Here is a 57,671-nt window from a genome sequence, read left to right as displayed (position 1 = left end):
GCCCAGGAAAATGGGATTAATCCGAATACGGTTGCCAAGGCATACAGTGAGCTGGAAAAGACAGGCTGTGTATACAATGCACCAAAAAAAGGGGTGTATGTTGCCAGGATGGATGTGCAGCAGCCGCACCGCCATCAGATTGCTGCGGTGCTGGCACCGCTCAAGGAGATGGGCATCCAGAAGCAGGAAATTCTGGATGCTGTAAAGGAACTGTATGGGGAGGACGAACATGCTGAGAATTGAGAATCTGACCAAATCATTTGGCTGCAGAGAAGTTCTGAAGGATCTGAACCTGGAGATACAGGATGGTTCCATCTTTGGACTTGTCGGCATCAATGGTGCCGGCAAGAGTACGCTGCTGCGGCTGATTGCCGGTGTATATGAAGCAGATGGAGGCCATATTCTGTTTCAGGATGAAGACGTCAGTCTGGATCCTGCTGTCCGCCGCCAGATTGCCTTTGTTTCTGATGAACAGTACTATCCGATCGGTTCTACCATCCGTTCCATAAAACTGCTTTACCAGACCATGTATGAGTTCAATGAAGCAGTCTATCAGAAGTATCTTGCTCTGTTTCATCTGGATGAGAATGCCGGCATCGTAAATCTGTCCAAAGGAAACAAACGACGGGTTGCGCTGCTGTTTGCCTTCTGTATCCATCCCCGCCTGCTTCTGCTGGATGAAGCGTATGACGGCCTTGAGCCCCTTGCCCGTCTGACGGTCAAAAAAGCACTGGCAGAACTGATTGAAGAGGATCATGCGATCGTCATCATTTCTTCCCACAATCTCAAGGAACTTGAGGATATCTGCGATTCCTTCGGCATTCTGGAAGATGGCAGAATGATGCAGTATGGTGATCTGCTCGCCTCCAAGTCAGTGATCAACAAGTACCAGGCAGCCTTTGCAAAACCAATGACAAAAGCTGATTTTGCCGGTTTTGATCTGCTGCATTTCAGCAGTGAGGGTCGTGTCTGTCAGATGGTGATCAAAGGTGAGCGTGAACAGGTGATGGCAAAGCTGGAAGAAATGAACCCGCTGGTGCTGGATGTGCTTCAGGTGAATTTCGAGGAACTGTTTATCTATGAAATGGAAAGCAGGGGTGATGCACATGAATAAGAACTATGCGTTATATCTGTTTAAGAGATGGAAACCGGGCTGGCTGTTCTATGCTGTGATGTATGTCATGATCCCGGCGGCGTGCATCCTGCTGGATGGCAGTAATTATTATCTGAACCAGGGAGAGGCTGTCAGAGACAGTCTGCACACTGCTTTTGCTGTTTCTGCAGGCATTGCCATTGTTTCCTGCTTCATCCTGCCCGTCTTCATGTTCAGCTATCTGCACCGCAAGCGCAGTGAGGATCTCTTCCTGTGTCTGCCGATCTCACGTGCACAGCAGATCCGTACTGAATTCTTCATCATGTACGCTGCTGTCATGGGCGGCTTCATTGCCTCTGCCCTTGTCAGTTTGCTGTGCGGCATCTTCACATATCCCGGGCTGATTCATGCGGCGGGACAGATGGCTGCACTGACAGCCCACATGGCCCTGTTCACCGGTGTCATGCTGCTGTTCAACAGTCTGCTCTACATGACTGCCAACAACATTCTGGATGGTGTTGTGATGCTTGGCGCCTATACGCTGCTGCCTTTCATTATGCAGTTCGTCGTCAAAGTCTTCCTGCAGGATGTGACGGTCGGCTCTGCCCAGTTCTACAGCAGCACATTCTTTGAGCGCTGGCTGTCACCACTGTATCTTGGCACTGCCAATGCAAACATACTGATTGATCCGGATATGATTGGCATTTCTGATATAAATGCATGGAGCTGGATATCAGAAGCAGTTCTGCTTGCCTATGGCATCCTTGCCTTCATCCTGAACCAGAGACAGCTTGTCCGCAGAAAGGCAGAACGTGCAGAACAACTGTCAGACAGTCCGCTTGCTTATCCCTTTGTGATTCATATTATGCTGTTTCTTGGCCTGCTGCTGATCTCCAGCAGCTATCACCAGGAAGGCTTTACCGCTTCCTTCATCTTTATACTTGTGATGCTGTGCCTGTATGCAGCCGGTTCCTTCATCTACCGCCGCCGCATCATCATCCGGCCACGGCTGTTTATCATCTTTGCCATCTTATGCCTGCTGACAGGCGCATTGTCAGAAATTGGCTGGAAGACAAAGGGCTTCGGACTGATCTATCCGGTCAATCTGTCTGCAGACAGCAATGTGGAAATCAATTATGACGCGTATATGAGCAAAAAAGATCTCGGTGATGCCAGTGCACCTGATGAATATGTTTCCGTATATTTCGATGCCGTCATGACATATGACCAATGGCAGAACAACAAAGATTTCCAGGATATTTTCAACCGGCACATGGAAGAAAGCATTACTGCGTTATACCAGGAGAAAACAGCATATTTCTCATCCAGCGCTCTTGCCATCTACAATACCAGCACTGTCGCTGACGGCAGTACCAGAATGACCAATTATCACCGCTATCCGCTGCCGGAAGATCACATGCTTACACTTGATGAGCTCATGACGGTCAGTCAGTTTACGAAAGTAAATGTTGCGACGGATGATGGCGAAAATACATATACGCTGCAGGCGTATTTACAGAAAGAAGGAAAGTAATATGTCAATCTTGCTTGATGACAAAACAAAGAGTGTCTGTGCCAATGGCAGAAATGCTCACCTGACACCGCATGAGTATGGCATTCTTGCCTATCTGATGTCTCACCCAAACCGGACCTTTACGGCCGAGGAGATTTACCGCAATGCCTGGAATGAGGAACCGTATGAATGCAGACCAATTATCTCAGTGCATATCCGCCATATCCGGGAAAAGATTGAGGTAAATCCCTCACAGCCTATGTATCTGGATTCTTTCTGGGGAAAGGGCTATCGTTATAATCAATACTGAACAGGAAGGGAGAAATCTTTTCCTTTTTTGCATAGAAAAAAGAGATGGCATCTGCCATCTCCCTGGCTAAGCTCAGAGCTTGACGACGTTGGAAGCCTGCGGTCCGCGGTCACTCTGTGTAATATCAAAGCTGACTGCCTGACCTTCATCCAGAGTCTTGAATCCTTCACCCTGAATTGCGGAATAATGTACGAAGACATCATTGCCGTCATCTGTTGTGATGAAGCCATAGCCCTTTTCAGCGTTGAACCATTTTACCTTACCTGTTGCCATAATACTTTTGAATCTCCTATCTATATGATCTGTATCCCCGCATTATCATTTTCATGTACATACTCAGAATACAAAAGTACATTAGCACGCTTGCCATCCTCACGCAAGAAGAAAGCGGGTGAACTCAGTAGAAATTCATGCGGAAGAATAGCATGTGCGGAACATACCATGGAAACAGATGATTCACGCTTTCTCAATCAGAATCACATCACTGGTTTCCGGAAGATCCTTTGTAAAACCGGCACGGCTTGCCAGCAGATAATATACTGTCCGGTTCTGTACAGGAATATATCTGGATTTTTCCTTTAACAATTCCAGTTCCTTCAGCCCGATTTTCTTTTCACGGTATTTGCATTCACCGATGATGATATGACTTGTATCAAAGGCGATGACATCCACTTCACTTTCATGCCATCTGCCTTGATCCATGACATTTCCCCACCATTTGCCAACGGTCTGCGGCATGAAGGGAATCTTTCCGGTTAGGGCATAGGAAAAGCATTTCTCCTGGATGATTTCCTCATATACAAAGCCAAGATATTCATTAAGCTGATTTTTGAGAATGTAATCTGCACATCTCTCACCAACAGCAGTGATCATGGAAATGTTTGGCTCCACAAACGTGAAATGGAACCGCAGCAGACGGTCAATGATCTTGTATCTTGCACCTCTGTCTTTGCTGGAAAGCGGGTTTGCAGCAACAGCAATAATTTCCAGCTCTTCCAGTTTTTTCAGATAAGCGAAAACAGCTCTGCTTTCAAGACCGCATTTTGAAGCAATCTGGCCTGAATCCTTCTCACCACTTCCAATAGCACGTAAAACATTTGCATATACCGTAGGATCCTTGAATTCCTGCAGCAGATAATTTGCAGACTCCTGAAACAGCCTGCCATTGCGGTTGAAATAGAGATGCCTGACGGCTTCATCAACAGACGGATATTTCTTGAAGAACATCACATATTGGGCGACACCGCCCGTTTCGCCATATACCTGTACAGCATCATCAAAGTCAGGAAACAGCTGCCAGACTTCATCAAATGTAAAGGGGCGGATTTCCAGAATTTCATCAAATCTGCCATAAAGAGGCGATTCGCGGTCAGAAACCTGGTGTTTCATGAAGGAACGGTTTGAGCCCATCAGAATCAGCTTGATTCCATTCAGGCCATGATCAATGATCCATTGAAATTCTGTAACAGTATCTTTTTTCTTCTTGCAGAGAAAAGGAAATTCATCAATGACAATCAGGTCAACTTTCCGATCCCGGGAAATATAGGTAAAAACATCACGAAATGTCTGCAGAGAATCAAGTATGGTATCGCCCGAATAATACAGCTTCAAAATACTTGTAAAGTCCTTCAGGCATGTATTGTAGTCATAGCTTGTGCACTGATAATACAGAATGCGGTCTGTAGCGTGAAGATCCATATAGTGCGTAATGAATTCTGTCTTTCCGGTTCTGCGTCTGCCATAGACTGCCATTGCTTTACTGGATACGTTTGAACAGAAATTCTGAAGTGTAAGAAGTTCCTGCTCACGGAAATAGAACATGGTAAACCCTCCTTTCTGCTAACATCAGGCTAATAAGCAAATCTAAATTTGTCAAATTCAGATTAGTCAAATCAGGATTTGCGAAAAGCAGGCTATGCATGAACGAGCAAGATCTTGTCAGGCGCATTCTGCCGTGATGGTTTCATCTTCTTGTGGAAATTGGCATGGCATGATCTTTGCAAATGTTGACAGCTCACATATAATAAGAAAGCAAATGCAGGGAAGGGAAGAGTACTCTTTATCTGATATGAAGCGAGCTGGTATATGGTGGAAGGCCGGTATGGAGGGGAAGAGGAAGATGGTCCTGGAGCAGGCTGTGTGAATGTTGAGCATGGCACGTTGGCTGCGTTAAAGCTGTTGAGTGGTCTGTGAATTGCAGGCAAGATAAAGGTGGTACCGCGTGAAATACGTCCTTTCAGCAGGACGTTTTTATTTTATAAGGAGGTGCAGCAGATGAGTGATAAGGGAAAGTACTATATTACGACGGCCATTGCCTATACGAGCGGAAAACCGCATATTGGCAATGTGTATGAGATTGTCCTGGCAGATGCCATTGCCCGTTATAAGAGACTGACGGGTTATGATGTCCGCTTCCAGACTGGTACAGATGAACATGGCCAGAAGGTGGAAGAGAAGGCAAAGGCAGCCGGTGTGACACCGAAGGAGTTTGTTGACAAGGTTTCCGGTGAGATCAAGGAACAGTTCGATGTCATGAATGTGTCTTATGACAAGTTCATCCGGACAACCGATCCGTATCATGAGAAGCAGGTGCAGAAGATTTTCCGCCGCTTCTATGAGCAGGGTGATATTTATAAAGGAAAGTATGAGGGCATGTACTGCCAGGAGTGTGAGGCGTTCTATACCAAGAGCCAGCTGACGGCAGATGGCAAGTGCCCGGTATGCGGCCATGATGTCAAGCCGATGGAAGAGGAAGCGTACTTCTTCAAGATGAGCAAGTATGCACCGCGTCTGATCAAGTACATTGAGGAACATCCTGACTTCATCCAGCCGGAGAGCAGAAAGAATGAAATGCTCAACAACTTCCTGAAACCAGGCCTGCAGGATCTGTGTGTATCCCGTACAAGCTTCTCCTGGGGCATTCCGGTCGACTTTGATCCAAAGCATGTCATCTATGTGTGGATTGATGCTTTGAGCAACTATATTACCGGTCTTGGCTATGACGCTGATGGCAACAGTTCTGAGCTGTACAAGAAGTACTGGCCGGCTGATCTGCATCTGATTGGCAAGGACATTGTCCGCTTCCATACCATCTACTGGCCGATTATGTTAATGGCACTGGGTGAGCCGCTGCCAAAGCAGGTATTCGGTCATCCGTGGCTGTTAACCGGTGATGCAAAGATGAGCAAGTCCGCCGGCAATGTCATCTATGCGGATGATCTGGTATCCCTGTTTGGCGTGGATGCTGTACGTTTCATCATGCTGCATGAGATGCCGTTTGCCCAGGATGGCCATGTGACCTATGACCTGATGATTGACCGGATCAACTCTGATCTTGCCAACAACCTCGGCAACCTGGTCAACCGTACACTGTCCATGGAGAACAAGTACTTCAATGGCCTGGTCTCCAATCCGCATGATGATGAACCGGTGGATGAAGAGCTGAAACAGGCTGTCAGTGACACGGTCCGCCTGGTCAATGCCAAGATGGATGAGCTCCGTGTGGCAGATGCGATCCAGCTGATTCTGGATCTGTTCTCCCGCTGCAACAAGTACATTGATGAAACGATGCCGTGGTCTCTGGCCAAGGATCCTGGCAAGAGCGGCCGTCTGGCAACGGTTCTCTACAACCTGCTGGAAGCCATCCGTACGGCAGGCGTACTGCTGAAGGCATATTTGCCGGATACAGCAGATAAGATTCTCAAGAGTCTGAATACAGTACACACTGACTACGATTCCATCCAGAGCTTTGGGCAGCTGGAAACCGGCATTACGATCACGGATCATCCGGAGATTCTGTTCGCCCGTCTGAATGAGAAGGAAGTCATGGCCAAGGTTGATGTGATCAATGCACGCATTGCCAAGGAAAGAGCTGTGCAGGCCGAGAAGAAGCAGGAAGTCACGGTCGATGACTTTGACAAGCTGGATCTGCGGGTTGGCAGAGTGGTGTCCTGTGAACATCATCCCAATGCGGACAAACTCTATGTCCTGCAGGTAGATCTGGGTGAGGATAAGCCAAGACAGATTGTGTCCGGTCTGGCAAGCTCCTATACACCTGGTCAGGTCATTGGCAAGAACATCGTTGTGATTGCCAACCTGAAACCGCATGTCTTCCGCGGTGTGGAAAGCAGGGGCATGCTCTTGGCGGGAAAGAATGACAAGGAAATTGCTGTGGTTGAAGTAAACGGTCTCAAACCGGGAACGAAAATCTGTTAAAGTAAGAGGAGATGTGAAAGCATCTCCTTTTTGGAGGTTTCATGAATAAAAGATATGCACTTGTAATAAGACCGGATGAAACTTCGGCAAAGATCGCAGATCAGCTGCGGAAAAGACTTGCGGTATATGGCTGTATGGAAGATCCTCACATGCCGCAGACAATCTTTGTCATCGGCGGGGATGGCACTTTCATCTATGCCGTACATGAATATATGCCCCACCTGGATGAAGTATGCTTCTATGGCATTCATACCGGGACACTCGGCTTCTATACAGATTATCTGGATACAGATCTGGATGCGTTTGTTTCTGCCTATGTCAATGACCAGTGTACAGAAGTCCGCTATCCCATCCTCAGTGCCCACTATGATGGCCATGAAGTACATGGCATCAATGAAATCCGGATTGAAAATGCAGCAAGGACACAGGTCATGGAAATCTATGTCAATGACAGAAAGTTCGAGGATTTCAGGGGCACCGGCATCTGTGTGTGCACCCAGCTTGGCTCGACTGCGTATAACCGTTCTCTGGGCGGGGCAGTGATCCAGGAAGGATTGCGCTTTATTGAGATGACAGAGATTGCCGGCATTCATCATGTCAAATACAGATCACTGGGTTCACCGATTGTGATGTGTGAGAATACCCAGCTGCGCTTTGAATCGGAAAGCTTTGACCATGCATTATTAGGAGTAGACTCAGATGTTCTGCCGCTGGATGGTGTTAAAAGCATCACCATGCATACATCCCCGGATCTTTCGGTCCGCATGCTCAGAGGCAGACAGGTCAGCTATTTTGACAGACTGAAGAGCCTGTTCTGAAAGGAGGAAAGTGACAATGCAGAAAATCTGGCACTCATTCTATGAACTGCTGAAAACGCCACTGGAGATCATGGTTGTCGGATATGTCTTTCTCGGCATTGGCAATCTGCTTGTCAATCCAGTTTTCAGCATCCTATATACCGTCCATTCCGGATGGCTGACGACGGCCGCAATGATTTTGTCCCGGACCGGTTCTTTCCTGATCGTCAACTTTCCATTGCTGTTTCTGATCCGTCTTGTATCAAGACGCTCTTCTTCCTATACAACTGTTCTGGCAGCAATAGGCGGCTACGCTGCATTCCTTTCTGCCACCATGGTGCTGCACAGCAATTCCCTTCCTGCCAGTGCCTATTCCTCTATCCTTGGCATTTCGATGTCACAGAGCGTGAAGTACTCCAGCCAGACAGTGACGGTATATCCTTTGCAGACAGGTGTCTTTGCCATGGCCATTGTGGCAGCGGTGACAATCTTCTGCTTCCGCCATACAAAGAATGTACCGGAACAGGGCAGTCACTTCTCATTCAGCAGTGTCGTCTTCGTCAAGACCGTCCTGCTAAGTGCATTATGCGGCATTGTGATTGCACTTGTCTGGCCGTATCTGGTTGCAGTGTTAAACAGAGGCATCAGTTTCCTGGCCAGTGATACAAGCTCATCTGTCATGCTGGGCTTCTATGGCGTGCTGGACAGGATCTTTGGCGTGCTGAACCTTGGCACTTTGTTCAGGACACCATTCTGGTACAGTACGCAGGGCGGCTCCTGGGTGAGTGCAGCGGGTACAACCATCACCGGCGATGCCAGTGTATGGACTGCACAATACTCTGCCGGCGCCCTCAACGGCATGGCCGGCCGCTACTTCACACCATATTACATCCTGAATATCTTTGCAGTACCTGGTCTGCTCTGGGGCACACTTTCACTGACCACAGACAGAACCATACGCCGCCGTCAGGCTCTGACTGTTTTCCTGCTGACAATTGTCTCTCTGTTTTCCGGCATTCTGCTGCCGGCAGAAATTGCTCTTCTGTTTGTGGCACCGCTTCTGTTTGTGATTCACCTTGGCCTGACCGGCATCCTGTTTGCCCTGCTGCAGGGACTGCAGATCTACCTTGGCTACTATACAACCTCTTCACTGACAATGGTCGCCATGCCCGGAACCCTGATGGAACTGCTTGCCTATCTGCAGACAGAAAGCCTGCGCTCCTCCATCCTGAAACTTGTTCTGATCGGTGCAGTCTGCTTCCTTGTCTGGTTTGCCGCATCCCGTCTTTACTTCCGCTATCTTGCTCTGGATCTGTTCAAAGGCGGCCGGGCAAAGGAGCTTATCCTGGAAACAGAGCGCGCCGTCGGCGGCCTGTCCAATATCGTCCGGGCAGACAGTTCCTTTGATACCCTGTATATCAGTCTCTATGATCAGAGCATGATTGATACGGAACGCCTGATCAGACTGGGCGGAGTAAGAGTACTGGAAACACCGGATGGCGTGGCAGTGACCTGCGGTCCCGTGAGCACAATGGCGGCAAGGAGTATCAGGAATGGAATACGCAGCGGTGTCAGAGACACAATGTAATCCAACAAATAGCACAGGCCGCTGGTAAATCTCCCCGCCTAAGCGCTAACGCACTATAGAAGGAGCTTTGGATGAAAGAAGCGTATTCAAAATAATGGTATTTGGGTTTCCCGCATATGGCGGTGAGACCCTTTTTATGCTAGTGTTGAGTTGCATAAATGCATAGGAGTTACAGACATGAGTGAGGAAAAGAAAGCTTTTGATGTGGCTGCGCTTGGCGAGCTTCTGATTGATTTTACAGAGAATGGAAAATCAGAGCAGGGCAATCCTCTTCTGGAGGCCAATCCGGGCGGTGCACCATGCAATGTTTTAAGCATGCTGTCCCGTCTGCATCGCAAAACAGTCTTTATTGGCAAGGTTGGCAAGGATGGCTTCGGCCAGATGCTTGCCCGTACGATTGTAGAGCAGGGAATCTCAGATCTGGGCCTGCGGTATGATGACAAGGTTCATACAACTCTGGCTCTGGTATTGAAACTTCCAAATGGTGACCGTGACTTTGCGTTCTACCGCAATCCGGGTGCGGATGTGGACCTGCAGGCAGATGAGATTGATGAGCATCTGATTGCTAATTCCCGTCTGTTCCACTTTGGATCGCTGTCTTTGACAGATGAGCCTGCCCGCAGTGCGACCCGTCTGGCAGTGCGCTTTGCCAAGGCCCATCATCTTCTGATTTCATTTGACCCAAACCTGCGTGAGCCGCTGTGGCCGACGCTGGATGCAGCAAAGGAACAGATTGACTGGGGCATGCAGCAGGCAGATATCCTGAAGATCTCTGACAATGAGATCCAGTGGTTTACAGGTTATGATGACTTTGACCAGGGGATTGCGTATCTGCAGCAGAAGTATCCGAATCTGAAACTGATTGCGCTGTCCAAGGGACCGGATGGCAGCAGTGCCTTTGCCAATGGTGCCCGTGCGGATGTGCCTGCCTTTCTGCAGAATGGCACGATTGAGACAACCGGTGCCGGTGATACGTTCTGTGCATGTGTGCTGGATACTGTATTGTCAGAAGGTATGGAAGGACTGGATGAAGAGAAGCTTCATGCGATGCTGGTGCGTGCCAATGCGGCGGCATCGATCGTCACAACACGCAAAGGTGCTCTGCGTGTGATGCCAACTGAACAGGAAATCAATGCATTTATCAAGGGGGAGAATTAATTTATGGCATTGGACTATAGAAAGTGTGCGGAAGAGATCTATTCCCATCTGGGTGGAAAAGACAACATCGCCAGTGCTGCACACTGCGCAACGAGACTGCGTCTGGCAATTGTCGACAACAGCAAGGTAGATGTCAAGGCAATTGAGAACACAGAGGGTGTACAGGGTGTCTTCAATTCCAATGGACAGCTGCAGATCATCATCGGTACTGGTACGGTCAATAAAGTCTATGATGAGTTTATTGCCGTGTCAGGTGTCGCTGCTGGTTCCAAAGAAGATGTCAAGGCAGCAGCGGCTGCCAACATGCCGTGGTGGAAACGTCTGATCAAGACACTTGGTGATGTCTTCGTTCCGATTCTGCCGGCCATCGTCGCTGCTGGTCTGATGATGGGCCTGGTCGAAGCACTCGGCCATGCCATTCCGAACTTTGCGTCCACTGACTGGTATGGCTTCCTGGATATGGCTGCCAACACAGCCTTCACGTTCCTGCCTGTACTGGTAGCGATCAGTGCTGCCAAGGTATTTGGAGGCAATGTCTATCTGGGTGCTGTCATTGGTCTGATGATGGTCCATCCAAGCCTGACCAACGGTTGGAATGCCGCTGATGGCTACAAGGTATGGTACCTGTTTGGCCATGGTCTGAAGATTGGCAGCTATACACTTGGCCAGGTCAACCAGTTAGGCTATCAGGGCCATGTCATTCCGATTGTCATCTCTGTCTATGTCATGAGCAGCCTCGAGAAGTGGCTGCACAAGCATGTGCCGGAGATGATCGACCTGTTTGTCACGCCGCTGACAACCGTTGTTGTCACGGCACTGGCAACCTTCATGGTCATCGGCCCGATCTTCTCTGCATTGGAAACACTTGTTCTCAACGGTGCTACATGGCTGGTTGCCAACCCGATCGGCGCCGCGGCAATGGGTGCGCTGTATCCTGTCACTGTCGTCATGGGTCTGCATCACATGTACAACACGATCGAGCTTGGCATGCTTGCCCAGGGTCATCTGAACACCTGGATGCCGATTGCTTCAGCTGCCAACTTTGCCCAGTTCGGTGCCTGCCTTGCCGTAGGTCTTAAGACAAGAGACAGACATACCAAGGCACTGGCTGTGCCGGCTTCCATGTCCGCTTCTCTTGGCATTACCGAGCCTGCCATCTTCGGTGTCAACCTGCGTTTCTTCAAGCCGTTTGTCGCTGCTATGATCGGCGGTGCCGCCGGTTCTCTGGTTGGGGCCATCACCGGTCTTGGCGCAACTGCCAATGGTGTTACCGGTCTGCCGGGCTATCTGATTGCGTCGAATCCGCTGACCTATACCATTCTGTTAGCTGTATCCTTTGCGGTTGCCTTCGGCATCACATTTGTAACCTTCCGTGATAATAAGGAAGTCGAAGAAGAAGGCGGCGAAGAGCCGGAGATGGAGACAAAGGATGTCTTCACAACCGAGAAGGGCAACGTTGCTCAGCCGGTTGCCGGCAAGGTCATTCCTGCTTCTGAGATTGCAGATCCGATGTTTGCCCAGGAAACCATGGGGCCGTCTGTCGGTATTGAACCATCAAACGGTACAGTTGTAGCGCCGTTTGATGGCAAAGTCACAATGCTGTTCCCGACCAAGCATGCCATTGGCGTCACATCCAAGGATGGCATTGAAGTACTGATTCACATTGGCATTGATACCGTCGCAATGAATGGTGATGGCTTTGAAGCCTTTGTCAAACAGGATGATGAAATCACCAAGGGACAGAAGCTCATCCACTTTGACCGAAAGAAGATCAAGGATGCCGGACATCCGGATACGGTCATTGTGGTCGTAACCAATGGTGCCCAGTTCACAGATCTCAAGAAAGCTGCATGACGAATCAGTCAATAAGAACTTTCTGATGGAGAATCATTAGGATTTTCCACCGGAAAGTTCTTTTTTTGCTCTGAAAATATCTTACATGATCCTTAACACATCATCATACATGACTTGCTATTTGCTGAAATGTCAATGCTGGTCATGCTTTTTGTACTTGCAACAGATGCTATAATAGCGGGGCAAATTAAGGGGAGGCGCTATGGCAGAAAAGTATTCACCGATGATTGAGCAGTATCTGAAGGTCAAGGAACAGTATCCGGATACGATTGTGTTCTACCGCATTGGTGATTTTTATGAGATGTTTTTTGATGATGCCCAGCTTGCCTCCAAAGAGCTGGATCTTGTATTAACGGGAAAGAATGCTGGTGTGCCGGAGCGGATTCCAATGTGCGGTGTTCCCCACCATGCCGTTTCTTCCTATGTGCAGCGGCTTGTGGCAAGAGGCTACAAGGTAGCCATCGTGGAACAGATGGAAGATCCTAAGAAAGCAGTCGGCTTAGTCAAGCGTGATGTGATCCGCATTATCACACCTGGCACCGTCATGGATGAAATCACCGATGACAAGAGTTCTGTCTATCTTGGTGCCATCTGTGATTATGGCTATGGATACAGCTTTGCCGTAGTCGAAGCCAGTACCGGTGAAAACTTTGTGGAAGATGTTGCCCACAAGGATACTGTGCTTGTCCAGACGGTCATGAAGAACAATATCCGTGAGGTGGTTGTCAGGGAAGGCTTCCCGCAGCGTCTGATCAAGTCTTTGCGGCAGATGCAGGTTGTCATTTCCTATTGCGAGGAAGATGGCATTAAGAGTGAATATGAGCCGTTATGCGAGAATCTGAAGAAGGACTATGAGCGCTCTGCCTATGGCCTGATGCTCAACTATCTCGAGCAGACGCAGAAACATATGCTGTCCCATCTGGAAACATGCCAGATTGAAAATGAAGAAGATTTCCTGGATATGGACTATGATACCCAGCGCAATCTGGAGCTGACCGTGTCGCTGCATCCCAATGGCAAGAACATTACGCTCTGGTCGTTTCTGGATAAGTGCAAGAGTGCGATGGGATCGCGTCTTCTGCGCCGGTGGATTGAAAAGCCGCTGGTCGATCAAAAACGCATCAATGCCCGATATGACTGCGTGCAGTATCTGTGCAACAACTTCATGATGCGCCAGAACCTGCGCGATGCGTTGGATGGTGTGTATGACCTTTCCCGTCTGATTGCACGCTGTGCGATGATGTCTGCCAATCCGGTTGATCTTGTGCGTCTTACCAAAACCCTTGCGGCCGTGCCGTCCGTACTTGCCTGCATCCAGGATGATGCCTTTGGCAGGCTGAAGGATGTGGATCCGCTGACGCCATTATATGATCAGCTCAGGGATGCCTTTGTCGAAAATCCGCCGGTTGTTTTGAGCAATGGAGGCGTCTTCCGCGATGGCTGCAATGCCAGCCTGGATGAAGCCAGACAGATGGCACGCTCCGGTCAGGATTTTATTGCCAGCATGGAAGCCTCTGAAAAGGAACGTACTGGCATTAAAACCCTGAAGATCGGATACAACAAGATCTTTGGCTATTATATTGAGATTTCCAAGGCTGCTGCACAGCAGGTAAAACCGGAATGGGGCTATGTGCGCAAACAGACGCTGACCGGCTGTGAGCGTTTTATCTCACCGGTATTAAAAGAAAAGGAAGACATGATTCTGCATGCCCAGGAGAATGCGGTCAATCTGGAGAAAGAGCTCTTCAACAATCTTCTCCATGAGATCCAGGGCTATCTGCCCCGTCTGCAGAAACTGGCATCTGTGCTCAGTGAGATCGATGTGCTGCAGGCTCTGGCGGAAAGTACGTCTTCCTATGGCTATGTGCGGCCGGTGTTTGATGATGACGTGCTGGACATTGTCAGCGGCAGACATCCGATTCTGGATGAGCTGATGAAAGATCCCCGCTATATAGCAAATTCAGTGCACATGGATGCTAAGGAGAGTATTCTTCTCATTACCGGTCCGAACATGGGTGGTAAATCGACCTATATGCGCCAGACAGCACTGCTTGTCGTCATGGCCCAGATGGGCTGCTATGTACCTGCCAAGTCATGTAAGATGCCGGTGTTTGACAAGATCTTTACGCGTATTGGCGCTTCTGATGATATCCTGTCTGGTCAGTCTACATTCATGGTAGAGATGAGTGAAGCTAACCGTGCCCTGCAGAATGCCACACCGCGCTCTTTGATTCTGTTTGATGAGATTGGCAGAGGCACCAGTACGTATGATGGCATGGCACTGGCCCAGGCAATGATTGAATATATCGCAGCCTGCGTGCATGCCAAGACGATGTTTTCAACCCACTACCATGAACTGACGACACTTGTCGACTCGATCGGCTGTGTGCGCAATATGCATGTGGCTGTGAAGGAAGACAACGACAAAGTGACCTTCCTGTATCGGATGAAGGATGGGCCGGCGGGCCATTCGTATGGCATCAATGTCGCGCGTCTGGCAGGTCTGCCGGACAGCGTGCTGGAGCGTGCCAAAGATCTGCAGAAACAGCTGGAAAGCAAGAAGCGGGTTGTGCAGCAGAGCTATCAGCTGATTGAAATGAAGAAGGAAGATACAGAGGCAGAGACGATCATCGCCCAGCTGAAGGAGGCTGATGTGGATAATATGAGTCCGCGCCAGGCGTGGGTGATGCTTTCGGATCTTGTGATGGAGGCAAAGAAGGATTCCAATGGCAAATGATAAGCTGATTATCCGGGGGGCAAAGGAAAACAACCTGAAGAATATTTCCCTGGAAATTCCGAAGAACAAACTGGTCGTGATGACCGGACTTTCCGGCTCCGGCAAGACATCTTTGGCCTTTGACACGATTTATGCCGAAGGGCAGAGAAGATATGTCGAATCACTGTCTGCCTATGCCAGACAGTTTCTGGGCGGTGTGGAAAAGCCGAATGTTGAGATGATTGAAGGACTGTCTCCGGCTATTTCCATCGACCAGAAGACAACATCCAACAATCCGCGTTCTACCGTTGGCACGGTGACGGAAATCTATGACTATCTGCGTCTGTTATATGCAAGATGCGGCGTGCCGTACTGTCCGCATCATCATATTCCGATTACCGGTCAGACCATTACCGAGATGGTGGATGCCGTCATGGCCCTGCCGGAGCGTACCAGACTGACTATCATGGCACCGATTGTCAAAGAGAAGAAGGGTACCTTCAAGGATACCTTTGCCAAGCTGCTGAAGGATGGCTATGTGCGTGTGCGGGTGGATGGTGAAATCCGCATGCTGGAAGAAGACATTGAACTGGAGAAGAACAAGCGCCACCGCATTGATGTCATTGTGGACCGCATCATCAAGAACGATGATTCCAAATCCCGTATTCATGACTCTATTGAGACAGCTCTTTCTCTGGCAGACGGCATGGCAACGGTGCTTGCCGGTGACAAGGAAATGCTGTTTTCCAGCAACTATGCCTGCAAGATCTGCGGCTTTTCTGTACCGCATCTGGAGCCAAGACTGTTCTCGTTCAATGCACCATTGGGTGCCTGTCCGGTATGCCATGGCCTTGGCATTACCGAGGAAGTCGACATCAGTAATCTGATGCCGGATCTTTCTCTTTCGATCAGAAAGGGTGGCATTCGCTACTATAAGAATCTGGTCGATACCGACAACATTGAGTGGCAGACTTTCTGTGTGCTGTGCAAGGCCTATGACATCGATCTGGATGCGCCGCTGTCATCCTTGAGTGACTATCAGATGCAGCGCATTCTGCATGGTTCTGACAAGCCGATCCGTTACCGCATCACCTCTTCCGGCGGCAATACGTATTCCCGCAATGACTATATTGAAGGCGTCAAGGATCTGATTGAACGCCGGTATGTTGAGACAACTTCTTCCTGGAACAAGGATTACTATCATTCCTACATGGCAGAAACACCATGCCGCCAGTGCCATGGCGACCGTCTCAATGAACAGGCTTTAAGTGTCATGGTTGGTGACAAGAACATCGCTGACTTCACGAAGATGAGTGTCAAGCAGGCTCTGCTCTGGCTGAATGATCTGAAGCTGGATGCAGAGAAGGCAAAGATTGCGGATCTTGTCATCAAGGAAATCCGCAGCCGTCTGCAGTTCCTTTCCAATGTCGGCCTGGATTACCTGACTCTGGACAGACTGGCAGGCACGCTGAGCGGCGGTGAGAGCCAGCGGATCCGTCTGGCTACCCAGATCGGCTCCCAGCTGTCCGGCGTCCTGTATGTCATGGATGAGCCAAGCATCGGCTTGCACCAGCGTGACAATGCCAAGCTCATTGCGACCATGAAGAGCATGCGGGATCTTGGCAACAGCCTGATTGTTGTCGAACATGATGAAGAGACGATGATGGCTTCTGACTGGATCGTGGATATCGGCCCGGGTGCCGGCATCCATGGCGGTCAGGTTATGGCCAACGGCACCCCGCAGCAGGTCATGAACACACCGGGATCCATCACCGGTGATTACCTTGCCGGAAGAAAAATCATTCCGCTGCCAAAAGAAAGAAGAAAAGGCAACGGTAAGTTTATCGAACTGCGCGGCGTCCAGGAACATAACCTGAAGAAGATCAATGTGAAGTTCCCGCTTGGTGAGCTGGTGCTGGTCACCGGTGTATCCGGTTCCGGCAAGAGTACGCTCGTCAATGATGTGCTGATGCAGGCAGTGCTGCAGAATTTAGGCAGACAGAAAGTGCATCCAGGCAAGTTCAGGTCGATCAAGGGTCTGGAGAATATTGACAAGCTTGTGCAGATTGACCAGGCACCGATCGGCAGAACGCCGCGTTCCAATCCAGCTACGTATACCGGTGTATTTGATGATATCCGCGATGTGTTTGCCCACACGCCTGAGGCAAGATTAAGAGGCTATGACAAGGGCCGCTTCTCGTTTAATACAAAGGGCGGCCGCTGTGAGGCCTGTCAGGGTGATGGCGTCAAGGTCATCCGCATGAACTTCCTTCCGGATGTGTATGTGCCATGTGAAGTGTGCCATGGCAAGCGCTATAACGAAGAAACCCTGCAGTGCACGTACAAGGGTAAGAACATCTATGATGTCCTGGAGATGTCAGTGGAAGAGGCGCTGCAGTTCTTTGGCAATCATCCCAAGATCAAGCGTAAGCTGCAGACGCTGTATGATGTGGGCCTTGGCTATATCAAGCTCGGTCAGGCAAGTACAACCCTTTCCGGCGGTGAGGCACAGCGTGTCAAGCTGGCTACGGAACTGCAGAAAGTGGCAACCGGCAGAACAGTATACATCCTGGATGAGCCGACCACCGGTCTGCATACGGATGATGTCAAACGTCTGATTGCCGTGCTGGAAAGAATCGTGGATGGCGGTGATACGGTCATTGTCATTGAGCACAATCTGGATGTCATCAAGTGTGCTGACTGGATCATTGATCTTGGTCCGGAAGGCGGTGACGGCGGCGGTACGGTTGTGTGCACAGGCACACCAGAGCAGGTGGCAGCCTGCAAGGAAAGCTGGACCGGACAGTATCTGATCAAAGCGCTCAAGTGGACAAAAGAGCATGATCATCATGAAGGAAATGAAAAAGCTGCCTGAGGCAGCTTTTTATGTGACGGCAGTATGAAATTGTCTGCACATGGCTTGCAATCTTCTGGCAGGCGTATTAGTATACCCGCCATGAAAGGAGGAATTGCATGATAGGGTTTTTCCAACAGGAAAGAAATGAACTTGGGTATTATGCCAGACAGACCTGGCAGGTGATGCAGGGGCGCTATGCTTTGACCAAGATCCGCTCGCTGCAGTATGAAGTGACGATTTCGCCTGAGCGTGTCACGATTGTCCATGCGGACGGCCATCGGGAAACGATGGGGACAGTGAAGTTCAAGGCGTTTACAGAAATGTTCAGAAGCTGATTGTTTTCACATAACGGCCACAGAGTTGTGATAGAATCACGATGAGGGTTTTGTATGGAAGACAAAGAGAATAAATATACAAAGAAAGTAACAGTCAGGGAGATTCTGAACTTCTTCAAGTTTGAACGTCTGACTGGTGATGATAAGTCGCTGGACCGCTGGACGGTTGTACCGGATGTCAACCGGCCTGGCTTTGAGCTGTGCGGCTTTTACAAGCAGTCGGATCCACGCCGTATTATTATCATCGGTAACAAGGAATCCGAGTTTATCAAGACAATGACACCGGAGGAGCAGCGTGCCCGTTTCCCGATGCTGACGGATGGCTATACGCCATGTCTGATCATCACCAAGAACAACGCGCTGCCGCCGATTCTCAAAGAGATTGCGGATCATCTGAACTTCCCGATCATGCGGACAGATATGGAGACTTTCCGCCTGGTGACGGAACTGATTTCCTTCCTGGATGAGCGGCTTGCCCCGGAGGATACGATCTCCGGCACATTGATGAGTGTTTATGGCAAAGGTGTGCTGATCACCGGTGAAAGCGGCATGGGTAAATCTGAAACTGCTCTGGAGCTGATCCGCAATGGACAGGTGCTGGTGGCGGATGACCGTGTGGATGTGCAGCATATCCATAACAATATCATCGGCCATTCCCCGGCTATTATCAAAGGCCTGCTGGAAATCAGAGGCATCGGTATCATCGATGTGGAGAAGATGTTCGGTGCCAGTGCGCTGATTGCCCGTTCCCCTGTGGATATGGTTATTGACCTGGTTAAGTTCAATGCGGCGGATGAATACAACCGCATTGGTGATGAGACGATGCACTATACAAAGATTCTGGATGTTCTTGTCCCGACGATTGTGCTGCCGGTCAGTGCCGGCCGCAATATGCGCATTCTGATTGAATCTGCCGTTACCAATTTCCGTCTGCAGCAGGATGGCTTCTCTGCCAGCAAGGAAATCAAGGAACGCTTCAATACATATGCCGGAAAGGATATCTAAGCGATGTTTGCACATGTAACAATACGGTGGGCCGGACTTGCGACCCTTTTCGGCTGTTTTGTGGCATACCTGTTCTTCCGGCGTGACATGAAAGAAAACGGCTATGTCCGTGCCATTTCCCAGGAAGTATTCCTCGGCATTGTCGTCTTTGGCCTGCTGGGAGGCAGAATCGGCTGGTATATCGCCAATGGATTCGATCATATCTCCCGGTTCTTCCTGTTCTTCGATGACGGCTTTGAACCACTGATGGCCATCTACTTCGTGATGCTGTTTGTCTTCTTCTATGTCCGCAAGAACTTCATGTCCTTCCGGCGCACCCTGGACTGCATCATCCCGCACTTTCTGTTAGCCGCGGCCATTTCCCGCATACCCTATATGTTCTCCGACTGGCGCAATATTCTTATCGTCGGTGTTGACATGCTGGGCTACATTCTGCTGGAGGTGCTTTACCGCAACTACTTCTATGACAAACACAGAGGGGACCGGGCAGCCCTGACACTGCTGTGGATTGGCCTGAGCCGCTTCTTTGTCAACATTGCAACCTATGGCCGCTCCAATGCAAGCCTGATGATGCTGCTGCCGGGACTTGTCACAGCCATTGGTGCTTTGATTTTCTACGTATTCAACCGCCGCAAGAAGATGGACCGGAAGCCGCTTGTGCTGTTTGACTTTGACGGCACCCTGATGGATACCCAGGCAATGGTGAATGAATCCTACCGGTACCTGTTTAACAAGTACCGTACAGTAGATGACTTTGATGACCGTACCCAGCTGGAAGTGTTCGGCGCGGATGACCGCAGGGAAATCAAGCGTCTGTTCAAGGGTGAGGATCCCAATGAGCTTACCCATGAGTTCCGTACCTTCCAGGCCAATCTGCCTGCCCTGGGCCTTGTCAATACCATGCCCCATGCGCTGGAAGTGCTGATGTGGCTGAAGAAGAACGGATATACGGTCGGCGTTGTGACTTCAAGGCCTACAGACAACTGCCGCTATTGGATTGAAGAGTTTGATCTGGAAGACTATGTGGATATGGTTATGGGCAAAGAGATTTACAAGAAGGCAAAGCCGGCGCCGGATGCCCTGCGGCGGATCTGCCACGCCCTGGGTCTTGGTCATGACAACTGCGTGTATATTGGCGATCATGCCAGAGATGTGCGGATGGCCAGAAGAGCCTGTGTCTATGCGATCGGCTATGTTACCAGCAAGGAGAATTTCAACAGGATTACCAAAGCCATGCCCAACCGCATGATCCGTGATCTGCGGGAACTGGAAGATATTCTGCAGGAAACTGACCATAACTGGACATACAATCTGCTGTAATGCCAATGGAAAATCTTTTGAAAACACAGGTACAAATTTGAGTATCTGCTCATGCTCTGAAAAAATCATGATATACTGGGTACTGTGAGCGGGGGTGTATGAAGAGTATTGAAGAGTTTGAAAGAATTATTCGGTTCAAGAAGCAGGAATTTTCAGCAAATGGGTGGAATGCGCTGGAAATCAATGCGAAGGATCTGATGACTTCCATTGGTGCAGGTGATGAAGATCTGATGGCAGCGGTTGAGGCAATGCAGGAATGCATGCTGGAAGGTGACTGCTTCATCAATGATCCTGGCAGTGGGCACCGCCAGTGTCCGGAACTGACGGTCCGCTATTATTGTGATAATCTTTCTCCGGACCGCAGAAAGTATTCTGAATGAGCAGCGCAGGCTGCTTTTTATTATGCAGCGTTCTGTTCACTTTCAGAATCTGAAAGTGAGCGCTTACATTTGGAAGAAAATTCTGGATATACGGGGGAACAATAATGGATGTAAGGAGAAAACGTATGTCTGAATCAAAAATGAAGGATAACTTTCTGACCCGGTTTATCGGGGAAAAGCTTGTTCCGTTCTCCGCTGCATTTGCACAGAACAAGTATGTCAAGTCCATCAGTCAGGGTTCCATGGGTCTGATGGCTGTGATCATGATCGGAGCAATCTTTAATCTGCTCAACAGCATCCCTATTGATGCCTGGAAATCATTTCTGACAGTTACAGGGATCGGAGGATTCTGTACAGCTGTTTACAATGCATCGATGAATTACATTGGGCTGTTCATGGCTTTCAGTGTATCATATGTCACTGCTGTCAACTTCCGGCACAAAGATCTGGCTTTTTCCAATTCACTGCTAGGTGTTCTTTCCTATCTGATCCTGTTGCCGACCGTGGTGAATGACAGCGGTGATACGCTGATTAATCTCAATTATCTTGGCTCAAGGGGCATCTTTCTGGCGTTCATTGTTGCTATCCTTGTGACTGTTATTCACACATCCATTGTGGACAGAAAGATTACGATCAAAATGCCTGCCGGTGTACCGGAGGGGGTTGCAGGGTCCTTTACAGCTCTGATTCCCGGTGCGGTGATTGTCATCGTGATGGGCATCATCCGCGGTCTGTTTGCTCTGACGCCATATGGCAGCGTGCTTGATGCTGTGTACAGCATTCTGCAGATTCCGCTTGCCCGGATCACAGGCAGTCTGCCAGGCTTTATCATTCTTGTCCTGCTTGCTCAGGTACTTTGGTTCTTTGGCATTCATGGCTCATATACTGTGCTTGGCGTTCTGTATCCGATCTGGTTTACCTATATTGCTGACAATACGGCCGCTCTTGCGGCTGGACAGCCTATTCCACATCTCTGGAATGTCTCCATGTATGATTTTGCCTGCAATGGCGGTGCCGGATGCACGCTGGGACTGGTACTTGTAATGCTGCTGTTTGCCCGCAGCAAACGTTATAAAACATTTGCCAAACTGGTTGTTCCCCCGGGAATCTTCAACATCAATGAACCGGTGATCTACGGTATGCCACTGATGATGAATTTTACCTTCATTATCCCGTTTATCACGGTTCCGATTCTGTCACTTGTCCTTGCCTGGGTCTGCATCAGAACAGGTCTCATGCCTGCACCTGCCGGTATTATTGGCTTCAATGCCATGCCGATATTCATCTATGGTATTCTGCAGGGATCATGGAAGATTGGCGTATATCAGATCGTTGCTACCCTCATGAGTATGGCAATCTGGTATCCATTCTTTAAAGCTGCTGACAATCAGGCTCTGCAGGAAGAGCAAAATGGCAGCAGAGAAGACAATCAGGCATAATATGGCACAGAACTTTGTATTTCCCTCTGATTTTCTCTGGGGCGCATCCACAAGTGCTTTTCAGATTGAAGGCGGCTATGACCAGGGAGGCAGGGGACCTGCTACTACGGACCGGGAAAGGCCTCACATCGCATCTGCCCGTACTGCTTCTGATCATTATCATCACTGGCAGGAAGATATCGGTCTGATGGCAGAAATGGGGCTGAAGGCATATCGCATGAGCTTCTCATGGAGCAGGATCATGCCGGCTGCTGATATGAAGATCAATGAACAGGGACTTGCTTTCTATGACGGAATCATCAATGCTTTGCTTGCAGCAGGTATCGAACCGATTGTTACGCTGTATCACTTTGAATGTCCGCAGGTTCTTGTGGATGCATTCGGGGGCTGGAAGAGCAGAAGGATGATCGATGCCTATATACGCTATGCTGCTGCGTGTTTTCGCCACTTTTCCGGCCGGATCAGATACTGGGTTACGATAAATGAGCAGCTGATTGCGGCTGCTGCCCCGGATCTGACCGGGGACAGTGAAACGGATCCTGTCAGAAGGCTGAAGAACATGTATCAGATGAGCTGGCATATGTCGCTGGCAGAGCATCAGGCTGTTTCTTTGCTGCGGAAGATTGATCCCGCCGCCAAGGTTGGACCGGTATGTGCCATGCAGGTTGTCTATCCGTGGTCTTCCCAGCCGCAGGATGTCATGGCAGCTCAGAACGGAGAAGAAATGATGGAATTCAGACTGCTGGATCTCAGTGTCAGAGGTGACTGTTCTCCGTATGTCAGCAACTGGCTGCACCAACATGCTTTTATGCCGGAGACCAGGGAAGAAGACCAGGAAATCCTTCATTCTTCCGTGCCTGATTTTATCGGTGTGAATTATTATTTCAGCGTATGTGCAAAGGCAGGTGATGGTCATCTGCATTTCAATATGCCTCCATTCTGGGTGTCAGACAGTTATGAGATTGCTGCCAATCCGCATCTGCTAAAAACAGAATGGATGAATATGGGCATTGATCCGGATGGACTGTATGTTGGGATGCGGAAGATTTGCGACCGCTATCATCTGCCTGTGATTGTGACGGAGAATGGCTTTGCCTCCAGTGACAGGCCGGATCCTGACGGGCATATTCATGATCAGGAACGGATTGACTATCTGCAGGCTCATGTTAGCCGTATTGGTACGCTGCTTGCACAGGGATATACGGTATTTGGATATTGCCCATGGAGCTTTATTGATGCTCTCAGCAGTCATCAGGGCTTTTCCAAGCGGTATGGCTTCGTGTATGTACGAAGGAATGAAGAGGATATGCTTGACTGTGCCAGAATCAGAAAGGACAGTTTTGCGTGGTACCAGAATCTGATTCGTACCGGCTCTCTGTCATAACAAAAAATCTCCTGTTAGAATACAATCAGATAACAGGAGATTTCGGTATGGAAGAATTCAGAACAATGGGATCCATGGCTGACAAACTGCTGAATTTTATCAGCTCATCGTCTGATCATGACGCAAATTATGATATTGCATTGCATATTGTGAAGAATTATGCATCAGTCAGGAAGATGAATCAGAAACAGATTGCCCAGCTGTGCTATGTTTCAGAGGCAACTATTTCCCGCTTCTGCCGTTTTCTTGGCTTCCAGGATTTCCATGATTTTCATCATCAGATGGAAAGAGATTTCAGTCTCAGTGATGATTATTCCCGCCGGCTTCTGAATCTGATGAAGGGTTCTTCTCAGCAGGCTGCTGAATATTACCGCAATGAGCTTGTTCAGGCTATGAACGAAACGGTCAGTGAAGCACTTTTTGCGGATGCTGCTAAAGCGGCTGAACACATCCATGATGCTGGTCATGTCAGTATCTTTTCCCATCATTTTCTCTGGGATATCGGCAGGTATATGCAGCAGAAGCTGATGATGGCAGGAAAGTATGTCAGTGCCTGTCAGACCTATGAGAAACAGATGGAAGAGGCAGGCAGGCTGGATCATGACAGTCTTGCGGTAATCTGTACGGCAGGGGGAAGCTGGTTCTCACGCTATCAGTCAATATATGACCGGATTCTGAACAGCGGTGCGCATCAGCTCGTTATGACACAGAATCTGTCCAGCCCGTATCTGAACCGGGCGGATCTGGTGATGCAGTGCGGCATAAGCAACGTGGATAATATTGGCAGATATTGCATGCTTGCAGGTGCTGATGCCATTATTCTGCAGTATTTGAAAAAATATGGAGATAAATGAATATGACATTTCCAACAGGATTTCTGATTGGTGCTGCTACGGCATCACATCAGGTAGAAGGAAACAATTTTGCCAATGATGTATGGGCACAGGAACAAATGAAATATGGGGGCTATCCGCAGAAGAGCGGACTGGCAGCGGATCAATACAACCGCTATCGTCAGGATATTGATCTGATGAAGAAAGCAGGTCTGAATGCCTATCGTTTTTCACTTGAGTGGAGCCGCATTGAACCGGAAAAGGGAAAGTTCAGTGAAGAGGCGATTGCCCATTATCGTGATGAAATAGAGTATTGCCTTCAACAGGATATTGAACCAATTGTGACGCTGTTCCATTTTACTTCACCGGTGTGGCTGATCAAAGAAGGTGGATGGGAGTCAGATTCTGCTGTTGACTTCTTTGCCCGCTATGTGCGCAAGGTTGCCGAATCATACCGTGATCTGCTTCATATTGTATGCACAATCAATGAAGCCAACATTGGCGTACTGATCGGCATTTATATGGCACAGGCAAAGCTGCATAAAGATGGCGGTGCTCTGCAGATAGGCATGGATGTGCAGGCAATGGCAGCCCGGGAAGCAGAAAGAAAACAGGAGAGTCTGGAAGTTTTTGGAACTGCTGATCCTCAGTTTTTTACGGCACCGCGGACGGCACACGGGATACAGATCATCATGGCAGCAAATGAAGAAGCTATCAGAATTCTTCATGAAACAGTTCCTGGTGTAAAAGCTGGCCTGTCTCTGAGTGTGCGTGATGTTTCCTGCATCCTTGGCGGTGAACAGAATGCGGCAGATGACTGGAAGATGGAGTTCAGTCAGTTTATTCCGTATCTGAAAGAAGATGATTTTCTTGGGATTCAGAACTATACCAGGGCGGTATTTGATGAACAGGGTGAAATGCCGGTTCCATCAGGTACAGAAACAACCCAGATGGGCTATGCCTACTGGCCTCAGGGTCTTGAAAACTGTCTGCGCAAAGTGGCTGCGGACTGGCATAAGGATCTTCTGGTCAGTGAGAATGGTATTGCCACATCGGATGATGAGAGACGCTGTGCATTCATTAAAACAGCGCTTGCAGGTGTTGAACACTGCCTGGAGGATCATCTTCCGATCATGGGCTACTGCTATTGGAGTTTTATTGACAATTATGAGTGGCAGTCAGGATATGACATGCAGTTTGGCCTGGTTGGACTGGACAGAAAAACACAGGCAAGAGAACCGCATCCGAGTCTGTTTCTGCTTGGCTCATACGTGAAATGAATGGAAAGCAGCGCTGGCTGCTTTTTATTATGGCACGCCGGTATCCGTTGTAGTGAGTGGGGGAGAATGCTACAATACCATCGGTGATGCATATGGAAACACAGAAGAAGAAAAAAGTGATTCTCATCAGCGGGATGTCAGGGGCCGGCAAATCAACGGCTGCCCGCATTCTGGAGGATATGGGATATCACGTCATTGATAACTTTCCGGTTCAGCTGATCAGCCTGCTTGTGGATATGATCGAAACAAGCACAGATCCCCGCTATTCGTATGTTGCGTTAAGTACAAGTGCCCAGGATTTCCCGGCTTTTCTGCGCGGATTAAAGGGACAGAACATGACGATCAGCGTGCTGTTTCTGGATGCCAGTGATGCTGTCATTCTGCACCGCTACAAGAGTACAAGACGCATGCACCCGCTGCTGTTGAGCAATACGTGCAATACACTGGATGAAGCCATCTCGGTGGAACGGCAGATGCTGGCCCGCAACGTCAACAATTCCTTTGTGACCATTGATACAAGCTTTCTGCAGGAAAAGGAATTCAAGCGCAAACTCGAGAAGTATTTCAGCAAGAGTGCTGTGCCTGCCTTCTCCATCTCATTTGTGTCCTTTGGCTACAAGTATGGCGTGCCGATGGATGCTGATCTGATGATCGATGTCCGTTTCCTGCCGAACCCGTTCTGGGAGGTTGAGCTGCGGCCGTACTCCGGCAATGATGCCTGTGTTTACAACTATGTCATGGACAAGCCGGAAACCCAGGAATTCATCAAACGTCTGCTGTCTTTTCTGGACTATGCTTTTGCCCAGTACGAAAAGGAAGGCAAGAATCATTTCACCGTTGCCATTGGCTGCACTGGCGGCCAGCACCGCTCGGTGACAATTACCAACTTCCTGTATGAGCATTATCGGAAGATCTATAACTGCTACAAGGAACACCGTGACCAGAAGGAGTGGATTCGTGAAGATGCATAATGTTGTTGTGATTGGCGGCGGCCATGGCCAAGCCCAGATCTGCCGCGGCATCAAGAATATTGCCGATACCCACATATCTGCCATTGTGACCGTGGCAGATGACGGCGGCTCTACCGGCAGACTGCGCCGGCAGTTCAATATTCCGGCTATGGGTGATATCCGCAATGTCATGCTTGCATTGGCTGATCATGAATCGATCATGAGCAGCCTGATGAATTACCGCTTTGATGATCCCAATGGCACCGAGACGGATGTCGCCGGGCATAACCTGGGCAATCTGATCCTGACTGCCCTGACACAGCAGTCCGGCTCCTTCTTTGATGCGGTCAAGATCATTGATGATGTATTGAATGTCAGAGGTGAAATCATTCCGAGTACAACCCAGGTCATTACCCTGTATGCCCGCATGGAGGATGGCGTGATTGTGGCTGGTGAAGCCAATATCCCGCATATCGATAATCACATTGAGCGGGTATTCTACACAGAGGATGTCCACGCCACCCCGGAGGCGGTGGAAGCCATCGAAGATGCAGACCTGATCATCTTTGGCATCGGCTCTTTGTATACCAGCATCATGCCCAATGTCATCATTCCGGAAATCGGCGATGCCTTGCATCATACCCATGGCCGCAAGGTATATTTCTGCAATGCCATGAGCCAGCCGGGTGAGACGGATGGATACAGTGTAGAAGACCATGTGGATGCTTTGAAGCGCCATGGTGTCAGTGTGGATGCTGTGGTGGTGGCGGATGACCATATTCCGGAGGCTAACCGGGCCCGCTACAGCCGCAAGCATTCGTATCCGGTATGCCTGCGGGAGCGCAAACATGACTATGATATTATCTGCCGTCATCTGCTCAGCTTTGATGACGGTCTGATCCGTCATGATGTCAAAGGCATTCATGATGTGACGAAAGATCTTCTGAAAGGGAAAGTGTAATGTCATTCTCTGCCGAAGTGAAAAATGAAACGGCATCGCTTGTTTTCTCACAGAACGATGCCAGGGCAGAACTGTCTGCCTTGATACAGATGTGTTCATCCTTGTCCTTATCCTCACGGGGTATGGCCATTGTAGTCAGTGTGGAAAATGCGGCGGTGGCCAGGACGATCTACCGGCTGATCAAAGAACGCTATGATGCCGGCATCGATCTGTCTGTCAAACGGAAGATGAATCTGCACAAGAATCTGATCTATGGTCTGCGCATCACAGCGGATGTGCCGATGATTCTGCAGGATCTTGGCATTTACAGTGCCAGGGGTCTGCTGGAAAAGCCGCTGGCAAAGATTGTGGCAGCTGACACCAATGCCAGGGCTTATCTGGCTGGTGCGTTCATGGCTTCGGGCAGTGTCAATCCGCCAGAGAAGACAAGCTATCATCTGGAGATTACGGCCAACAATGAAGAACATGGAAAATTTCTGGTTTCGCTGCTGAAGCGTTTTGAAATTCAGGGCCGCACAATTCAGCGGCGCGGGCGTACAATTGTGTATATCAAGGCTGCAGAGAAGATCGCGGACTTCCTGCGCATCATTGGTGCCAATGATGCGGTCATGAAGTTTGAGAATGTGCGTATTTCCCGCGACTTTACCAACTCTTTGACACGGCTGAACAACTGTGATGTGGCAAATGAAGTCAAGTCGCAGGCGGCGGCGAAGAAGCAGCTGGAAGATATTGCGCTTCTGGAAGAGATGGATCGGCTGCGCCATGTGGATCAGAAACTGCAGGATGTTGCTTTGCTGCGGAAAGAAAATCCGGAGGCCAGTCTGAATGAACTGTGCGCGCTGTATGAACGAAAGACAGGGACACCGGTATCCAAGTCGGGGATGAAGCACCGCTTTGTCCGGATCCATGAACTGGCTGAGAAAGGCAGAGGCGTGTGATCTTTATTTATCTTTCAGCGATCACAGCGGGCATGATTGTGATGTATGTGCTGGCACCGCAGCTCTGGGGGCTGTACATACTGGCCATGATGATGTCTGTGATCGGTCTGATCCGTACCAGAAGGCTGTTGAAAACAGAGCGCGAAACGAAGAAGAACAAGGAGGACCGCTTATGATCGTACTGGCAGAAGAAAAGGACCGCCAGCAGGTCCGTGAGATGTGGAAAATCTGTTTTCCACAGGAAGATCCAGGATATATTGATTACTACTTCAAGTCGGTATGGGATCCGGCATCCTGCTATGTTGTGAAGGAAGACGGGCGGATTGTGTCTTCTTTGTGCCGCCATACCCATCCGGTCATGTTTCATGGCAGGGTACTTTCCGCAAGCATGATTTCCGGTGTATGCACGCTGCCTTCCTATCAGGGAAAAGGCTATATGCATCAGCTGATGAATGTGACGGTGGATGCGTGTGCCCATTCCGAGCTGATGACCTTCATCCGGGCCAAGGATCCTGCCCTGTATGAACCATTTGGATTCCGGGCAGGGATGTATCGGACAGGATGGATGGTGCAGCGGCAGGATGTGAAGCGGGTGCCTTCCTTTGGCTGTGCCTATGATGTACAGGCACTGGATATGCTGAAAGTATATTCTGCTTATATCCGGCGCTTTTCGGGCTTTTACTGCCGTGATCTGAAGGATTTTGTGCGCTACCGCAATGAAATTGCAGCCCAGGGCGGCAAGATCATCGGATATTACAATGGCCAGGACAGGATTGACGGCTACGCGGCACTGACGATGCAGGGCTCTGATCTCTATATTGATGAGCTGGTGTATCTGGACAGTGTGGCTTTGGCCAAACTGCTGAATGCCTGCCTGCAGGAACGTCCAAGAGTACATTTCAATGTATCAAAGGCAGAAAACTTTACACCGCTGTTTCCTAATGCGAAACATCACGATTATATTGGCACGATGGTGCGCATCAATGACTATGAATTGTTTAACAAGCTGTATCAGTCGCAGGCGTCCAATGTGAAGGAGGCATTAGCGGTATCGAGGAGGCCATTAAATCAGAACGAAGCGTTCTAGGATTTAGCCTTGTCAATTGACGAACAAACAGTGAGACTTTATAATTTAAGCGCAACATTAAGGAGGTCTAGATTAGACAATATGACAGATGTAAGAGTTGCAATTAATGGTTTCGGCCGCATCGGACGTCTTGCTTTCAGACAGATGTTTGTATCAGAGGGCTATGAGGTCGTTGCGATCAATGATCTGACAAAGCCTTCCATGCTTGCTTACCTGCTGAAGCATGACACAACACATGGTAAGTGGGATCATGCAATTTCCTGCGATGATGAGAAGGGTACACTGACAGTTGACGGCAAGGAAATCAGAATTTACTCTGAGAAGGATGCTAAGGATCTGCCTTGGGGTGAGCTGAATGTTGACGTTGTTCTGGAGTGCACAGGCTTCTATACAAGCAAGGCCAAGGCACAGGCTCATATCGATGCTGGTGCTAAGAAGGTTGTTATTTCCGCTCCTGCTGGAAATGATCTGCCGACTATCGTTTACAGCGTAAACGAGAAGACACTGAAGCCGGAAGACAAGATTATCTCTGCTGCTTCCTGCACAACGAACTGCCTGGCTCCGATGGCTAAGACACTGAATGATCTGTATCCGATTCAGTCTGGTATTATGTGCACAGTTCATGCTTACACAGGTGACCAGATGATTCTCGATGGACCTCAGAGAAAGGGCAATCTGCGTCGTTCCAGAGCTGGTGCCTGCAACATCGTACCGGCTTCTTCCGGTGCTGCTAAGGCTATCGGTCTGGTTCTGCCTGAACTGAATGGCAAGCTGATCGGCGCTGCTCAGCGTGTTCCGGTTCCTACAGGATCCACAACACTGCTGTTCTCCGTTGTCAAGGGCAAGGATGTTACTGTTGATGCCATCAACGCTGCTATGAAGGCTGCTCAGTCTGATTCCTTCGCATACAACGATGAGGACATTGTCTCCAGCGATATCATCGATGAGACACATGGTTCCATCTTCGATGCTACTCAGACAATGGTCAACAAGATTGACGACGACACATACGAAGTACAGACAGTTTCCTGGTACGATAACGAGAACTCCTATACTTCTCAGATGGTTCGTACAATCAAGTACTTCGCTAACGTTAAGTAAGCTTTGTACAATGAAGGCTCTGGCTTGTCCAGAGTCTTTTTTTTTGTTGGAAAAGCGGACAAACGCGGCATTTCGTTGAAAAGAAAATAGAGTGCACATAAAATATAGGACAGGGGAGGATCGCTATGAACAAGCTTCCAGAGAAACTGAACCTGCTGCGGAAAAACAGTGGACTGCCGCAGTCGGAAATTGCCAAACGGCTGTTTGTACCGGTGGCAGAATATATGAATTGGGAAAATGGCAACAGTATCCCGGACATCATGCATCTGAAGGCACTGGCATCCCTTTACCATATTGATGTAACGGCACTGCTGGACAATACCATGACATTTGTGACGCCAAATATCGATAATCTGGAAAAGAGTGCCACCATTCCTTTCCAGAAAAATAATGGCATGGCTGCTACCCAGCAGCTGGATACAGTGGATGACAGTCCAACCAACGTTCTGGATCAGAACCAGAACGAAGATCTTGGTGCTACCAAGGTTATGAATCCGGATGATCTGGCCAAAGAGAGTGAAACCAAAGATGCCTCTGACGAAGATGATGAGGATGAAGATTGGGACGAGGAGGATGAAAAGGAAGTCAGGCAGGCTTCGCGTCCCAGGAAGACAGTAAAAAAGAAGCAGCCTCTGAAGAAACGTAAAACAGTGTTTGTGTTGGCTGGCTGCATTGCCGCAGTGGCAGTGCTTGCCATTCTGCTGATCGCACTCAAAGGCCGCGGTTCCTCTTCCACTCTGTCGGTTGGCTCTGCCAACCGCCTGGTGCTTGGCAGCAAGTATTCGCTGTATCTGGACAGTGACGGCAAGATCACAAGCCATGGCACCATAGACACAAGCAAGCTGAGCAATGCAGTACAGATCAGCGGATATGATGAAACAGCTGCTGCCCTGAAGAAAGATGGCACGGTTGTGACGACAAACAGTTCTCTGGACACTTCTGACTGGAGCAATATCACAGATATTGCCATGGGCGAAGATCATATCGCCGCGGTACGCAAAGATGGCTCGGTGGAATGCACCGGTTCGGATACAGCGTGCAAGGTATCTGACTGGCAGAACGTATCGTCTGTGTATGCAGGCAAGGATGTTACGGTTGCTCTGACAAAGAGCGGCACCTTGTTATCTTCCGGCGGCATCAAGATTCCTTCGGACGACAATATTAAGCTTGTTGCTCTGAGTGATAATGCCCTGTACTACGTAATTGCTAACGGTGCGGTGCAGAGTGTGGCAATCAATGGCGGTTCTGCACTGGATGCCTCTTCAATCTCCAATATCACAGCTCTGGCAGCTGGCAATGATGTCGTTGCCGGTTTGAAGAAAGATGGCACGGTTGTGGCAGTCAGCTCTGACAGCGCGATCACCGATGCCGTCAAGAACTGGAAGAATGTCAGCTTCATTGCAGCGCATGGCAATACGCTGATTGCCATTACCAAGGATGGCAAGATGTATGGTGCCGGCGACAATACTTACAACCAGTACGAAAACACTGCCGATGCCTCGGCAACGGCAAGTGCTTCGGCATCTGCGGATGCAGGCAAGCTTTCAGCAGTAACCAATATCACCTTTACCGAAACAACCGAGAATGTGCAGATCAAGTGGGATGCTGTAACCAATGCAGACTACTATGAAGTCACTGTTTCACCATCTGTTGGTACATTGGCCAAGAGTGCCAGCAACTCTGCTTCCATTCCGGCATCCTCTTTGAGCAGCGGCACAACCTACACGGTATCGATCGTTGCCAAGGCGAACGATTCCAAAAAATATTCGGACAGTGATGCCAGCACGGTGAATTACACATACAATGCCAAGACGATCCAGCTGGATGCCCCAAGTGGATTGAGCACCAATGTCGACGCTACCGGTGCTTTGACCATCAACTGGAACGCTGTATCCAATGCCAGCTACTATGATCTGACGATCAATGGTGAATCCGCGGGCCAGGTATCACAGACTTTCTACACGATCAGCGGTGCCAACCTGCAGGATGGTACGAACTATACCATTGGTGTTGCGGCAGGTTCCAATGACAGCAAGTATGGTGAAAGCTCCACCAGCCAGATCAATGTGACTTACAATGCACCGAAGCAGTCTTCTGATGTCAATGTTGCGGTGACGTATGTTGATAAAGACAGTAACAGTGAAGTGGGAACACAGACGGTCAATAAAGTGTCTGCGGGTTCTTATTCGGCAAGTGATCTTGGCCTGAATGCACCAGACGGCTATAAGATCAGTGATGGATCCAAGGAATATGCGATTAGTTCCTCGAATAGTGCAATTACGGTATATGTGGAGGCGGACTGAGCTATGGACGCAGGCAGTGAGAAGATCTGGTACTACATGAAAAATGATGGGTCCAGGGATAAGTATGGGCCGTATTCTGACAAGGAGCTTTCCAATTTGATTTCCAAGGGAATTCTGGATGGGAATGACTGGATCTGGATGCCGGATTTGTCGCAGTGGATGAAGATCGGCAATACGATTTATTCGTTCTATCTGACGGAAAGCAGTGAGTTTGAAAACGACTTTAATATCTGATATCATCAAGGAAACCGTTGAACGGAACGGGTACCTGCATGTCTGACATGGAAGCGAAGGCGGTATGGTGGAAGCGCCGCATGTCTGCGTGATGGGGAGTGCATCCGCGAGGGCAGATCTGAATGCAGTAGGGTCTGACGTATGCCGCGTTATGGCTTTGAGCAGAATGAAAAGTGGAACCACGCGAGGCGTCTTTTTAAGAGAAAGACGCCTTTTTTGGAAAGGGAGGATAGTATGATTCGACTGTATAATACGCGCACATTGCAGATTGAGGATTTCAAGCCAATTCATGAAGGTCATGTGGATATGTATGTCTGCGGCCCGACGGTATATAACTATGCACACATCGGCAATGCCAGACCGATGATTGTGTTTGATGTTCTTAAGAGGCTGTTTGAGGCAGAGGGGTATACGGTGACCTATGTTTCCAACTTTACGGATGTGGATGACAAGATCATCAATAAGGCTGCCCAGGAAGGTACGACTGAAGCTGTCATTGCCCAGCGCTATATTGATGCGTATCAGGATGTCAGAAAGCAATTGAATACGGAACTTCCTGATATTACGCCAAGAGTGACCCAGACAATGGATCAGATCATTTCCTTCATTGACGGTCTGGTCAGGAGCGGCCATGCCTATGAGGTCAATGGGGATGTTTACTTCAGTGTGGATTCGGATCCGAAGTATGGTGAGATTTCCCACCAGAAGCTGGATCAGCTGGAGGCAGGTGCTTCTGAGCGTGTGGATGAAACCGGTGATGGCAAGCGCAACCCGTATGACTTTGCTTTGTGGAAAAAGACAGACAAAGGTATCCAGTGGGATTCGCCATGGGGCAAGGGCAGGCCTGGATGGCATACAGAATGTGTTGTCATGATTAACAACAATCTTGGTGAGAGGATTGATATTCATGGCGGCGGCATGGATCTGAAATTCCCGCATCATGAAAATGAGGCGGCTCAGCAGGAAGCCATGCATCATAACTGCCTGGCGAATTACTGGATTCACAACGCGATGGTCAACATCAATGGTGAAAAGATGTCCAAGTCTCTTGGCAATACACTGTGGGCAAAGGATGTCATTGCCCAGCTTGGCACCAATCTGACCAGATGGCTTGTATCCAGTGTGCATTACCGCAAAGAACTCAACTTCTCGGATGAGACGGTTGAAACAGCCCGCAAGGAGCTTGACAAGGTCATGAAGCCGCTGCATCAGGCCGATATCAAGGCACAGCTGGCTGGCTATGCCGGCACTGAAGCCTTTGATGAGACATCGTGGCGTGCCTTCCTTGACTGCATGGATGATGACATGAACACACCGAATGCCTATGCTGTGATCTTTGATACGGTCAAGAAGATCAACCAGCTGCTGCGCACAAAGGATGTCAGCTGGGAAGAGGTTGGCAGGTATCGCAACAGTGTGGTCAAGATGCTGGATGTGCTTGGCATTGTAGTGGAAAAGCCGGTTGTGACAGAAGATGACAAGGCGTTGTTTGCCGCCTGGAACAAGGCCAAGGCTGAAAAGAACTGGGATGCTGCAGATGCGGCCAGAAAACAGCTGATGGAAAAGGGACTGCTTTGATGAATCCGGAACTTTGTTCAGGCCGCACACTGGCGTTCCTGGGTGATGCGGTATGGTCACTGTATGTACGCCGCTGGCTGATCGAAAAGGGTGAAGGCAGAGGCAAGACGCTGCAGAGACTGAGTGTTTCTTATGTCTCGGCCAAGGCACAGTGCCGCTTCTATGAAACACTCCATGCTAAGAACTTCTTTGATGAAGAAGAGGAAGGCTGGTTCCGGCGGGGCCGCAACGGGTTTACCGGCAGTGTGCCGAAACATACCGATGTACAGATCTATAAAATATCCACTGGCTTTGAGGCACTGCTTGGCGGTCTTGAACTGGCGGGAAAAGAAGAGCGGATCCGGGAGATCTTTGATGCCGTGACTGCGATGGAGGAAAAGCAATGACACAGTATATATATGGAAGAAACACTGTCCATCAGATTCTGGAAGATGGCGGCCGTGCCAAAGTGATTTATCTTTCCTCTCCGGATGACAAGGCGGAAAAGCTGGCAGCAATGCGGCACATTCCTGTGAAGCAGGTCGATAAGAAAACCATGGCTAAGATGGTCCATAGTGATCATCACCAGGGTATCTGTGCAGAGATTGCTCCATATCAGACATACAGTGTGGATAACCTGATTGAACATGTGGAAGATGGCAGGGGACTGCTGATCATGCTGGATGAGCTGGAAGATCCTCATAATCTTGGCGCAATTCTGCGTACCGCGGATGCGGTTGGCGCGGATGGTGTCATTTTCAAGAAAAATAATGCAGTCGGCCTGACGCCGGCAGCTGCCAAGGTGTCTGCCGGTGCCATTGATACCGTGAAGTGTGCCTGTGTGACAAACCTGTCCCGCACCTGTGAAGATCTCAAGAAAAAGGGCTGGTGGATTGTCGGTGCCGACATGGATGGCCAGGATTACCGCGACCTGCATTATGATGTGAATACAGTGCTTGTCATCGGCAATGAGGGTAAGGGTATTTCCCGCCTGTTATCAAAGCAGTGCGACTACATTGTGTCCTTGCCGATGGTGGGGAAGATCACATCACTGAATGCCAGTGTATCCGCTGGGATTCTGATGTATGAGATCTTCAGTAAGCGCCATCCTCTGTAATTCTCCACAATTGTTGAAAAATGCCGGTCATTATGCCGGACAATATGGCGACAAGACAAGAACGCTTCCTGCTGAATCCTGTGACACAATACAGGAAACAGGGGGCGTTTTATATGAGAGACAATCCGTATGAGCTGATGTATATGAACAGGATGGGAGACGGCTATGCCCAGCGCGCTTTATATGAGCAGTTTCACAATCTGATCGGTTTCTGCGTCAATCGTTTTCCGCACTGGTATGCACAGCGGTATGAAGATGAAATGTTTGCACTGGGACTAAGGGCATTGCAGGAGGCTGTCAATACGTACCGTTTTGACCGGCAGGCATCCCTGGCAACCTTTGCGACCCGTGTAATCACACACCGGCTGAGCAAGTTTGTCAAATCTCTGCAGAATGTGCAGATGGAGACTGTCAGTCTGGATGCAATTCTCAATGGACGTGAGAATTTCAGCGGGCATGAATGCATTGGTGAACCGGCGGGGATGAAAGAGCCGGAGTATGCTCTGCACTATGAGCAGGCCCTGGCCAGTCTGGCTGAGAGTGTACGGCAGATGAGTGTGAAAGAGAAGCGGGTGATGGCCTGCTGGCAGAGGAGCCTGACGTATGCGCAGGGTGCACAGCTGCTTGGCATGACGGGCAAGGCGTATGACTGTACGCTGCAGAGGGTGCGTTCAAAAGTCAGAAATGCCGTTAAATAAAGGCCATTGACGCCGAAAAAAACAGCGTATAGAATAATAAGGCATTTGAAGGAGTTTTTGTTATGGCTAAAGATGACAAGATCATCCTGGCATGCGAGGTCTGTCTGTCCCGCAATTATACGACGAATAAGTCGCGCAAAGGCAATGGCAAGCGGCTGGAGCTGATGAAGTACTGCCCGAAGTGTGGAAAGAAGACTCTGCATAAGGAAACAAAGTAGGAGGTTTCCAATGGCAAAAGAAGAAAAGAAAGCCAAGGCGCAGGCGAAGGCTGAGGAAAAAGCCAGACGCAAGGCTGAGAAGAAGAATAAAGCGCCGAAGGACCACTGGTTTACGATCCGCGGCATCCGCAAGGAGGCCAAGCGTGTTGTGTGGCCGCACTGGCGTTCTTCTGACCGCGGTGAGGGTATCTGGCAGAATACAGGTGAGGTTGTGATTTTCACTGCATTCTTTGCACTGTTCTTTGTTCTGTGCAATTACGTCATTACGATTCTGTTAAAGCTGATTGGAATTGGAGCATAACATGACTGAGAAGAAGACTGACAAAAAAGATGTAAGCGCAGCTGTGGATGATGAGCATCAGAAGCGCTGGTATGTAGTCAATACATATTCCGGCCATGAGAACAGGGTCAAGGAAAATCTGGAGAAGCGTGTGGAATCCATGGGCATTCAGGATTCTCTGTTCCGGATTGTTGTGGCCGAGGAACCTGAGATTGAGATCAAGAACGGCAAGCAGGTTGAGAAGATGCACAACATGTTTCCGGGCTATGTGTTTGTTGAGATGAAGATGACAGATGAAGCCTGGTATGTTGTCCGTAATACACCGGGTGTTACCGGATTTATCGGTTCTTCCGGCGGCGGTGCCAAGCCGTTCCCGGTTGCACCGGATGAGATGGAATCAATCCTGAGAAGAATGGGCAAGTCTGACAAGAAGGTGGATGTTAACTTTGGCATTGGTGACAGAGTCAGAATCCTGACCGGTCCGTTCTCTGGCATGGAGGGCAAGGTTTCTTCCATGAATGATCAGACGCAGGTTGCCAATGTGCTGACGATGCTGTTTGGCCGCGAGACACCGACGGATATCAACTATACAGATCTGGAAAAGATTAATGACTGAGGAGTGCTTCGGCACTCTTTTTATTGACGCATCAGATAAACAAGGGTAATATATTTCAGCACATGTTTTTTGTGTGTGCATGCGTGGGAGGGTGAAGCAGACATCCGATAACCACTGCATGTGGAAAATACAGGAGGAAAACCACATGGCAAAGAAAATTGCAAAGATTTCAAAGCTGCAGTTCCCTGCCGGCGGTGCTAAACCGGGTCCAGCTCTGGCTGCTGCCGGTATTAACATGCCGAAGTTCTGCACAGAATTCAACGACAAGACAAAGGATAGAAAGGGCGATATCGTTCCTGTCATCATTACTGCATATGAAGACAAGAGCTTTGATTTCGTTCTGAAGACTACTCCGGCTGCTGTTCTTCTGCTGAAGGCTGCTGGTGTCAAGAAGGGCTCCGGTACACCGAAGACTGTCAAGGCTGGCAAGATCACAAAGGATCAGCTGAAGGAGATTGCGGAGTACAAGATGCCGGATCTCAACGCCAATGATGTTGAGGCTGCAATGAAGATTGTGGCTGGCACAGCCCGCAACATGGGTATTGAAGTAGAAGGAATGGAGGACTGACTCAGATGGCAGGCAAGAAGTATAAGGCAGCTAAAGAGCTGGTAGATTCCAATAAGCAGTACCCGTATGCTGAGGCAGTTGCCCTGGCTAAGAAGACAAATACAGCTAAGTTTGATGCAACGGTTGAAGTCAGCTTCTCGCTGAATGTTGATCCGCGTCAGGCTGATCAGAACATCAGAGGCGCTATGGTGCTGCCGAATGGTACTGGCAGAAGCCAGAGAGTTCTGGTAGTTACCCAGGGTGCCAAGGCTGAAGAGGCTAAGAATGCTGGTGCTGATATTGTCGGTGCAGCAGATGTTCTTGAGAAGATCAAGGGCGGCTGGATGGACTTTGATGTCATCGTTGCTACCCCGGATATGATGGGTCAGCTGGGCCGTCTTGGTAAGATTCTTGGTCCGCGCGGCCTGATGCCGAACCCTAAGACAGGTACTGTGACAATGAACATTGCCAGTGCTGTTGAAGAGATCAAGAAAGGTAAGGTTACATACCGTGTCGATAAGGACGGCAATGTGAACTGCCTGATCGGCAAGTGCAGCTTCTCTGAGGATGCACTGGCTGCCAACTACAAAGCTCTCTATGATCAGATCGTCAAGGTAAAGCCGACATCTGTCAAGGGCGCTTATATCAAGGGCATCACGGTTTCTACAACGATGGGTCCTGGTATCAAGGTAGCTGCTGAATAAGTAAGCACACAGGAAGTCAGTCTGATGGCTGGCTTCTTTTTTTCGTTTGCTATAATAGAAGCAGAGGTGAAAATGATGCTGAATACGGATAGAGTCAATCGTGTTTTGAATAAGCTGCAGCAGGATGCCCTGCTGGTGATGGATCCTTATGCCATCGATTATCTGTGTGGAAAACATTTTGAGCCGGGTGAAAGATTCCTTGGCTTGCTGTTGCGCAAAGACAAAGAGCCAGTGCTCTATGTCAATGCCCTGTTCCGCTTTGATGATGATCTGGGCTTACGCAAAGTCTATTATGATGATACCGATGATGTCACTGCGATGCTGAGAAAGGATCTGGATCCTAACCAGAGCCTCGGTGTGGATAAGATCATGCCAGCCAGATTCCTGCTGCCATTGATGGAGCAGAAAGCAGCGTCAAGCTTTGCATTGGGATCATTGGCTGTAGATCAGACCCGTGCGGTCAAAGACAGACATGAGATTGAGCTGATGCGTGCCTCTTCTCATGTGAATGATCTTGCTATGGAACAGTTCAAGAAGCTGATTCGCGAAGGCGTGACAGAAGTGGAAGTTGCTGATCAGATGCTTGCCATCTACAAGAAGCTTGGTGCTTCCGGCTATTCCTTTGATCCGATTGTGGCCTTTGGCGATAATGCAGCAGATCCGCATCATATGCCGGATGACACTGTGCTGGAAGAGGGCGACATCGTCCTGTTTGATGTTGGCTGTGTGGTCAACGGATATTGCTCTGATATGACAAGAACATTCTTCTATAAACAGTATCCGGACAAGGAAGCGGAGAAGGTCTACAACCTTGTCAGAGAAGCCAATGAACAAAGTGAAGAGATGCTGAAACCAGGCGTGGAGATTGCCATGGTTGACAAGAAGGCACGCGATATCATCACCAATGGCGGTTATGGTGAAGACTTTACCCACAGACTGGGCCACTTCATCGGCCTGCAGGACCATGAATACGGTGATGTTTCCAGCACAAACCACAATCTGGAAGAGGCTGGCATGATTCATTCTATTGAGCCGGGTATCTATCATCCAGGCATTGCCGGTGTCAGAATTGAAGACCTTGTTCTGATTACAGAAGATGGCCATGAGGTATTGAATCACTATCCGCATGATATTGAAGTGATTGGATGATACCAGACAACAAAAGCTCCGAAAACGGAGCTTTTTAGGTGGATTACTGTACTGATTCGTTTCTGATCATACCTGTATCTGTCTCCTGACACCAGTCAGCTAACAGCTGCAGGTATTTTTCTGTATACTCCGCAAAGACCATATGCCTTGCATTGGCAAACAATTCCCATCTGGCATAGGGCAGATGGTCATACATGGTTTTCGCAATCAATGGCGTACACAGATCATCTGTTCCACTGATGATCAGACAGGGTACTTTGATTTCACACAGTTTGTCGGTCACATCAAAATTCTTCAGGGTGCCCTGCGGTGTGAGCTCATTAGGTCCCCAGGCAGTCATATAGGATTCTGTTCCGCTTCTTTTCTCTCTTCTTAAGCATTCCGGATCATTGTCTTTGATATCTGCACAGTGCAGCTTCATATAGCGGGCGATGGCTTCCTGTGCCATTTCGCCCTGCCAGTTTCCGGTTTCTTCGGCTTTCGCGATGGCATCCTGCTCTTCTTTTGTCATATATTTCAGCATGCGGTGCTGTTCTCTGCCCCAAAGCTGCGAACTGGAAAGCGTGGAAGAAAGAATCAGTGACTGCAGGCCCTGCGGCTGCTGCAGTGCATACGCTAATGCAAGCATACCGCCCCAGGACTGGCCAAGCAGATGAAATCTGGTCAGATGCAGCGATTTGATCACATTGTCCAGCTCTTCCATCCATGTGGATAACGTCCAGAGCTCTGGATGATGATCCACATAGCTGTTTCCGCATCCCAGCTGGTCATAGCTGATCACAGTCCGCTGCTTTGCAAGAGGATCCAGCACTTCGAAATAATTGTGGGTGCTGCCAGGGCCGCCATGTAATAAAAGGATCGGCACACTGTCCTGATCATCTTCTTTTACAATGCGCACATAGGTCTGATATTCACGGAACGGGATGTATTTTTCCTCAATCATGGCTGTTCTCCTTATGATGGAATGGTTTGTAGTGCTGCATGCACATGGTAATGAACTCTGCCAGCATGTCGGTGAATGAATCATTCTGATTCGTAAATCCGGCAAGCTCCATTGCTTTGATGGTTAATGGTGATGCCTGGGTATGGGCATACAGGCCGCTGCTTTCATATAAGAAGGTCAGAAACATCTGCTGGATCTGTTTCTGGCTTAAAGAAGGACACTGCTTTTTCAACAGTGCATAGACGGGGGCACGGTCTTCTCTGACCTGCTTTTTAAAGGCGGTCAGTGCTTCCAGAGAAACATTCTGCTCAATGATCTGGGCAAGGATGCTTTGATAGTGTATAAAGTCCAGATGATGGAAGAAGATCTCTGCCATTTTTGCACCGAAAAGGGCGGGATCGCACGGCACGATGTCCTCCATGCTCTGCATTTCCTGGATACAGTCTTTTTCTTTTTGCAGGTACAGCTGCAGAAAGATCTCTTCTTTTGTTTTGACATAGCGGTACAGGTTGGCCCGGGAAGATCCAAGATTCCTGGCAATGGTGGACAGTGTGATCGATTGATACGGCATCTTGTGAAACTGTGCGTCGGCAACTTCCATGACCGCACTCATACGGATTTCCTTCTGCTCTTTTGTACGCGCTCTGATGAATTCTTCTGACATGGTTTTCTCCGGTGATATTGTAACATATGTTTCATATAAATAACATGTTGTCACTTATTGACAAATGACAACGTGTCGCTTATATTGATGCTGTGAGGTAAAACCATGGAAAAAGTCAGGCTGAACAATGGCATGGAAATGCCGTGCATAGGATTGGGTGTGTTTCAGGTAGACGGCAATACTTGTGAGAAAGCCGTTTCCAATGCACTTGCTCTGGGCTATCGGCACATTGACAGTGCGCATCATTATTTCAATGAAGCGGCGGTTGGCAAAGCAGTACGGGAAAGCAGCGCAGCCCGCAGTGAGATCTGGGTGACAAGCAAGATCTGGCCAAATGAATATGAAGATGAAACAGCAGTTGACCGCATGCTGGATCGTTTTGGCCTGGATTATCTGGATCTTGTGATTCTGCATCAGCAGGTTGGCAGTTATCTTGCTGGGTATCACAATCTGGAGAAGGCGTATGAAGCTGGTAAGATCAGAGCCATCGGCCTTTCCAACTTTGAAAGTGAGCGGCTTGAGGATGTGCTTTCTCATGCCGAGGTAAAACCGCAGATTCTGCAGGTGGAATGCCATCCTTACTTTCAGCAGTGGGATCTGCAGAAGAGGATTGCGCCGTATGGCATGAAAATGGAATGCTGGTATCCGCTGGGACATGGTGATGCCGGGCTGCTCAATGAACCTGTCCTTGTTTCTATTGCAGAGAAGTATCACAAGAGCACTGCCCAGATCATTCTGAAATGGCATGTGATAGAAGGACGTATTCCGCTGCCAAAGTCAACCAATCCGGTGCATCAGAAAGAAAACATTGATCTGTTTGACTTTACGCTGACGGACGGGGAAATACAGCAAATCGAAGCTCTTGACTGCGGCAGGAGATACTGGCATATGACACTTGCCCAGCAGGAAGAGAAGTTTCTGAATATTCATCTGGATTAAGAAAGTAAAAAGGAGAACGTGAAGATGAAAGTTGGCATGATTGGTTTAGGCAATATGGGAATGCCTATGGCAGAAAGACTGCTGGACAAATTTGGTGATCTGATGGTGTATAACCGCACCGCTTCCAAATGTGCACCGCTGTGTGAAAAGCGTGCTGTGCAGGCGAAAAGTGCTGGCGATCTGGCTGCCAGGTGCGATGTGGTTGTGATGTCTCTTGCTGGTCCGGCGGCTGTTTCGGCAGTGATGAAAGAAGTGCTTTCTGATGGACATGAAGGCTTGTGTGTGCTGGATACATCGACGATTTCTCCGGAACTTTCCCGGGAAATGGCAGCTGCTGCAGATGAGAAAAACATGCACTATATCGACTGCCCGGTATCCGGCGGACCTGCTGGTACTGCCAGAGGAACACTGTCGATCATGATTGGCTGTGAAGAAGAACCATTTGTCAGTCATGGCTGGAAAGAAGTGACCGATGCCTTTGCAAAGACTTACTTCTTCATGAAGAATCCGGGCATGGGAAGTGCCATTAAACTGATTAATAATTTCATGGCATTCTCTGCGCAGGTGATCAATGGGGAGGCACTGTCAATGGCGGATGCACTTGGCATATCAGCAACTGATTTCTATGCCGTGACGACGGCTTCTTCTGGCAATAATATGATTCTGAAAGCAAAAATGAACAAGGTACTTTCAGGGGACAGAAAGCCGGGCTTTGCGACGGATCTTGTCGTGAAAGACCTGGAACTTGCGGATGATTTGTGCCATGATGCAAAGGTACCTGCCATCATGTTAAACAATGCATTGCAGATGTACCGGCTTGGCCAGGCAAAGGGCTATGGAAGCGATGATTCTTCTGCGGTGATTGGCATGATCCGGCAGCTGAGAAAGAAGGAAAACTGAGGATGAAGGTATTGATGATCAATGGCTCACCCCACCAGCATGGCTGTGTGGACAGAGCTCTGCAGGAAGTTGGTACGGCATTGAAGCAGGATGGTGTTGACAGTGAGATTTTCTGGATTGGAAACAAGGATATTCGCGGCTGTATTGCCTGCAATCAGTGTCAAAGACTTGGGCACTGTGTCTTTGATGATGCAGTAAATGAGGCTGCAAAGAAGTTTGAAGCTGCGGATGGGTTGATCATCGGCACACCGGTGTACTATGCCTCGGCCAATGGCACCGCAGTATCCTTCATGGACCGGCTGTTTTACAGTTCTCACTTTGATAAGCGCTTCAAGGTGGGGGCTTCGGTTGTCTCTGCCCGACGTGCCGGTACCACAGCCACCTTTGATCAGATGAACAAGTACTTCACGATTGCTGAGATGCCGGTTGTGTCCTCCAGCTATTGGAACATGGTTCATGGCTTTACGGCAGAGGATGTCGAAAAGGATCTGGAGGGCCTGCAGGTGATGCGTGTGCTGGGGCATAATATGGCATTCATGGTCAAGGCAATTGCGGATGCGAAGCAGAAGTATGGCCTGCCGGCGGAGGAAAAGCACGTTTTTACGAATTTCATCGATTAAATCTGGTGGAAATGCATGTCCTGACATGCATTTTTTATGTTTTCGCATTGACAGGTTCTCCAGGACAAAGTAATATTTACAGGCGTTATCAAATACCATAGACAGTAACTGCGGAAGCTTAATTTGTTACCGAGGTAAAAAGGATATGTACTTTTTGGCCCTCGCTTTCGCGTGGGCTTTATTTATGAGTAGGCGATAACACGGAAATATGGAGGTGAAGAGATGAATCAGGATGTATTGAAGTCCAAGCAGAGCGTTGTCAGCGAAATCGAAGACAAGTTCAAGAATTCCTCTTCTGCCGTCGTTGCGGAGTATCGCGGACTCAGTGTTGCTGAGGTTACCGAACTGCGCAGAGCCCTGCGTGCTGAGGGTGTTGAGATGAAAGTCTATAAGAACACTCTGGCTGCCAAGGCTGCTGAAAACGTCGGTTATGGAGATCTCAAGGATTCTCTGACTGGTCCGAATGCGCTGGCATTTGGTTCTGATGAGACTGCTGCTGCGCGTGTCATGGCAAAGTTTGCCAAGAAACACAAGGCTCTGGTTCTCAAAGGAGGCGTTGTAGAGGGCAAGGTCGTTGATGATAAGACTGTTGCTGCGCTGTCTGCACTGCCGAACCGCGAAGGCATGCTGTCTATGCTGCTTTCCGTACTGAATGCGCCGGTTTCTTCATTCGCTCGTGTCGTTAAGGCTGTTGCGGATCAGAAGAATGAAGGTGCGCCTGCAGAAGAAGCAGGATCTAATGAAAAGGCTGCTGAAGAGGCAGCTGCCTAAGGAAGAGGAGGAAAATAATCCATGGCAAAGTTAACACAGGAAGATATTCTTGCATATCTTGATGAAGCTACTATTCTCGAGCTCAATGATCTGGTTAAGGCAATCGAAGACAAGTATGGCGTAACTGCTGCTGCTCCTGTTGCTGCAGCTGCTGCTCCGGCTGAGGACGCTGCTGATGCTGCTCCGAAGAACGTTACTGTTGTTCTGACAAGCTTCGGCGACAAGAAGGTTGCTGTTATCAAGGCAGTCCGTGAGATCACAGGTCTGGGTCTGGTTGATGCCAAGAAGCTGGTTGATGCTGTACCGTCTGAGCTGAAGAAGGATGTTCCGGCTGACGAAGCTGAGAAGATCAAGGCTACTCTGACAGATGCAGGCGCAACTGTCGAACTGAAGTAAGAGCACCACAATTTCTGAAAAGCTTTACGCTTTTCGGCCCAGGAGTATCGATATAAGTGACACACTATTTCACTGACAACCGAAATCTCAAAGAAAACCGGAAGGAGCACTCTTTCCGGTTTTCGGGCCATTTATACACATTTGTCACTGACAACGGCGTCTTTTCCAAAACCGGCGTTGACTATGGCACACTCGTCCTGCTTGAAAGCTGTGAACATGAAGATCTTCATGGTGAGATCCTTGATATGGGATGCGGGTACGGCGCAATTGGAATTGTCCTGAAGGGACTGTTTCCTTCTGCGCATGTCACCTGTGCCGATGTCAATCCACGGGCATGCGAGCTGACCGTGCTCAACGCAGAAAAGAATGAACTGTCGGTATCAGTACTTGTTTCCGATGGCTATGCGGCCGTAGAAGGCTCTTTCGATGCCATCGTGACAAATCCCCCGATCCGGGCGGGCAAGAGAGTGATTTATCCCATGTTTGAAGATGCCTTTGCACATCTGTCTGCAGGCGGGATCTTTCTGGCTGTCATACGGCGGGCGCAGGGTGCAGAAAGCGCCCAGAAAAAGCTTCTCTCTGTGTTCGGCAATTGTGAGATCATCAGCCGTGACCGGGGCTACTGGGTGTTGAAGTGTGTGAAAAATTGACAAGTTGAATGTGTAATGTTAATATAGTAAACTGCAAAAGAATCCAAATTGGGTAAGGGGTAAAACTACCCTTTTTGGCGTTACGAGATGCGTGTGAAAGGATGGCGTACATGGAGAATAAGCAAACATACCACGTTGTGCAGTACGGCAAGAAAGCATCCCGCAGGGATTATTCAAAAGTAAGCAGCGGTCTGGATCTTCCGGATTTAACGGAAATTCAGACAAAGTCTTTTGACTGGTTTCTGAAGGAAGGCATCAGGGAGGTATTTGACGATATCTACCCCATCAGCAACTATGCCGGCAACATCCGTCTGAAGTTCCTGGACTATGAGTTCGGTGAACCGAAATATTCGATCAGCGAGTGCAAATACCGTGAGGTGAACTACAGTGCTCAGCTGAAGGCCAAGATGGAACTGGAGATCATGGACAATGAGACCGGTGAAGTCATGACCAAGTGGGAGGAAGTCTTCCTCGGTGATTTCCCGATGATGACTCCGACCGGCACTTTTATCATCAACGGCGCAGAACGTGTTATCGTTTCGCAGATTGTCCGTTCCCCGGGTGCTTACTTTGATATTGTTTCAGAGGAGAGAACCGGCCGTGATACGTATACATGCGAGCTGATTCCGAGCCGCGGCACCTGGCTGGAATTCATGTCTGATGACAAGAAGGCAGCCCTGGGCAGAATCATGAATGTGTCCATTGACCGCCGCCGTAAGATTCTCAGCACCATCCTGTTCAAGGCGATCGGCATGGCCCTGGATCCGGAGAAGGGTGAGGATACCCATGATACAACTGCTATGGAGAAGTTCCTGCAGGCCATGAACTTCGAGGTTCATAAGGACGTTGTTGTACCGGAAGAACCGCGTGATCTGCAGAACGACTATATGCTGCTGTATACTTCCGTCTTCGGTGACTATGAAGAAGTGAAGAATACACTGGCTGCGGATAAGACCAATACCAAAAACGAAGCTCTGCTTTCGGTTTATGAAAACCAGCGTGCGGATGAAATTGCGACCATCGATGGTTCATTGAACCTGATGGATGCCAAGTTCTTTGATTATCGCCGCTATGATCTGACCAAGGCAGGACGCTACAAGGTCAGAAAGAAGCTGAACATTCTGGACCGTATGGAAGGTCATGAGCTTGTTGAAGATCTGATCGGTGCCGATGGTACACTGCTGTGGCCGAAGGACAAGCTGATTGACAAGGAAGCACGCAATCAGCTGCGCGATGAGATCAACAAGGGCATCAACTGCCGTGCTCTGCCGTTCACCCATAGATTCTCTCATCCGGTGACTGCTGTGATGAGTACAGAATGGAAGAACGCACTGGTAGGCAGAATCCTGGCCGTTGACCTGGATGGCAGCAGCGAGGAAACACAGCTGGATGCCGGTACTGTTCTGAGTGAGAAGAACGTGGCAGATCTTGCCAAAGAGTTCAAGGAAGTCACTGTCTGGACAGGCGTCTATGGTCAGGCTGCGAAGCTGACCAATGCCAATGTCAATGCCGTGCTGGATCTTGGTTCCCGCATGTATGTCATTGGCCGTCTGACTGAAAATGGCACAGATGTCCTGGATAAGGATGGTGAACTGGTCGCTGACCGCTACATTCCGGATGAAGCACCGCTGAAGCTGACAACAGCCCAGAAGGATTACATCCAGAAGAGGGTCATGGCTGGTGAAGAGATTTCTGTATGGCTGGTTGGTGCCTGCGTACAGGAAGTTGAGGTCAAGGCTGAAGATGGTCATGCTGTGAAGCTGATCGGTATTGATCCGCTCAACCAGAAGCACACAATTACGATGAGTGATATGTATGCACTGTACAACTATGAGCTGACAATGCTGGATGGTATCGGTACACAGGATGATATCGATATGCTGTCCAACCGTCGTATCCGTACAGTCGGAGAGCTGATCCAGAACCAGTTCCGTATCGGTCTTTCCCGTATGGAGAGAGTCGTCAAGGAAAGAATGTCTATTGCCGAGGCTGGCAGCCTGACCCCGAAGCAGCTGACCAATATCCGTCCGCTGACAGCAGCGATCAAGGAGTTCTTCTCTTCTTCCCAGCTGTCTCAGTTCATGGATCAGGAAAACCCGCTGGCTATGCTTTCCAACAAGCGCCGTATTTCCGCTCTTGGTCCGGGTGGTCTGACCCGTGAAAGAGCAGGCTTCGAAGTCCGTGATATTCATAACTCTCACTATGGCCGTATCTGCCCGATTGAGACACCTGAAGGACCGAACATTGGTCTGATTTCCTACCTGACATCCTATGCCAAGGTGAATGAGTATGGCTTTATCGAGACACCTTACCGCAAGGTCATTGATGGCAAGGTTACCGATGATATCAAGTACATGGCTGTGGACGAGGAGTATGATCACATCATTGCCCAGGCCAACGAGATCAAGGACGGCCACCTGGCTGGCGACAAGGTTGTTGCCAGAATCAAGGGTGAAACTGTGATGGTGGATGCCTCTACAGTTGACTATGCCGACGTTTCGCCGCGCCAGATTGTATCTGTTGCGACGGCCTGCGTGCCTTTCCTGGAAAACGATGACTGCACACGTGCCCTGATGGGTGCCAACATGCAGCGTCAGGCTGTTCCGCTGCTCAATCCGCACAGCGCCTATGTCGGTACTGGCATGGAATATGCCATTGCCCATGACTCCGGTGCTGCCTGTGTCGCAACTGCCCCTGGTGTTGTTTCCTTCGTGGATGCCACCAAGGTTGTTGTCACTGAGGAAGACGGACATGAACATACGTATGAGCTGGTCAAGTACCAGCGCTCCAACTCTTCTACCTGCCTGAACCAGAAGCCGATTGTCTGGGATGGTGAGAAGGTAGACAAGGGTGATATCCTGGCCGATGGTCCGTCCATGTACAATGGGGAGCTGGCTCTTGGTCAGAACGTGCTGGTTGCCTTCATGACATGGCATGGCTACAACTATGAGGATGCCATCATCATGTCAGAGAGAATGCAGTACGATGATGTCTACACATCTGTTCATATCGAGGAATACGATATCGAATGCCGTGAGACCAAGCTTGGTCCGGAAGAGATTACCCGTGATATCCCGAATGTTGCCGAAGCTGCCTGCCGCAATCTGGATGGCAGAGGCATTGTCATGGTTGGCGCCGACGTCAAGGAAGGCGACATCCTGGTTGGCAAGGTGACGCCGAAGGGACAGTCTGAAGTATCTCCGGAAGAGAAGCTGCTGCTGGCCATCTTTGGTGAGAAGTCCCGTGAAGTGCGTGACAATTCCCTGAAGGTGCCGCATGGCGGTGCCGGTACTGTCCACAGCGTGAGAGTATTCAAGCGCAAGGACAACCATGAACTGCCGCCGGGAGTCAATGAGGTCGTCAAGGTCTACATCGTGCAGAAACGTAAGATTTCTGAAGGTGATAAGATGGCTGGCCGTCATGGCAACAAGGGTGTCATTTCCCGCATCAATCCGGTTGAGGATATGCCGTACATGGAGGATGGTACCCCGATCGATATCATGCTGAATCCGTTCGGCGTGCCTTCCCGTATGAATATCGGACAGGTGCTTGAGCTGCATCTTGGCATGGCAGCCAGAAAGCTGAATGTCAAGTTTGCAACACCGGTCTTCGATGGTGTTTCCAACGAGGATCTCCGTGACATTATGAAAGAAGCCAATGTTTCCCCGGATGGCAAATACGTTCTGTATGATGGCCAGACAGGTGAGGCATTTGATGAAAGAATTGCAGTCGGCGTGATGTACATGATCAAGCTGGCTCACATGGTCGATGATAAGCTCCATGCCCGTGCAACCGGACCTTACTCTCTGGTAACACAGCAGCCGTTGGGCGGCAAGGCCCAGAACGGCGGCCAGAGATTTGGTGAAATGGAAGTCTGGGCTCTGGAAGCATATGGTGCTGCCCATGTTCTGCAGGAAATCCTGACCGTGAAGTCTGATGATATCATGGGCCGTACAAAGACCTATGAAGCAATTGTCAAGGGACAGGATCTGCCTGAGCCGGGCATTCCGGAATCCTTCCGTGTCATGGTTCATGAACTGCAGGCTCTGGCTCTGGATGTCAGAATGCTGGATGACGATGGCAATGAGATGGATCTGAAGCAGATGGAGCAGGAAGAGCTGCGTGAAGAGACAACACTCGACATGAGCCGCCAGAACATCGTCAACGATGCGGCGGAGAATGGCGATCTGACCATCCGTGACCACATTGATGAAGAGGACGCTCCGGAAGCTGCCATTGTCGGCTTTGGCGATGATGACGATGAAAGCGGAGACGATAAGGAGGGCGAGTAATGAATATCAACAATTTCACAGCCTTTAAAGTAGGACTCGCATCACCTGAGAAGATTCGTGAATGGTCTTATGGCGAAGTCAAGAAGCCTGAGACAATCAACTACCGTTCCCAGAAGCCGGAGCGTGACGGCTTGTTCTGTGAGCGTATCTTTGGTCCGACCAAGGACTGGGAATGTGCCTGCGGCAAGTACAAGAAGATCCGCTATCAGGGTGTGGTCTGCGACCGCTGTGGTGTTGAAGTTACCAAGTCCAGTGTGCGCCGTGAACGTATGGGCCACATTGAACTGGCTGCCCCGGTTGCCCACATCTGGTATCTGCGCGGCATTCCGAGCCGCATGTCCCTGCTGCTGAACGTACCGCCGAAGCAGCTGGAAGAAGTTGTTTACTTTGTGTCCTGGATCGTGACTGATCCGGGTGATACAGGCCTGGCTTACAAGCAGATTCTTTCTGAGAAGGAATTCCGTGAGAATACAGCCATTTATGGACCGGGCAGCTTCACTGCTGCTACCGGTGCTGAGGCTGTCAAGACGCTGCTGGAACAGGTAGATCTGCAGGCTGAGTATGATGGCATCATGAAGGAACTGGATGGTGCCAAAGGTGACAAGCGCAAGAAGCTGATCAAGCGTCTGGAAACAGTGGAAGCATTCATGACCTCTGGCAATAAGCCGGAGTGGATGGTGCTGACTGTTCTGCCGGTCATTCCGCCGGATTTAAGACCGATGCTGCAGCTGGATGGCGGCCGTTTTGCAACAAGTGATCTGAACGATCTCTACCGCCGTGTCATCACCCGTAACAACCGTCTGAAGAAGCTGCTGGAACTTGGCACACCTGCCATCATTGTCCAGAACGAAAAGAGAATGCTGCAGGAGTCGGTCGATGCTTTGATCGATAACGGCAGACGTTCCAAGCCGGTCACTGGTGCCGGCGGCCGTGCTCTGAAGTCTTTGTCCCATGCCCTCAAGGGTAAGCAGGGACGTTTCCGTCAGAACCTGCTCGGCAAGCGTGTTGACTTCTCCGGCCGTTCCGTTATCGCCATCGGCCCGTACCTGAAGATGTGGCAGTGCGGTCTGCCGAAGGAAATGGCAATCAACCTGTACAAGCCGTTCGTGATCAACGAACTGGTCAACCAGAACATTGCCTCCAATCCGAAGACTGCTGAAAAGCTCATTGCCAGACTGGATCCGCGTGTCTGGGATGTTGTTGAAAAGGTCATTGCTGACCACCCGGTATTCCTGAACCGTGCACCGACACTGCACAGACTTGGTATTCAGGCATTCTTCCCGATCCTGGTTGAAGGACGTGCAATCCGTGTCCATCCGCTGGTCTGCCCGGCATTCAATGCCGACTTCGATGGTGACCAGATGGCTGTCCATCTCCCGCTTGGTGAGATGGCAAGAGCTGAGACGGAAGTTCTCATGCTTGGTTCCAATAACATTCTGGGCCCGAAGGATGGTAAACCGATCGTTACACCTGGACAGGACCTCGTGCTTGGCAACTTCTATCTGAACATGGAAGAAACCGCACAGGAGTTCTATAACAAGGCAGATGCCCTGGAGAACCTTGGCGAAAAGAGCGAGGCTGCCAGATGGAGAAGATATGGTGACAATGAAGGCCATGTCTTCAAGGATCCCAATGAAGTTCTGATGGCGTATCAGACTGGTGTTGTGCATCTGCACAGCCGTATTGCCCTGCCGGCAAAGACTGTTGGCAAGACATGCTTCACAGAGCATCAGAATGAATGCTATCTGCTGACATCTGTCGGCAAGATCATCTTCAACAGTGTCTTCCCGTCGGATTTCCCGTATTTGAATGAAACAAATGCAGCTAATCTGAAGGTGACGCCGGATGATGACTTTGTACCGATGGGCACTGATATTACCAAGGAATTTGCCTCTAGAAGAATTCATGGTGAGTTCAAGAAGAAGGACCTTGGCAATCTGATCGCTGCTGTGTTTGACAAGTATAAGACACACGGTACATCCGATATCCTCGACTCTTTGAAGGATATGGGCTATCTGTACTCTACTGTTGCCGGTATGACCGTTGCCCTGAGTGACATCAAGGTTGCACCGCACAAGGAAGAAATGGTTGAAGAAGGCCGTAAGAAGGCTGATGAGCTCAACCGTTTAAGAGACAGAGGCCTGCTGACTATGCAGGAGTGGGACCGTGCTTATCAGGAACTGTGGGCTGCTGTCAAGGATAAAGTCGGTGATACGCTGATGGCATCTCTGCCGCGTATGAACCCGATCAACATGATGGCTGTCTCTGGTGCCCGTGGCAACAAGAATCACTTCACCCAGCTGGCTGGTATGCGTGGTCTGATGGCCCGTCCTACCCAGTCCAAGAGTAAGAAGGAATATCAGCCTTCCATCATCGAAGTCCCGATTACATCGTGCTTCCGTGAAGGCATGAGCGTATCCGAATTCTTCATTTCCACCCATGGTGTCCGTAAGGGACTTACCGATACCGCTTTGAAGACCGCTGAATCTGGTTATCTGACAAGACGTCTGGTCGATGTTGCCCAGGAAGTCATCATTTCCGAGGACGACTGCGGTACCGACAAGGCATACCTGGTAGAAGATATCATCGATCAGAAGAACAACTCCGTGATCGAAAAGTTCTATGATCGTATCGTCGGCCGTTATACACAGCAGCCGATCACCGATCCTAAGACAGGTGAAGTGATTGTAGATGCGGACCAGTACATCACAGATGAACTGGCGCAGAAGTGTGTGGATGCCGGCGTCAAGCAGGCATACATCCGTAATGTCTTCACATGCGAAGCTGCCAATGGTATCTGCCGCAAGTGCTATGGCAAAAACATGGCTACCGGCAACCTGGTCGAAGAGGGCGAAGCTGTTGGTATCATGGCTGCCCAGGCGATTGGTGAACCTGGTACGCAGCTGACCATGCGTAACTTCCATACCGGCGGTGTTGCGACCCAGAATGGTGATATTACACAGGGTCTTCCGCGTGTCGAGGAATTGTTCGAAGCACGTACACCGAAAGGTGTTGCGGTGATCTCCAAGATTGACGGTGTCGTTTCCGACATCCGTGAACAGGAGAACCACACTGGCATGATCGTCACTGTAACAGGTGAAAAGGAAAGCATTGAGCATAAGTGCGACCTGACTCAGGTCATTCGTCCATGGATCAAGGTTGGCACCAAGGTCAAGGCTGGTGAAAAGCTGACAGAAGGTCAGATTGCACCGAAGGAACTGCTGGAAGTTGCTGGTGTCAGAGCTGTTCAGGAGTACATCCTCAAGGAAGTCAAGAAGGTTTACTCTGCACAGTCCATCGATATCTCCGATAAGCATCTGGAAGTCATGATCCGTCAGATGCTCAAGAAGGTCATTGTGCTCGAAGGCAATGATTCCGGTCTGTCTGCAGGCCAGACACTGTCTCTTGCACATATGAATGCCATCAATGAAAAGCTGCTGGATGAAGGCAAGACACCGGCCAAGTTCGGTCCGATTCTGCTTGGTATTTCCAAGTCTGCCGTCGAAACCGATTCCTTCCTGTCCGCATGCTCGTTCCAGGAGACAACCAGAGTTCTGACCGATGCTGCTGTACGCGGTAAGGTTGACCATCTGCAGGGCCTGAAGGAGAATGTCATCATTGGCAAGCTCATTCCGGCTGGTACTGGCCGTGACTTTGACCGTGAGACAACACGCCGCATCAAGGCACGTGCTGCCCAGCTCAAGGCTGCCCGTGAGGAAAGAAATGCCGAAGTTGCTGCAAACAATGTGCAGAAGCTGCCGGATGATATCCTCAATACAGGTACAGAAGAAGACGATAGCAAGGCTTCTGAAGCTGAATAATCATCAAAGAGACCTTTGGATGAAAGTCATTTCATCCGGATGTCTTTTTTTATCGGCAGGATATTGGTGAAAAATACAAACTTTGTACTCAAACTTACTCTGTATTATAATTGGCAGGAAAAGGAGTAACTGAATATGTGTGGAATTGTAGGATACATTGGGAATCAGCAGGCAGCTCCTATTCTGCTGGATGGCCTGGCAAGACTCGAATACCGCGGCTATGACTCAGCTGGTCTGGCTGTCAGAGACCATGAAAAAGATGTTGAGATCGTCAAAGCCAAGGGCAGACTGAAGGTTCTGGCTGAAAAAACAAATGATGGCAAGGCTTTGATCGGCACCTGCGGCATCGGCCATACCAGATGGGCTACCCATGGGGAACCAAGTGAGCTCAATGCCCATCCGCACTGTTCAGATGACCATAATGTCGTTGGCGTGCACAATGGCATCATTGAGAACTATCAGGAACTGAAGGAAAAGCTGATGCGCCATGACTACAGATTCTATTCGGATACCGATACAGAAGTGGCGATCAAGCTGATTGATTACTATATCAAGAAGTACAACGAAGGTCCTGTGGATGCACTGGCACGGGCGATGATCCGGATCCGGGGCACCTATGCGCTGGCTGTGATGTTCCATGACTATCCGGATGAGATTTACTGTGCCAGAAAGGATGCACCGCTGATCATTGGTACGGTTGGGGATGAAAGCTTCCTGGCATCGGATGTGACTGCCATCATCAATCACACACGCACCGTTTATTACATTGGCAACCAGCAGATTGCAAAGCTTGGTAAGGGTACAGTTACCTTCTATGACATTGACCGTGAAGAAACACAGGTGGAGCCTTCACAAGTGAAGTGGGATGCCCAGGCTGCAGAAAGAGGCGGCTTTGAGCATTTCATGATCAAAGAGATCCATGAACAGCCAAAGGCAGTCAGAGATACACTGAATTCCTTGATCAAAGAAGGCAAGATTGACCTGAGCGAGCAGGGCCTTGATGAGAAGACACTGGCGAAATACAAGCATATTGAGATCGTTGCCTGTGGTTCTGCGTACCATGTTGGTGCAGCCAGCCAGTATGTCATTGAAGATCTTGCCAGAATTCCGGTCCGGATTGAGCTGGCATCCGAGTTCCGCTACCGCAATCCGATTCTGGATCCCACGAATACCTTAGTCATCATTGTTTCCCAGTCTGGTGAAACAGCAGATTCTCTGGCTGCCCTGCGTGAAGCCAGGCAGCTTGGCGCAGATACCCTTGGCATTGTGAATGTGGTTGGCTCTTCGATTGCACGAGAAGCAGACCATGTGCTGTATACACTGGCTGGTCCGGAGATTGCCGTGGCAACGACCAAGGCGTACAGTGCCCAGCTGGTGGCAATGTATGTTATTGCCATCGCCCTTGCCAAGGTGAACGGCAAGATTGATGAGGATCAGGAAGCAGAACTGATCAGTGAACTGCAGCAGCTTCCGGAGAAGATTGGCAAGATTCTGGAAGATAAGGAGAGAATCCAGTGGTTTGCGGCCAAGTATGCCAATGCCCATGATGTGTTCTTTATCGGCAGAGGCCTGGATTATGCGATCAGTATGGAAGGCTCCCTCAAGCTCAAGGAGATCAGCTACATTCATTCTGAGGCATATGCTGCAGGTGAATTAAAGCACGGCACGATCTCACTGATCGAAGACGGCACCCTTGTCATTGGCGTCTGCACACAGCAGAAACTGTTTGAAAAGACAGTTTCCAACATGGTAGAAGTCAAGTCCAGAGGCGCTTATCTGATGGGCGTGACAACCTATGGCAACTATGCCATTGAGGACACTGCCGACTTCACTGTGTATATTCCAAGAACTGATGAGCACTTCACAACATCACTGGCCATTGTGCCGCTGCAGTTGCTGGCATACTACCTCAGTGTGGCAAAGGGCTTGAATGTGGATAAACCAAGAAACCTGGCCAAGAGTGTTACCGTAGAGTAAGAACATCAACTAAAAGATACAGCAAAGGCACATGGTCCATCAGGACTGTGTGCCTTTTCATGGTGTGTCGGGCATGGCACACATCTAGCCTGCAATAGAGGCAGGCCGCGGGTATTTGTCGCCAAGCGAAGTGAACTACCAGCCGAGGGTGAATAACCCAGAGCGAAAGCAGTAGCTAGCATATTTCTGAGCTTACGTACAGAAACCTGATTGAGGCCATAAGGCGGATAAGGCTGCTATGCAAGCTGAAGTCCAAAAGACAAACGTAAAGCCGACCGGTAAATCAGGAAGCTATGGAAATTACAGATGTGTGTCTTACCCCGAGAGATCCTGCGGACAGATGAACCTAAACACAGGGAAACCGAGACGCTTTTAAACAGCTATCGTTATCATCTGGTCGGATAAAGGTCTATCGCAGGAAGTCAGCTGAGGTCATAGTAGTGATGAAGCTTCTGTAACGGAAGTGGAGCGAAGGACCTAATGTTTGTATAGTGTGCCCCACTATACGCAATGTTCGGATAGTCCGAAAGGGAGGATAAGCCTACAGCAGAGGATCGTAACCTCTGACGGCAAAGGGCCCCGGGATGATTCTGAATAATCTACAGATAGAAAGGAATGGCACAGCGGTATGGAATTAATTGAAGTGATTCTGAGTGACGAAAACTTGGAAGAAGCGATCAGAAGGGTTAAGAGAAACCGTGGCGCGGCCGGCGTGGACGGCATGAAAACCAGTGAGCTGGATGAGTATTTCTCTAAACATAAAGAAATAATCAAACAGCAGATCCGGAACATGCAGTACAGACCGAAACCAGTCCGCAGGGTCTATATACCCAAGCCCAATGGCAAGCAAAGGCCATTAGGTATTCCGTCAGTCGCAGACCGGGTGGTACAGCAGGCAGCAGCCCAGGTACTCAGCGGCATCTACGACAGCACATTCAGTGACCATAGTTATGGATTCAGGCCAAACAGAAGCGCACATGATGCGATGAAGGATGTCCTGAATAATCTGAACAGCGGATACGACTGGGTGATTGATCTCGACATCGAAAAGTATTTCGATACGGTGAATCATGACAAATTAATCTCCATTTTGAGAGAAAAGGTAAACGACAAGAGAACGTTACACCTGATCCGGTCCTTTCTGAAGGCTGGCGTCATGGT

General features: G+C 49.5%; 51 protein-coding genes and 2 other annotated features (1 of these 53 running past the window's edge). Of the genes, 47 read left to right on the top strand and 4 right to left on the bottom strand.

The features are described 5' to 3' along the window. The 4 genes in view from MOZ60_RS01365 to MOZ60_RS01350 are tightly spaced (at most 1 nt apart) and all read left to right on the top strand, a layout consistent with a single transcriptional unit that may run on beyond the window. On the top strand, window positions 1-243 hold the 3' portion of the coding sequence (locus MOZ60_RS01365; RefSeq protein ID WP_108774549.1) for a GntR family transcriptional regulator. The gene continues 123 nt to the left of window position 1, outside the view; only the last 243 of its 366 coding nucleotides appear in the window; its start codon lies beyond the left edge, outside the window; it ends in the stop codon at window positions 241-243. Continuing rightward, window positions 230-1,114: an ABC transporter ATP-binding protein gene (locus MOZ60_RS01360; RefSeq protein ID WP_370595373.1), complete on the top strand. Its 885-nt coding sequence runs from the start codon at window positions 230-232 to the stop codon at window positions 1,112-1,114. Before MOZ60_RS01365 ends, MOZ60_RS01360 begins: the two co-directional genes overlap by 14 nt. Beyond that, window positions 1,107-2,627, top strand: a complete 1,521-nt coding sequence (locus MOZ60_RS01355; RefSeq protein WP_370595372.1) for a hypothetical protein — start codon at window positions 1,107-1,109, stop codon at window positions 2,625-2,627. The genes MOZ60_RS01360 and MOZ60_RS01355 overlap by 8 nt, the downstream gene beginning before the upstream one ends. A gap of 1 nt (window position 2,628) precedes the next feature. After that, a complete protein-coding gene (locus MOZ60_RS01350) occupies window positions 2,629-2,916 on the top strand; it encodes a winged helix-turn-helix domain-containing protein (protein WP_370595371.1) in 288 nt (95 codons plus the stop codon). Window positions 2,917-2,988: 72 nt separating this feature from the next. Here the strand turns inward: MOZ60_RS01350 and MOZ60_RS01345 are convergent, their stop codons facing one another. Together MOZ60_RS01345 and MOZ60_RS01340 are read right to left on the bottom strand one after the other, a co-directional pair. Continuing rightward, on the bottom strand, window positions 2,989-3,189 hold the full coding sequence (locus tag MOZ60_RS01345; protein ID WP_108774545.1) for a cold-shock protein: 201 nt from the start codon (window positions 3,187-3,189) through the stop codon (window positions 2,989-2,991). A gap of 183 nt (window positions 3,190-3,372) precedes the next feature. Then, complete coding sequence (locus tag MOZ60_RS01340) at window positions 3,373-4,737, bottom strand: ATP-binding protein (RefSeq protein ID WP_370595370.1); 1,365 nt, start codon at window positions 4,735-4,737, stop codon at window positions 3,373-3,375. 210 nt (window positions 4,738-4,947) lie between these two features. Beyond that, window positions 4,948-5,155: a binding site (T-box leader), on the top strand. Between the two features lie 35 nt (window positions 5,156-5,190). On the opposite strand from MOZ60_RS01340, the gene metG reads away from it, so the two are divergent. From metG to MOZ60_RS01175, 33 genes are all read left to right on the top strand, one after another. Beyond that, the gene (gene metG, locus MOZ60_RS01335; protein WP_371832616.1) at window positions 5,191-7,131 is read left to right on the top strand and encodes a methionine--tRNA ligase; all 1,941 of its coding nucleotides are present in this window, start codon (window positions 5,191-5,193) and stop codon (window positions 7,129-7,131) included. A gap of 41 nt (window positions 7,132-7,172) precedes the next feature. After that, window positions 7,173-7,949, top strand: a complete 777-nt coding sequence (locus tag MOZ60_RS01330; RefSeq protein WP_370595368.1) for a diacylglycerol kinase catalytic domain-containing protein — start codon at window positions 7,173-7,175, stop codon at window positions 7,947-7,949. Between the two features lie 16 nt (window positions 7,950-7,965). Beyond that, complete coding sequence (locus tag MOZ60_RS01325; protein ID WP_370595367.1) at window positions 7,966-9,516, top strand: PTS sugar transporter subunit IIBC family protein; 1,551 nt, start codon at window positions 7,966-7,968, stop codon at window positions 9,514-9,516. A gap of 177 nt (window positions 9,517-9,693) precedes the next feature. Continuing rightward, on the top strand, window positions 9,694-10,674 hold the full coding sequence (locus MOZ60_RS01320; protein WP_370595366.1) for a PfkB family carbohydrate kinase: 981 nt from the start codon (window positions 9,694-9,696) through the stop codon (window positions 10,672-10,674). A gap of 3 nt (window positions 10,675-10,677) precedes the next feature. After that, window positions 10,678-12,528, top strand: a complete 1,851-nt coding sequence (locus MOZ60_RS01315) for a PTS sucrose transporter subunit IIABC (RefSeq protein WP_370595365.1) — start codon at window positions 10,678-10,680, stop codon at window positions 12,526-12,528. A gap of 202 nt (window positions 12,529-12,730) precedes the next feature. Continuing rightward, window positions 12,731-15,265 (top strand): DNA mismatch repair protein MutS, encoded by a 2,535-nt coding sequence (gene mutS, locus MOZ60_RS01310; RefSeq protein WP_370595364.1) that lies wholly within the window; start codon window positions 12,731-12,733, stop codon window positions 15,263-15,265. Beyond that, entirely contained in the window at window positions 15,255-18,119 is a 2,865-nt protein-coding gene (gene uvrA, locus MOZ60_RS01305) for an excinuclease ABC subunit UvrA (protein ID WP_370595363.1), read from the top strand. The genes mutS and uvrA overlap by 11 nt, the downstream gene beginning before the upstream one ends. A gap of 98 nt (window positions 18,120-18,217) precedes the next feature. After that, the gene (locus MOZ60_RS01300) at window positions 18,218-18,436 is read left to right on the top strand and encodes a hypothetical protein (RefSeq protein ID WP_108774535.1); all 219 of its coding nucleotides are present in this window, start codon (window positions 18,218-18,220) and stop codon (window positions 18,434-18,436) included. A gap of 54 nt (window positions 18,437-18,490) precedes the next feature. Further along, window positions 18,491-19,441, top strand: coding sequence for an HPr(Ser) kinase/phosphatase (gene hprK, locus MOZ60_RS01295; RefSeq protein ID WP_277007596.1), 951 nt, complete (start codon window positions 18,491-18,493; stop codon window positions 19,439-19,441). A gap of 3 nt (window positions 19,442-19,444) precedes the next feature. Beyond that, on the top strand, window positions 19,445-20,761 hold the full coding sequence (locus tag MOZ60_RS01290) for a prolipoprotein diacylglyceryl transferase family protein (protein ID WP_370595362.1): 1,317 nt from the start codon (window positions 19,445-19,447) through the stop codon (window positions 20,759-20,761). Between the two features lie 98 nt (window positions 20,762-20,859). Next, complete coding sequence (locus MOZ60_RS01285) at window positions 20,860-21,141, top strand: hypothetical protein (protein ID WP_108774532.1); 282 nt, start codon at window positions 20,860-20,862, stop codon at window positions 21,139-21,141. A gap of 125 nt (window positions 21,142-21,266) precedes the next feature. Then, window positions 21,267-22,580 (top strand): PTS sugar transporter subunit IIC, encoded by a 1,314-nt coding sequence (locus tag MOZ60_RS01280; RefSeq protein ID WP_370595361.1) that lies wholly within the window; start codon window positions 21,267-21,269, stop codon window positions 22,578-22,580. Continuing rightward, window positions 22,552-23,964: a glycoside hydrolase family 1 protein gene (locus MOZ60_RS01275; protein WP_370595360.1), complete on the top strand. Its 1,413-nt coding sequence runs from the start codon at window positions 22,552-22,554 to the stop codon at window positions 23,962-23,964. Before MOZ60_RS01280 ends, MOZ60_RS01275 begins: the two co-directional genes overlap by 29 nt. A 47-nt stretch (window positions 23,965-24,011) precedes the next feature. Beyond that, window positions 24,012-24,818: a MurR/RpiR family transcriptional regulator gene (locus MOZ60_RS01270; protein WP_370595359.1), complete on the top strand. Its 807-nt coding sequence runs from the start codon at window positions 24,012-24,014 to the stop codon at window positions 24,816-24,818. A gap of 2 nt (window positions 24,819-24,820) precedes the next feature. Continuing rightward, on the top strand, window positions 24,821-26,077 hold the full coding sequence (locus tag MOZ60_RS01265; RefSeq protein WP_370595358.1) for a glycoside hydrolase family 1 protein: 1,257 nt from the start codon (window positions 24,821-24,823) through the stop codon (window positions 26,075-26,077). Between the two features lie 92 nt (window positions 26,078-26,169). Beyond that, window positions 26,170-27,048 carry an RNase adapter RapZ gene (gene rapZ / locus MOZ60_RS01260; protein WP_277645570.1) on the top strand — a complete coding sequence of 293 codons (879 nt, stop codon included), beginning with the start codon at window positions 26,170-26,172 and terminating at the stop codon, window positions 27,046-27,048. Next, on the top strand, window positions 27,041-27,988 hold the full coding sequence (locus MOZ60_RS01255; RefSeq protein WP_370595453.1) for a gluconeogenesis factor YvcK family protein: 948 nt from the start codon (window positions 27,041-27,043) through the stop codon (window positions 27,986-27,988). Before rapZ ends, MOZ60_RS01255 begins: the two co-directional genes overlap by 8 nt. After that, window positions 27,988-28,926: a DNA-binding protein WhiA gene (gene whiA / locus MOZ60_RS01250; RefSeq protein WP_108774530.1), complete on the top strand. Its 939-nt coding sequence runs from the start codon at window positions 27,988-27,990 to the stop codon at window positions 28,924-28,926. The genes MOZ60_RS01255 and whiA overlap by 1 nt, the downstream gene beginning before the upstream one ends. After that, the gene (locus tag MOZ60_RS01245; protein WP_277007232.1) at window positions 28,923-29,102 is read left to right on the top strand and encodes a hypothetical protein; all 180 of its coding nucleotides are present in this window, start codon (window positions 28,923-28,925) and stop codon (window positions 29,100-29,102) included. Before whiA ends, MOZ60_RS01245 begins: the two co-directional genes overlap by 4 nt. After that, complete coding sequence (locus tag MOZ60_RS01240; protein ID WP_370595357.1) at window positions 29,099-30,013, top strand: GNAT family N-acetyltransferase; 915 nt, start codon at window positions 29,099-29,101, stop codon at window positions 30,011-30,013. Before MOZ60_RS01245 ends, MOZ60_RS01240 begins: the two co-directional genes overlap by 4 nt. 81 nt (window positions 30,014-30,094) lie before the next feature. Then, window positions 30,095-31,114: a type I glyceraldehyde-3-phosphate dehydrogenase gene (gene gap, locus MOZ60_RS01235; protein ID WP_108774527.1), complete on the top strand. Its 1,020-nt coding sequence runs from the start codon at window positions 30,095-30,097 to the stop codon at window positions 31,112-31,114. 125 nt (window positions 31,115-31,239) lie between these two features. After that, a complete protein-coding gene (locus tag MOZ60_RS01230; protein WP_370595356.1) occupies window positions 31,240-33,417 on the top strand; it encodes a fibronectin type III domain-containing protein in 2,178 nt (725 codons plus the stop codon). 3 nt (window positions 33,418-33,420) lie between these two features. Next, window positions 33,421-33,651: a DUF4339 domain-containing protein gene (locus MOZ60_RS01225; RefSeq protein WP_108774525.1), complete on the top strand. Its 231-nt coding sequence runs from the start codon at window positions 33,421-33,423 to the stop codon at window positions 33,649-33,651. A 234-nt stretch (window positions 33,652-33,885) separates the two neighbouring features. After that, window positions 33,886-35,229, top strand: coding sequence for a cysteine--tRNA ligase (cysS, locus tag MOZ60_RS01220; protein WP_445972105.1), 1,344 nt, complete (start codon window positions 33,886-33,888; stop codon window positions 35,227-35,229). Further along, window positions 35,229-35,615 (top strand): Mini-ribonuclease 3, encoded by a 387-nt coding sequence (locus tag MOZ60_RS01215; protein ID WP_108774524.1) that lies wholly within the window; start codon window positions 35,229-35,231, stop codon window positions 35,613-35,615. Before cysS ends, MOZ60_RS01215 begins: the two co-directional genes overlap by 1 nt. Beyond that, complete coding sequence (gene rlmB, locus MOZ60_RS01210) at window positions 35,612-36,325, top strand: 23S rRNA (guanosine(2251)-2'-O)-methyltransferase RlmB (RefSeq protein WP_370595355.1); 714 nt, start codon at window positions 35,612-35,614, stop codon at window positions 36,323-36,325. The genes MOZ60_RS01215 and rlmB overlap by 4 nt, the downstream gene beginning before the upstream one ends. 113 nt (window positions 36,326-36,438) lie before the next feature. Continuing rightward, window positions 36,439-37,023 (top strand): hypothetical protein, encoded by a 585-nt coding sequence (locus MOZ60_RS01205; protein WP_277007032.1) that lies wholly within the window; start codon window positions 36,439-36,441, stop codon window positions 37,021-37,023. Window positions 37,024-37,085: 62 nt separating this feature from the next. Beyond that, window positions 37,086-37,241: a 50S ribosomal protein L33 gene (gene rpmG / locus MOZ60_RS01200; protein ID WP_108774521.1), complete on the top strand. Its 156-nt coding sequence runs from the start codon at window positions 37,086-37,088 to the stop codon at window positions 37,239-37,241. 10 nt (window positions 37,242-37,251) lie between these two features. Further along, on the top strand, window positions 37,252-37,542 hold the full coding sequence (locus MOZ60_RS01195) for a preprotein translocase subunit SecE (protein ID WP_108774520.1): 291 nt from the start codon (window positions 37,252-37,254) through the stop codon (window positions 37,540-37,542). Between the two features lies 1 nt (window position 37,543). Continuing rightward, complete coding sequence (gene nusG, locus MOZ60_RS01190; protein WP_277007026.1) at window positions 37,544-38,137, top strand: transcription termination/antitermination protein NusG; 594 nt, start codon at window positions 37,544-37,546, stop codon at window positions 38,135-38,137. Window positions 38,138-38,282: 145 nt separating this feature from the next. After that, window positions 38,283-38,705: a 50S ribosomal protein L11 gene (gene rplK / locus MOZ60_RS01185; RefSeq protein ID WP_108774518.1), complete on the top strand. Its 423-nt coding sequence runs from the start codon at window positions 38,283-38,285 to the stop codon at window positions 38,703-38,705. Window positions 38,706-38,710: 5 nt separating this feature from the next. Further along, window positions 38,711-39,388 (top strand): 50S ribosomal protein L1, encoded by a 678-nt coding sequence (gene rplA, locus MOZ60_RS01180; RefSeq protein WP_108774517.1) that lies wholly within the window; start codon window positions 38,711-38,713, stop codon window positions 39,386-39,388. A 72-nt stretch (window positions 39,389-39,460) separates the two neighbouring features. After that, complete coding sequence (locus tag MOZ60_RS01175) at window positions 39,461-40,537, top strand: M24 family metallopeptidase (RefSeq protein ID WP_370595354.1); 1,077 nt, start codon at window positions 39,461-39,463, stop codon at window positions 40,535-40,537. Window positions 40,538-40,580: 43 nt separating this feature from the next. Here MOZ60_RS01175 and pepI read toward each other — a convergent pair whose 3' ends face one another. Further along, window positions 40,581-41,480 carry a proline iminopeptidase gene (pepI, locus tag MOZ60_RS01170; protein WP_370595353.1) on the bottom strand — a complete coding sequence of 300 codons (900 nt, stop codon included), beginning with the start codon at window positions 41,478-41,480 and terminating at the stop codon, window positions 40,581-40,583. Beyond that, window positions 41,473-42,144, bottom strand: a complete 672-nt coding sequence (locus MOZ60_RS01165; protein WP_370595352.1) for a TetR/AcrR family transcriptional regulator — start codon at window positions 42,142-42,144, stop codon at window positions 41,473-41,475. Before MOZ60_RS01165 ends, pepI begins: the two co-directional genes overlap by 8 nt. A gap of 105 nt (window positions 42,145-42,249) precedes the next feature. Here MOZ60_RS01165 and MOZ60_RS01160 point away from each other — a divergent pair, with 105 nt between their 5' ends. The 10 genes from MOZ60_RS01160 to MOZ60_RS01115 form a co-directional block, all read left to right on the top strand. After that, on the top strand, window positions 42,250-43,083 hold the full coding sequence (locus MOZ60_RS01160) for an aldo/keto reductase (protein ID WP_370595351.1): 834 nt from the start codon (window positions 42,250-42,252) through the stop codon (window positions 43,081-43,083). A gap of 18 nt (window positions 43,084-43,101) precedes the next feature. Next, on the top strand, window positions 43,102-43,983 hold the full coding sequence (locus tag MOZ60_RS01155; RefSeq protein WP_371832615.1) for an NAD(P)-dependent oxidoreductase: 882 nt from the start codon (window positions 43,102-43,104) through the stop codon (window positions 43,981-43,983). A gap of 2 nt (window positions 43,984-43,985) precedes the next feature. Then, window positions 43,986-44,603, top strand: a complete 618-nt coding sequence (locus MOZ60_RS01150; RefSeq protein ID WP_277652423.1) for a flavodoxin family protein — start codon at window positions 43,986-43,988, stop codon at window positions 44,601-44,603. Between the two features lie 77 nt (window positions 44,604-44,680). After that, window positions 44,681-44,795 (top strand) — a sequence feature (ribosomal protein L10 leader region). 30 nt (window positions 44,796-44,825) lie between these two features. After that, window positions 44,826-45,374: a 50S ribosomal protein L10 gene (gene rplJ / locus MOZ60_RS01145; protein WP_108774511.1), complete on the top strand. Its 549-nt coding sequence runs from the start codon at window positions 44,826-44,828 to the stop codon at window positions 45,372-45,374. Between the two features lie 21 nt (window positions 45,375-45,395). Continuing rightward, complete coding sequence (gene rplL, locus MOZ60_RS01140) at window positions 45,396-45,770, top strand: 50S ribosomal protein L7/L12 (protein ID WP_108774510.1); 375 nt, start codon at window positions 45,396-45,398, stop codon at window positions 45,768-45,770. Window positions 45,771-45,826: 56 nt separating this feature from the next. Further along, entirely contained in the window at window positions 45,827-46,420 is a 594-nt protein-coding gene (locus MOZ60_RS01135) for a class I SAM-dependent methyltransferase (RefSeq protein WP_370595349.1), read from the top strand. Between the two features lie 110 nt (window positions 46,421-46,530). Beyond that, a complete protein-coding gene (gene rpoB, locus MOZ60_RS01130) occupies window positions 46,531-50,712 on the top strand; it encodes a DNA-directed RNA polymerase subunit beta (RefSeq protein ID WP_370595348.1) in 4,182 nt (1,393 codons plus the stop codon). Next, on the top strand, window positions 50,712-54,533 hold the full coding sequence (gene rpoC, locus MOZ60_RS01125; RefSeq protein ID WP_370595347.1) for a DNA-directed RNA polymerase subunit beta': 3,822 nt from the start codon (window positions 50,712-50,714) through the stop codon (window positions 54,531-54,533). Before rpoB ends, rpoC begins: the two co-directional genes overlap by 1 nt. Before the next feature lie 135 nt (window positions 54,534-54,668). Then, on the top strand, window positions 54,669-56,510 hold the full coding sequence (glmS, locus tag MOZ60_RS01120) for a glutamine--fructose-6-phosphate transaminase (isomerizing) (RefSeq protein ID WP_370595346.1): 1,842 nt from the start codon (window positions 54,669-54,671) through the stop codon (window positions 56,508-56,510). Between the two features lie 628 nt (window positions 56,511-57,138). Further along, window positions 57,139-57,671, top strand: a 533-nt coding sequence (locus MOZ60_RS01115) for a reverse transcriptase domain-containing protein (protein WP_370595345.1), incomplete at its 3' end; no start/stop codon positions are given.

Source organism: Grylomicrobium aquisgranense (assembly GCF_033971865.1).
Lineage (GTDB): Bacteria > Bacillota_I > Bacilli_A > Erysipelotrichales > Erysipelotrichaceae > Bulleidia > Bulleidia massiliensis.
Note: the sequence above shows the minus strand (reverse complement) of the source record. Positions and strands in the feature narration are given on the sequence as shown.

Coding starts and splice junctions, on each gene's coding strand:
- MOZ60_RS01360 (WP_370595373.1), top strand. CDS start 230: ATGCTGAGAATTGAGAATCTGACCAAATCATTTGGCTGCAGAGAAGTT.
- MOZ60_RS01355 (WP_370595372.1), top strand. CDS start 1,107: ATGAATAAGAACTATGCGTTATATCTGTTTAAGAGATGGAAACCGGGC.
- MOZ60_RS01350 (WP_370595371.1), top strand. CDS start 2,629: ATGTCAATCTTGCTTGATGACAAAACAAAGAGTGTCTGTGCCAATGGC.
- MOZ60_RS01345 (WP_108774545.1), bottom strand. CDS start 3,189: ATGGCAACAGGTAAGGTAAAATGGTTCAACGCTGAAAAGGGCTATGGC.
- MOZ60_RS01340 (WP_370595370.1), bottom strand. CDS start 4,737: ATGTTCTATTTCCGTGAGCAGGAACTTCTTACACTTCAGAATTTCTGT.
- metG (WP_371832616.1), top strand. CDS start 5,191: ATGAGTGATAAGGGAAAGTACTATATTACGACGGCCATTGCCTATACG.
- MOZ60_RS01330 (WP_370595368.1), top strand. CDS start 7,173: ATGAATAAAAGATATGCACTTGTAATAAGACCGGATGAAACTTCGGCA.
- MOZ60_RS01325 (WP_370595367.1), top strand. CDS start 7,966: ATGCAGAAAATCTGGCACTCATTCTATGAACTGCTGAAAACGCCACTG.
- MOZ60_RS01320 (WP_370595366.1), top strand. CDS start 9,694: ATGAGTGAGGAAAAGAAAGCTTTTGATGTGGCTGCGCTTGGCGAGCTT.
- MOZ60_RS01315 (WP_370595365.1), top strand. CDS start 10,678: ATGGCATTGGACTATAGAAAGTGTGCGGAAGAGATCTATTCCCATCTG.
- mutS (WP_370595364.1), top strand. CDS start 12,731: ATGGCAGAAAAGTATTCACCGATGATTGAGCAGTATCTGAAGGTCAAG.
- uvrA (WP_370595363.1), top strand. CDS start 15,255: ATGGCAAATGATAAGCTGATTATCCGGGGGGCAAAGGAAAACAACCTG.
- MOZ60_RS01300 (WP_108774535.1), top strand. CDS start 18,218: ATGATAGGGTTTTTCCAACAGGAAAGAAATGAACTTGGGTATTATGCC.
- hprK (WP_277007596.1), top strand. CDS start 18,491: ATGGAAGACAAAGAGAATAAATATACAAAGAAAGTAACAGTCAGGGAG.
- MOZ60_RS01290 (WP_370595362.1), top strand. CDS start 19,445: ATGTTTGCACATGTAACAATACGGTGGGCCGGACTTGCGACCCTTTTC.
- MOZ60_RS01285 (WP_108774532.1), top strand. CDS start 20,860: ATGAAGAGTATTGAAGAGTTTGAAAGAATTATTCGGTTCAAGAAGCAG.
- MOZ60_RS01280 (WP_370595361.1), top strand. CDS start 21,267: ATGTCTGAATCAAAAATGAAGGATAACTTTCTGACCCGGTTTATCGGG.
- MOZ60_RS01275 (WP_370595360.1), top strand. CDS start 22,552: ATGGCAGCAGAGAAGACAATCAGGCATAATATGGCACAGAACTTTGTA.
- MOZ60_RS01270 (WP_370595359.1), top strand. CDS start 24,012: ATGGAAGAATTCAGAACAATGGGATCCATGGCTGACAAACTGCTGAAT.
- MOZ60_RS01265 (WP_370595358.1), top strand. CDS start 24,821: ATGACATTTCCAACAGGATTTCTGATTGGTGCTGCTACGGCATCACAT.
- rapZ (WP_277645570.1), top strand. CDS start 26,170: ATGGAAACACAGAAGAAGAAAAAAGTGATTCTCATCAGCGGGATGTCA.
- MOZ60_RS01255 (WP_370595453.1), top strand. CDS start 27,041: ATGCATAATGTTGTTGTGATTGGCGGCGGCCATGGCCAAGCCCAGATC.
- whiA (WP_108774530.1), top strand. CDS start 27,988: ATGTCATTCTCTGCCGAAGTGAAAAATGAAACGGCATCGCTTGTTTTC.
- MOZ60_RS01240 (WP_370595357.1), top strand. CDS start 29,099: ATGATCGTACTGGCAGAAGAAAAGGACCGCCAGCAGGTCCGTGAGATG.
- gap (WP_108774527.1), top strand. CDS start 30,095: ATGACAGATGTAAGAGTTGCAATTAATGGTTTCGGCCGCATCGGACGT.
- MOZ60_RS01230 (WP_370595356.1), top strand. CDS start 31,240: ATGAACAAGCTTCCAGAGAAACTGAACCTGCTGCGGAAAAACAGTGGA.
- MOZ60_RS01225 (WP_108774525.1), top strand. CDS start 33,421: ATGGACGCAGGCAGTGAGAAGATCTGGTACTACATGAAAAATGATGGG.
- cysS (WP_445972105.1), top strand. CDS start 33,886: ATGATTCGACTGTATAATACGCGCACATTGCAGATTGAGGATTTCAAG.
- MOZ60_RS01215 (WP_108774524.1), top strand. CDS start 35,229: ATGAATCCGGAACTTTGTTCAGGCCGCACACTGGCGTTCCTGGGTGAT.
- rlmB (WP_370595355.1), top strand. CDS start 35,612: ATGACACAGTATATATATGGAAGAAACACTGTCCATCAGATTCTGGAA.
- MOZ60_RS01205 (WP_277007032.1), top strand. CDS start 36,439: ATGAGAGACAATCCGTATGAGCTGATGTATATGAACAGGATGGGAGAC.
- rpmG (WP_108774521.1), top strand. CDS start 37,086: ATGGCTAAAGATGACAAGATCATCCTGGCATGCGAGGTCTGTCTGTCC.
- MOZ60_RS01195 (WP_108774520.1), top strand. CDS start 37,252: ATGGCAAAAGAAGAAAAGAAAGCCAAGGCGCAGGCGAAGGCTGAGGAA.
- nusG (WP_277007026.1), top strand. CDS start 37,544: ATGACTGAGAAGAAGACTGACAAAAAAGATGTAAGCGCAGCTGTGGAT.
- rplK (WP_108774518.1), top strand. CDS start 38,283: ATGGCAAAGAAAATTGCAAAGATTTCAAAGCTGCAGTTCCCTGCCGGC.
- rplA (WP_108774517.1), top strand. CDS start 38,711: ATGGCAGGCAAGAAGTATAAGGCAGCTAAAGAGCTGGTAGATTCCAAT.
- MOZ60_RS01175 (WP_370595354.1), top strand. CDS start 39,461: ATGATGCTGAATACGGATAGAGTCAATCGTGTTTTGAATAAGCTGCAG.
- pepI (WP_370595353.1), bottom strand. CDS start 41,480: ATGATTGAGGAAAAATACATCCCGTTCCGTGAATATCAGACCTATGTG.
- MOZ60_RS01165 (WP_370595352.1), bottom strand. CDS start 42,144: ATGTCAGAAGAATTCATCAGAGCGCGTACAAAAGAGCAGAAGGAAATC.
- MOZ60_RS01160 (WP_370595351.1), top strand. CDS start 42,250: ATGGAAAAAGTCAGGCTGAACAATGGCATGGAAATGCCGTGCATAGGA.
- MOZ60_RS01150 (WP_277652423.1), top strand. CDS start 43,986: ATGAAGGTATTGATGATCAATGGCTCACCCCACCAGCATGGCTGTGTG.
- rplJ (WP_108774511.1), top strand. CDS start 44,826: ATGAATCAGGATGTATTGAAGTCCAAGCAGAGCGTTGTCAGCGAAATC.
- rplL (WP_108774510.1), top strand. CDS start 45,396: ATGGCAAAGTTAACACAGGAAGATATTCTTGCATATCTTGATGAAGCT.
- rpoB (WP_370595348.1), top strand. CDS start 46,531: ATGGAGAATAAGCAAACATACCACGTTGTGCAGTACGGCAAGAAAGCA.
- rpoC (WP_370595347.1), top strand. CDS start 50,712: ATGAATATCAACAATTTCACAGCCTTTAAAGTAGGACTCGCATCACCT.
- glmS (WP_370595346.1), top strand. CDS start 54,669: ATGTGTGGAATTGTAGGATACATTGGGAATCAGCAGGCAGCTCCTATT.